This is a genomic window from Streptomyces sp. R818, assembly GCF_056172735.1.
The window spans coordinates 151,106-207,060 of the sequence record NZ_JAOCNE010000002.1 but is presented as its reverse complement, the minus strand read 5'-3'; the positions used below and the strand labels follow the sequence as shown (position 1 = coordinate 207,060).

Genomic DNA, 55,955 nt, shown 5'->3' with positions numbered 1-55,955 from the left:
AGAAGGGCGTCGTCGGCCGCGACCGCCAGGGCCGCGGCTACGCGTACTTCCCCGTGCAGGACGCGCCCGGCCTGACCGCGCGCCGTATGCACTCCGAGCTCGACCGGGACGAGGACCGCCGGTCGGTCCTGGCCCGCTTCGTCGACCAGCTCTCCCCCGACGACGAGCAGGTGCTGCGCCGGCTCCTGGAGGGCGACGGCTCGTGACGCCCCTGGCGCTCCTCGCGGCGCCGCTGCTGCTGCCGTTCGCGGCGGGACCGCTGGCCCGCCGCGCCGTACGGCGCCTCGCCCCGGTCCCGGCCGTGTACGTCCTCACCGTCAGCTCACTGGCGCTCGCCGGGGCGTCGGTGACCGCCCTCGGCACTCTCGTGCTCGCCGGTCTGCTCACCCTGCCCGGCCTCGCCTCGCTCGCCGAACTCGTGCACCCCCTGAGCACACCGTCCGGCCTGCTCACCCTCCCCCTCGCGGCGGCGGCCACCGGAGCGCTCACCGTCAGCGCCTGGACCCTGACCCGCTGGGCGGTGCGCCAACTGCGCGCCTTCCGTACGGCGACCCGCCAGGCCGACCACCGGCCCGCCGCAGGCGACCTCTGCGTCATCGAGTCGCCGCACGCGGACGCCTACGCGCTGCCCGGCAGGCCGCACCGGGTCGTCGTGACCACCGCGATGCTGCGCAGCCTCGACGCCGCCGAGCGCGACGCCCTCCTCGCCCATGAACGCGCCCACAACCAGGGCGGCCACCACTACGTCCTGGCCGCCGCCGAGTTCGCCGCGCACTGCCATCCCGCCCTGCGCACGACCCGTACCGCCCTGCGGCTCGCCGTCGAACGCGCCGCCGACGAGGCCGCCGCCCGCGCCACCGGTGACCGGCGCCTGACCGCGCGGGCCATCGCCCGCGCCGCGCTCGCGGGCCGGGCCGGGCGGTCCACGCGGCCGGACTTCGCCCCGGCGGCCGCCACGGGACCCGTCCCGCACCGGGTCGCCGCGCTTCTCTCCCCCGCCGCCCCCGCCGCCCGCCCCCGCGCGGCGGCCTGGCTCGCCGCGTCCCTCGCCGCCTGCGCGCTCCTGTCCGTCACGACCGGCGCCGACGGCGCCCTCGCCTTCCACCACGCGGTGGAGGTCGCCCAGGGCGAGACGGGCCGCTGAGCCGCCCACCGGAGTGGCCCCGCCGCGCCGGGGCACTCGTACGCGGACGGCTTCACAGGGAAGCCGAAGGGAGGCGGGCGCTGTGGAGATCTCCGGAATCCTCACCGCGATCGTGATCGGCATCGTGATCGGGCTGCTGGGCCGCCTCGTGCTGCCGGGCCGTCAGCGCATCGGAATCCTCTGGACGATCGCGGTCGGCATCATCGCCGCGCTCGTCGGCACGGCTCTCGCCGGGGCCTTCGGGGTCGCGGACACGGCCGGCATCGACTGGATCGAACTGGCCATCCAGATCGGTCTCGCCGCCGTCGGCGTGGCGGGCGTCGAACAGCTCAAGGGCCGCCGCTGAGCACGGCCCTCACCCCTCTTCCAGAGTCACCAGCGGGAAACCCCGGAACACCTCACCCCGGTCCACCACCCTTGTGGTGAGCCGGGGTTCGGTCATGGCGGAGCGGAAATGCGCGAGGACCTCGTCCCAGCGCGGGTCGTCGCGGCCGACCGGGCGGGGCGTCCCGGCGCGGTCGATCAGGCAGGGCACCAGAGCGCAGCGGCCGACGCCGCCCCCGTCGTCGATCTCGACAAGTGCTACGGCGGTGATGCGCGAGGACGGATGGAAGGGGTAGGCCGGGCTGCTGTCCGGCCGTGGATAGAAGCCGTACGGGCCGAACGCCGCCTCCAGGTCGGCCGGGGTCGCACGGTCCAGGTCCACGCCGCGCGCCCGGAGTTCGGCCGGGAAGCGCGGCATGTCGAACACGAGGTGGCCCAGGCCGTAGAGGACGGGCGTCCCGCCGATGAACTCGGCGCCGCGCCACAGGTGGTGATGGTGGCCGAGGACGAGATCGGCGCCCGCGCCCGCGAGGAGTTCGGCGCAGAACCGCTCGTGTTCGGTGATCACCCAGGGCCGTGTGTGGTCGCCCCAGTGCACGCTGACCACGACGATCCCGGCCCTGGCCCGCGCCTCCGTGACGGCCTTCTCGACCGCCGCCCAGTCCCGCTCGTCCAGGATCGACACGACCTTGGCGGGCACACCGGGGCAGACGTGGCCGGGCAGCGGCGCGGTGTAGCAGTCCTCGGCGCGCAGCGGCGCGACGCCCGGCGTGGCGGGCCCGGCGTGCGCCCCGACGGGCAGGACGGACGCGCAGGCCACCACCGCCACCTCGGCACCGCCCACCGGAACCACGGCGGGGCGCAGCGCCTCCGCGAGGTTCCCGCCCGCGCCGGCCGTGGCGACCCCCAGGTCCGCGAGGGCCGCCATCGTGTCCGTGAGTCCCCCGTGGCCGGCGTCCATGGCGTGGTTGTTGGCCAGCGACAGCACGTCGAAGGCGGCCAGCGGCGCGGAGTGGGCCGTCGCCACCACGGTCGACGCGGTCATGCCGGGCGCCACCGGGTGCGTGTCGGTCAGGACGCCCTCGAAGTTGCCGAGGACCAGGTCGGCTCCGTCCAGGACCGGCCGCACCGCGTCGAGCGCCCGCTCCGGGTGGTCCCGCTCGACCAGGACGTCCCCGACCGCCGCGACGATCCTCGTGCTCATACCCGTACGAGTGCGTCGGCGATGGCGCTCCACAGGGTGTGCCGGGCCGCGAGGGCGCGGCGTACGGTGACCGCGCACTCGGCCCACTTGTCATGGTCGTCGGCGCAGAGGTCGATGAGCATCTGCATCGCCATCGGGGTGTGCTGCTCGCCGTCGAGGTCGATGTGGCGGACCAGGTAGTCCTTGAAGGTGGCGAGTCGCGGCTGCGCGTCCTCGATGCGCAGGACGCGTTCGAACATCTCCGGGATCAGGTCCTCGCGGCCGAAGGCGAAGGCGGCGGCCTGGGCGTGGACCGGCGCGGACTCGATGATGTCCCAGGTTCCGGCGACGAAGTCGGCGGCGGCCTGCGGCGCCTCGGCGAGCTTGAGGGCTTCGGCGACCGGGGTCCCGGTCCTGAGCTGTTCGATGAAGGAGTGGATGGGCGCGCTGTCCGCGCCCGCCTCGGCCATGGCGCGGAGGTAGAGCTCGAAGTGGCTGAGGTGGCCGTCGCCCAGTTCGTCGCTCTCCTCGGTCAGGACGATGTCGTTGATGAGGCGGCGGCTGGTCGTCGGGCCCTGCGGCACCCACGGCACCTCCACGCAGGTCAGCTCGTGCTGCAGGCTCTTCAGGAGGGACATGAAGTCCCAGACCGCGAAGACGTGGTGCTGGAGGAAGACGCGGATGCGGTCGAGGCGGTCGAGCCGGCCGTACATCCGGTGGTTCACGATCAGCAGGCGGTCGGGCTCGATGGCTTGTTGCAGGCCGGTGAGGCCGGGGTGGGTGCGGTTCCAGTGGTAGCGGTCGGACATCATGCCGTGCTCCGGTCGGGTAGGTGGGGAAGCGTCGGAAGGGCCGTGCCGCCGTCCGGGCGGCCGGGGTCGGTGAGCGCGTCGAGACGCGAGCGGATCTCGGCGAAGGCGGAGCGCCAGCTCGTCGGGGCGTCGATGCGCTGCCCCAGGCGGGCGAGCTGGACGCGGGGCGGCTCGGTGCCGCCCGCCCGCAGGAACGCCGCGAAGTCGGCGCCGAACGACGCCGGGGCGATCCGCCGCCGGGCGTGCAGGCCGACCGCCGCCAGCCACGCGAACGTGTACGCGTAGTTGTAGAACCGGCCCTGGAACAGGTGCGGGATCCGCATCCAGCCCAGGCGGTGCAGGGCGCCGGGGGCGAGGGCGGTGCCGTAGGTGGCCTGGTGAGCGGTCTCCCAGAGGTCGCCGAGCGCGGCGGCGTCCAGGACCCTGCCCTGACCGCGCAGGTCGTACGTCGCCTGCTCGAAGGAGGTGACGAGCGCCTGCCGGAAGACCGTGGTCACGCAGCGGTCGAGCCACAGTTCGGCCGCCGCCGCCGCGCGGCGCGGGTCCGCGTCGGCCCTCAGCCGGTCGAGGACGGCCAGCTCCGCGAAGCAGGCCGGGACTTCGCTGAGCGCGGTCGGCGCGTCGTAGACGAGCGCGGGCTGTTCCCGCGCCGCGAGGACGAAGGCGACGGCGTGGCCGAGCTCATGAGCCAGGTCGAGCACGTCGGCGGGCCGCCCCTCGTAGCTGACGAGGACGAAGCAGGTCCGTTCGGACGGGACCGGCAGGGAGAACGCGCGGGACAGCCGGCCGGGGCGGGCGACGGTGTCGATCCGCCCCTCCGCCACGATGCGCCGGGCGACGCGGGCCAGCTCCGGGGAGACCTGCGCGAAGGCCGCGCAGATGATCTCGACGGCCTCCGTCAGCTCGATGCGGTCCCCGGCCCCCGTGGTGAGCGGCGCCCGCTCGTCCCAGGGCGCGAGGACCCGTACGCCGAGACGGTGCGCCTTGTGCCTGAACCAGCGTTCGGCGAGGGGGCGCCCGCGTTCGGTCTCGGCCAGCATGTCGTCGACGGTGGCCGGGTCGAGCTGGTTGTCGAGGTCGCTCAGCGCGCGGGGGCGGCTCAGTCCGCGCAGCCGGTCCGTGGTGAGCCGGTCGGCGACCAGGGTGTCGTAGGCGAGGGCGAGCGTGGCGGCGTGCGGCGCGAGCCCCTCGGCCAGCGTGTCGTACGCGGTGCGGCGCACCGCCGGGTCGGGGTGCGCGATCCCGTACAGGGCCTCGTCGTACGGGGCGAGCAGCCGGTCGTGCAGGAGCCCCCACGCCTGCGCGACCGGTTCGCGGGCCGCGAGGAGTCCCTCGTCCCGCTCGGGCAGGCGCACGGCCGACGCCTCCCGCGCGGTGCGCAGCAGGTGGCGGTAGGTGGCGAGGCCCGGCTCGCCGAGCAGACGCTCGGCGCGGGCCTCGGGGAGCGCCTGCCACTCGGTGTCGAAGAAGCGCAGGGCCTCGTCGACGGTGTCCGTCACCAGGTCCGCCTCCAGGGCGAGCTGGGCGCCCTTCTCGCCGTACACGTCCAGGGCCTGGTGGAGCGTCGCGTACGACACCAGGTGGAGCAGGCCCGCCCGTGTCTCGCCGAGGTCGCGCAGGAGGCGGGCCAGTTCGCGCGGGGTGAGGGAGGCGACGCGGCCGCGCCAGCGTTCGGCGCAGCCACGCGCGCGTGCCGCGACGGCCGCACCTTCCGGGGGCGGCGCCAGGGACGACAGATCCCATCGCACGGCCCGCTCACCTCTCCGGCCGGGTGGCGCGCAGCGTGAACAGCAGGGGCAGTTCGCCCTCGACGTGCGCGGGGAGCCAGTACCTGCCGTCCTCGCGCCGCTCCAGGTAGGGCAGGACGGCGAACTGCGCGGAGGGGAACTCGTGCAGGAACTCCAGGCGCAGGCCGGCGTCGAGCACGCTCGTCACGATCGCTCCGAGCGAGTGGGCCCAGGTGTAGCCGGACTCGGTGACGTCGTCGGCGGAGTCGGTGTAGGTGCCGTGCAGTTCGTGCGCGATGGGCTCGGCGCGGTGGAAGTACGGGTAGCGCAGGACGGGTTCGCGGGCGTCGTCGTCGAAGTCCAGGGTGTGCAGCACCGGGTGGTACTCGGTGACGTACAGGACACCGCCCGGCGCGAGGAGGCGGGCGGCCGAGCGGGCCCACCGGGCGATGTCCGGCAGCCAGACGACGGAGCCGCACGACACGTAGACGATGTCGAAGGAACCGTCGAGCGAGTCGGGGAGTTCGTCGATCCGCGCGCAGGTGAAGTGCGCCCGCAGGTCCGCCTCCTGGGCGAGTTTCCTGGCCTGTCCGACGGCGGCCGGTGAGAAGTCGACGCCGGTCACGCGGGCGCCGCGCCGCGCCCAGCTGAGGGTGTCGAGGCCGAAGTGGCACTGGAGGTGGATCAGGGAGCGTCCCGTGACGTCCCCCAGTTCGTCGGGTTCGAAGGGCTGCAGGGTGGAGCGGCCGCGCAGGAAGCCCTGGACGTCGTAGTGGCCGCTGGTCACGTGGAAGCCGGTCCAGGTGTCCCACAGGTCGCGGTTGCGGTCGACGCAGCGGCCCGGGTCCTCGGGCGCGCGCGTCCGTACGCGGGGTGTACGCATCGTTTTCGTCCCCCGTCGATGGGTCAGGCCGCGGCGGACGCGGGCAGGTGGGAGCAGACCGGGCAGTCGGGGCGGCGGCTCCAGCGCTCGGACTCGCGCGGTACCGCGTCGTCGAAGAACGCTTCCATCAGGCGCCCTTGCGAGGTGGAGGGGGCGATGCCGGTGGAGAGCCGGACGACCTCGGCCAGGACGTGTGCGGTGTAGAGGGTGACGAGCGCGCCGAACGCCGACATGTCCTCGGGGAACCGCGGCTCGGAGCTGTGGCTCTCGGCCCACTCGGCCTTCGTGGCGTACAGGTCGGCGAGGACGGGGTCGCGCTCGGCGACGTCCGCCTTCCAGCACTCCACGCAGCCGGTGACGCCCGGGATCATCGTGTAGTAGGCGATGCGGCGGCTGTCCACTCCCCCGGTGATCAGCGTCGCGCCCGCCGTGACACACGCGTGGTTGATCCAGTTGACGACCTGCATCTTCGGCATGTCGACGGCCGACAGGACGAGGTCGCGGCCCTCGACCACGGCCAGCGCCTCCTCGGCGCAGCCGATGTAGGTGGAGCGGGTGTCGAGCTTGAGCAGCGGGTCGTAGGCGAGGATGCGCTCGGCGGCGACCTCGATCTTCGCGCGGCCGATGTCCTCCTCGCGGTAGAGGATCTGCCGGTTGAGGTTGGACAGTTCGACGGTGTCGAAGTCGACGACCCGGATGTCGCGGACGCCGAGGCCGACCAGGTCGTACAGCAGGTGACTGCCGACGCCGCCGAGCCCGAGGAGGACGACGCGGTAGTCGCGCATCCGGCGCTGCAGCTCGTACTTGCTGGTCTCCAGGGTGGCGTAGTTCTCCAGGAAGCCGAGGTTGCGCTTCCAGCGCTCCAGGTGGTGGGCGTCGAGGCCGGGTTCGGCGGCGCCGTCCTCCAGGAGCCCGGCGGCGGCGAGGTCCCGTACGGCCTGCTCCACCTCGTGCCCGGTGCCGCCCGCTCCCTCGGCGCGCAGGGCTTCGGCCACCTCGGGGACGGTCCTGGTGCCGTCGAGCAGGTGGACGAACGTGGCCACGGCCCCGTTCGGATCGGCTATCTCGATGTTCTTGCCGGGCAGCTGGATGTGGATCTGGCCGGCCACGCGGTAGACCGGCAGGGTCGGCTTGATGCGTGGCTTGGTGCGGTGCTGGTGCTGGGTCATCGGTGCGTCCCCCGTAAGCGGATGGTGTGGGGTGGCTGAGAGGGGCGGGCGTGCGGCCGCGGCCGCACGCCCGCGACGTTCATCAGGTGGCGACGGCGCGGCCGGCGATGCTCGTCTTGCGGGTCTTGAGGACGATCGACATGCTGTTCACCTCCCCGGCGAAGTAGTTCCGACAGGTTCCACAGTGCGGAACACCGGCGGCGCCGGGTATTGGCACATACCCCAGGTTTTTGCCGCCGTCAGATCCCGGCGGCGGCGCGCACGACGGCGCTCGCGAGCGCGGCGCGCGAGGGGACGCGGAGCTTGGCGAAGGCGTGCGAGAGGTGCATCTGCACGGTCTTCTCGGTGACCTTCAGCCGGTGCGCGATCTGCCGGTTCGTCAGCCCCTCGCTCACGAGGACGGCCACCTCGCCCTCGCGCCGGGTGAGCTGCTCCACGGCACGCCCGCTCGCGGCAGGCCGTGCTGCCCGCCCGAGCACGCGGCGCCGTTCGGTGGCGGCCGTACGGGCGAGAGCGCGGGCCCCACAGCGCGCGAACACCCGCTGCACGGCGACGAGTTCGGCGGCGGCGCGCCGGGCGTCCCCGCCTGCCGCGAGCGCGGTGGCGGCGAGCAGCCGGGCCCGGTGGGCGTCGACGGTCTGCCCGGCCGCGCCGAGCCCTTCGTACGCGGCCACGGCGGTGCCGTAGGCGGTTTCGGGGTGCTCGGCGGCGAGCAGGTGGGCGCGGGCGAGCAGGGCGAGTCCGGTGCGGCCCGGCAGGTCGAGGGGGCGGGCCGCCTCCATGGCCCGGTCCGCCCAGTACGCGGCCACGTCGGCGCGTCCGGCGTCGAGCGCGGCCCGGGTGAGCAGCTCGCACCAGTCGACCCGCGACCACGGGTCGGCGTCGGTGAGACCGGGGCCGCCCGCGTCGCGCACCGCGGCGAGACAGGCGGCCGCGTCCCGTGTGGCGAGCCGCGCCTCCGCGACGGCGTGCACGACCGACGCGCCGAACCAGCCGTCCGCGCCCGGCGCCCGCCGGTCCAGCGCCTCGTCCCCGGCGCGCAGCGCGGCGTCGTGGTCGCCGGTGGCGACGGCGATGCGGCAGAGCAGGGCGAGCGCGCCGGACCGCGCCTCCTGCGCACCGCACCGCACGGCGAGGTCGAGCGCCTCGGTGGCGGCGGCCTCCGCCTCGTCGAGCCGCCCCGAGAGCTGGGCGGCGAAGGCGCGGGCCGTCAGCAGATGCGTCAGGGCGAAGTCCCGCACCGAGCCGCGGGCCAGGGCCACCGCGCGGTCGAGGTGGCCGAGCGCCTCACGCTGCCGCCCGAGCAGCGCCTCGCTCCAGCCGAGCCAGACGGGGGCGTCGAGCTGGCGCACCAGTTGGCCGTCGAGGAGTCCGTCGACGTGGGCGGCGGCGGACGCGCCGTGCTCGCGCGCCGTGGCGGTGTCCCCGGTCAGGACGCCGGTCAGGGAGAGCAGCGCGTGCGAGGCCGCCGCGCGCGGGCGGTCGCCGGACCGCTCGGCGTCCGCCAGGGAGCGGGCGGCGCGGGTGGCGCAGTCGGCGGCCCGGCCGTCCGCCAACTCGGTGCGCGCGAGGGCGAATTCGAGGATTCCGGCCGCTTCGCCGTCCCGTGCGGCGGCTCCCCGCAGGGCGCCCGCGAGCAGCGAGCGCGATTCGGCGCGCCGTCCGAGGGACCGCTCGGCGAACGCGCACGCGGCGACCGCCTCGGCATGGCGGCCCGCCGGTTCGCGCGGCAGCTCCTCAAGGACGCTGTGCAGCAGGTCCCGGCTCTCCCCGAGCCGCCCGACGGCCCCGAGCAGGTGCGCGAGGCGCAGCCGCAGACGTGTCCGCAGCTCCGCGGCGTCCGCGGGGAGCAGCCGCAGCGCGGTCCGCAGCCAGCGGACCGCGCAGTCGGGTTCCGCCAGGCGGACTTGGCGCGCGGCGTCCGCCAGCACGCGTACGGCCTCCAGGTCGCCCGCCCGGCCCGCGTACTCCATGTGGCGGGCACGGTCCGGCAGCTCCGCGCGGTCGCGGGTGAGCGCCGCGGCGACGGTGGTGTGCACGGCGACGCGCCAGCCGGGCCGGGTGGAGCGGAGGATGACGTCGCGCAGCAGCGGGTGGCGGAAGGCGAAGGTGCGGGGCGCCCCGGCCGGGCGGACCAGGTCCTCCGCGACGAGTTCGTCGAGGGCTGCGAGTACGGGCAGCGCGTCGGCGCCGATCGCCTCCGCGACCAGTTCGCAGGTGAAGCGGGTGCCGATGACGGAGGCGGCGCGCGCGACCTGCCGGGCCGTCGCGGAGACCCGTGCGAGGTCCCGGGCGACCTCGGCCTCGAAGGAGGCGCTCAGGTCACCGCCGCGCGCCCCGGCACCGGCCAGGAGCTGGAGGTAGAGCGGGTTGCCGTCGGCCGCGCGGCACAGGGCCCGCCAGTCGCCGGCGGCGGGGCCGGTCAGGTGCTCGGCCTCCGCGCGGTCGAGGTCCGTGAGAGGTCCGAGGGGGATGCGTTCGACGTCGAGTCCGCCGCTCAGCGCGGTGCCGAGGAGGGCGCAGAGCGGGGGCGGCGCCTGTCGCCCGCGGTAGGCGAGGGCGAACAGGACGGGGGCCCTGGGCGGGCGCCGGAACAGGGCGTCGAGCGTCGCGACGCAGTCCGCGCCGGCCCGTTCGAGCCCGTCGAGCAGGACCACGAGGCCGCCGGCCGGGGTGATCGATTCGAGCCGCTCCCTGACCTGCGCCGCCTCCGCGTCCGCGGCCACGTGGAACGCCCGTGCCGGGGTGGCCGCCGCGTGGTCCGGGGACCGGCCCGTCCGCACCGGGCAGCCCCCGGCCGCCGCCATCCGCCCGAGCTCGGCGAGCAGCCGCGTCTTGCCGATGCCCGGCTCGCCCGTGATCTCCACCGCCTGGCCCGCCCCGGCCCCGAGCCGGGCCACCGCGCGCGCGAGCACCCGCCGCTCCGCCGCGCGGCCGACCAGGGGCTCCGTTGTCTGCGCCACTTCCGTCCTCCCCGTCTGGACGTACCGCGGGCGCCTCGCCGACTGCGGGGGCGCCCGCGCCGATATCGGGGGTACGGGTGCGGGGCGGCCCGCGTTCAGCGCGGGGCGCGCGCCTCAGCGGGCCAAAGCGGGGGTTCCGGTTCCGTGGGGTTGCGTAGGAGGCGGAAGTGCCTCTCAGCGCTGCAGCGTCACGTCCTGCTGCGCCACGGCGTGGAAGTGCGGCAGCGGGATCAGTCCGTGCATGCGCATCTCCATCACGGTGGCCTCGATGTGCGCGACGCCCGGCTGGATCTTGTCCGTGTCGGCGAGCGTACGGGCCTTGCCGCTGTTCTTCCACGTGTGCTCGGCGCCGTCGCACATGGCCGTGGATCCGCCGATGCCGTAGCGCGTGTTGCCGCTGCCCTGCTTGACGGAGGAGGACACGAAGGTCACGGAGCGGCTGTTGACGCAGCGGTAGGTGCCGGAGAGGGTCACGGTGCCGTCCTCGGCGATCTTTCCGACCGGGTCGACCTTGACGTACTCGGACGGTTCGGCGGCCGTCGCCGCCGGGGCGGCCAGCAGGAGCGAGACGCCGATGGTCGTGCCCAGGACAGGGCGGAGCCGAGACGACATGGAACATCCTCCTAGATTTCGGGAACCTCCATTCATATCGGTCACCCGGCCCTCGGCACGTGTTCGTCATCCCTTCGGCGGCGAGTCCTCGGCGCGGCTGACGCGTCGGTGGCGCGAGCGCCGGAGTGACGCGCCGGGCACGGACCGGCCGAGCGCCGAGGTGGATGGTCCCTCGCCGCCCGGCCGGTGGCATGCCGCCGCTGAGCGGCTAGCTCGCTGAGCGGTGGGCCGCGATCAGCTGCTGGTACCAGCGGTAGCTGTCCTTCGGGGTGCGCTCCTGCGTGGTGTAGTCGACGCGGACGATGCCGAACCGCTTGGCGTAGCCGAGCGCCCACTCGAAGTTGTCCAGGAGCGACCAGACGTAGTAGCCGCGGACGTCCACGCCCTTGTCCATGGCCGTGCGCAGCGCCGCGAGGTGGTCGTGGAGGTAGGTGACGCGGTCGGAGTCGTGGACCGCGCCGTCCTCGGCGACCACGTCGTGCTCCGCCGAGCCGTTCTCCGTGATGTGGACGGGCGGCAGGGCGTCCCCGTACGCGGCCTTGAGGTCGGTCAGCAGGTCCGTGAAGGACGAGGGGACGACCGGCCAGTTCATCGCCGTGCGCCGGACGTCCGGGTAGCCCACCTCCGCGTACCGGTTGTCGGTGGCGACGCGGGCGGCCGGGTCCGGCTCGCGGTGCGGGGCGTCGGTGACCACGATGGGGCGGTAGTAGTTGATGCCGAGGAAGTCGAGCGGCTGGCCGATGAGTTCGAGGTCGCCGTCGCGGCGGAACTCCTGCCCGGTGATCAGCTCGCCCCAGGTGTCCTCCTCGGAGGCCGGGTAGCGGCCCGCGAGGAGCGGCTCGGTCCAGACGAGGTTGTGCTGGGTGTCGGCGCGGAGCACGGCGGCGCGGTCGGCGGCCGAGTCGGTCGCGGGGACGTTGCGGTCGAGGTTGAGCGTGATGCCCGCCTCGCGCACCCCGGCCGCGCGCAGCGCCCGCATCGCCAGGCCGTGGCCGACGAGCAGGTGGTGCGCGGCGGCGAGCGCGCCCGTGCCCTCCTGCGCGCCGGGCGCGTGGCGGCCCACCGAGTAGCCGAGGAACGCGCTGCACCACGGCTCGTTCAGGGTGATCCAGCGCGGCACGCGGTCGCCGAGGTGCTCGGCGACGATGCCCGCGTACTCGCCGAACCGCTCGGCGGTCTCGCGCACCCGCCAGCCGCCCTTGTCTTCGAGCGCCTGCGGCAAATCCCAGTGGTAGAGGGTGGCGGCCGGTTCGATGCCCGCCTCAAGCAGCTCGTCCACGAGGCGGGAGTAGAAGTCGAGGCCCTTCCGGTTCGCGGGTCCCTCTCCCGTGGGCTGGATGCGCGGCCAGGCTATGGAGAAGCGGTACGAGTCCACGCCGAGGTCGCGCAGGAGCGCCACGTCCTCGGGGTAGCGGTGGTAGTGGTCGCAGGCCACGTCACCGGTGTCGCCGCCGTCCGTGCGGCCGGGCGTGTGGCTGTAGGTGTCCCAGATGGAGGGGCCGCGGCCGTCCTCGGTGACGGCGCCCTCGATCTGGTACGAGGCGGTGGCCGCCCCGAACACGAAGCCTTCGGGAAACACGGGCAGGTCGTTCATGGAGGAGCCTTACTTGACGGATCCGCCGGTGATGCCGGCGGCGATGTACTTCTGGGCGAGGACGAGCAGCACGGCCGCGGGGATCGCGGACAGGACGGACGCGGCCATGACCGAGCCCCAGTCGCCGACGTGGGCGCCGATGTACTGGTAGATGCCGAGCGTGACGGGCTTGACGTCGTCGGTGGTGTTGAGCGTGAGCGCGAACATGAAGTCGCTCCACGCGTACAGGAAGGAGAACAGGCCCGCGGTGATCAGCGAGTTGCGGCTCATCGGCAGCACGACCCGGACGAACGTGCGCAGCTTGCCCGCGCCGTCGACCTCGGCCGCCTCGATGACCTCCTTGGGGATGGCCACCATGAACGAGCGCATCAGGACGATGGCGAAGGGGATGCCGAGCGAGGCGTCGGCGAGCATCAGGCCGAAGTAGGAGTTGACCAAACCCAGATCGACGTACGCGCTGTAGAGGGCGTTGGCGATGACGATGCCCGGCACCATCTGCGTGATGAGCGTGCCGAAGACGATGGCGCGCCCCGCGCGCAGCCGGAACTGGGCGAGCCCGTACGCGGCGGGCGCGGCGATCGCCAGGCAGATGACGACGGCGCCGAGCGCGACGGCGAGCGAGGTGAGCAGATGGCCGCCCTGCTCGCTGATGGCGGAGGTGAAGCCGGAGAGGTCGAGGGAGTGCGGGACGGGGTCCACTTCGAGCAGCCCGGACTCGGGCTGGAGCGCGGTGTTGATCATCCAGTACAGCGGGAAGAGCATCACGCCGAGGATGACGACACCGGCGACGGTGGCGCCCCAGCGGCGCTTCGGCTTGGTCGTGACAGATGTGTCCGTCGTGACAGATGCGGTCGCCATGCCGGTCACTTCCCCTCGGTGCGGTTGGCCCGCAGGTAGAACACCGCGAAGACGGCGGAGATCAGGATGAGCACGTTGCCGACGACGGCGCCCGCGCCGAAGTCGAGCTGGACGAAGGAGTTCTGGTAGGTGAGCGTGCCGAGGGTCTGCGTGGAGTCGGCGGGCCCGCCGTCGGTCAGGGCCAGGATCAGGTCGAGGATCTTCACCGTCGACATGAAGCCGAGCACGAGGACGACCGTGATCACCGGCTTGAGGAGCGGCAGCGTGATGGAGCGGAAGGTGCGCCAGGCGGAGGCGCCGTCCAGGGACGCGGCCTCGTACAGCTCCTTGGGGATCTCCTGGAGTCCGCCGTAGAGGATGACCATGTTGAACGGGATGCCGATCCAGATGTTCACCATGATCACGGAGAACAGGGCCATGCTGGGGCTGGTCAGCCACGGGGTGGAGCCGCCGAGGCCGAGGGTGTCGAGGAAGGAGTTGAGGACGCCGGTGTCCTGGTCGAGGATGCGGCGCCAGACGATGCCCGAGACGACCATGGGGACGAGCCAGGGCAGCAGGATCAGCGAGCGGAGCAGGCCGTTGAGCGGGAACCGCTTGGTGAAGAAGACGGCGAGCGCGAGGCCGATGCCGAACTGGCCGATCAGCGAGCCGATCGTGAAGACGATGGTGTGCCACAGCGCCTTGCCGAAGAGGTCGTCGTGGAAGACCTTGCTCCAGTTGTCGGTGCCGTTGAAGGGGGACTTGCCGTCGAAGAACGTGGACGGCGAGAAGTCCTGGAAGCTCATCACGACGTTGCGGACGAGCGGGTAGCCGAAGAACAGCAGCATGAAGACGACGGCGGGGACGATGAAGCCCCACTGCGACAGCTTGCGGCGGCGCCGCGTGTCGCGCGGCTTGGCGGGCGCGGCCTCGGCCGGGCGGGCGACGGGCGCCGTGGTGGTGGTCGACATGATCGGTTGCGTCCCCTCAGTTCCCGCTCATGGCGCGGCTCTGCGCCTTCTTCAGCGCGGCCTCGCTGGACTGCCCGGTGAGCGCCGACTGGAAGGCGCTCTGCAGCGCCAGCGACACGGACGACCAGCGCGCGCCGACCTTCGTGGTGCGGGAGCGGGCGGTGGCCACCTGGTCGGCGAGGGCGTCCAGCTCGGGCACCTCCTTGCGCCAGAGCGCGGCGGCCTTCTCGTTGGCCGGCACCATCCAGCTGTTGCGGGCGTAGGAGATCTGCTCCTTCTCGCTCGCCATACAGCCGATGATCTTCGCGGCGGTCTTCTGGCGCGCGGTGTCACCGGTCTTCGGGACGGTCAGGACGGCGCCGCCGAGCGGGCCCACCGAGTCGTCACCGGCCTTCGGCACGGGGATCTGGGCGATCTCCCAGTGCAGGCTCTTCTTGGTGTTGAGGGTCTCGACCTGCCACGGACCGTTGATCATCATGGCGGCGTTGCCCGCCATGAACTGGTCGTTGACGTCGGCCTGCGTCCAGTTCACGGTCGACTTGGACAGCGAGCCGTCCTTGAGGAGGCCCTTCCAGTAGTCGAGCGCCCCGGCGACCTGCGGCGTGGCGAGGTTCGTCTCGTCGCCGCCGTTGGACCACATGAACGGGGTGAACTGGAAGACGCCGTCCTCCGCGCCGCCCGCGCTCAGCGCGATCCCGTACTGCTTGCCCTGGGTGAGCTTCTTCGCGGTCTCCCGCATCTCGTCCCAGGTGGTGGGCACATCGAGGCCCGCCTTGTCGAGGATGTCCTTGTTGTAGAACAGGGCGAGGGTGTTCACCGTGCGCGCGGCCCCGTAGTACGTCCCCTTGTAGGAGCCGAAGTCGACGATGCCCTCCGGGATGTCCTGGGTGGACAGGCCCAGGGAGCGCAGGTCGACCAGGCCGCCCGCCTCCGCGAAGGTCGGCATCTCCGAGGCGTCGAACTGGATGACGTCGGGGAGCGACTTCGACGACGCCATGCGCAGCGACTTCGTCATGACCTGGGCCGCGGGCACGCTCTGCTGCTCGATGCGGATGCCGAGCTGCTTGCTGCAGCGGGCGAGCGTGGCGGCGTCCCAGCCGTGGTACGAGTCGTCGGTCGAGGAGTTCAGGACGGTGTACACGTCGTCGTCGCGCTGGGCACCGCAGCCTGCGAGTGCCGCGCCTGCGACGAGTACGGAGACAACGGTGAGCGGGGCCGCGGCTCGTCGGGCCCGGCGGCCGGGGCGACGGCGCCTGGCGCGCGGCACGTCCGGCGGGGGAACTGCTGTCACGGTGGTTGCCCTTGCGTGGGAGGGATGACCGGCCCCGGGCGGAACTCCGGTGTTGCGCCACAGGGTTCACACGCCCTGAGAAGGGGTCGCGTGACCCGGTCACCCGGCTTTTGTTTTCTGCATTGACTAATACGCCATGCAGCGTCGAAGCGCTAGACCCCGGAACCCGATCCGTTCCCGCTCAGCACACTTTTTCTCCCTGCTAGAGCGCTGTCGAAGCGCTTCGACAATTTTTCCTCACATGCCTTGATCTTTCGACGCCCGTACGGTCGAATGCTGGTCTGAACCGCCCTCCGCCCCCCAGGGAAGATCATGAAGTTCACCGACGGCTTCTGGCTGATGCGCGACGGGGTCAAGGCCTCGTACGCCACCGAGGTCCGCGACGTCCGCACGGACACCGGCCGCTTCACCGCCTACGCGTCCGTCAAGCGCGTCGAGCGCCGCGGCGACACCCTCAACGCCCCGCTGCTCACCACCGAGTGCTTCTCCCCCGCCGAGGGGGTGATCGGTGTCCGCACGACCCACCACGCGGGCAAGCGGCACCCGGGCCCCGACTTCTCGCTGCCCGGCGCGGACGCCCCGGCTGGGGACGTCACACGCGATGGCAACGTTGTCGCGCTGACGAGCGGCGCCCTCTCCGTGCGCCTGGACACGGCCGCGCCCTGGACGCTGTCCTTCCGCGACACCGCCGGGCGCGAGGTGACCGCCGCGGGCCGCAAGGGCACCGCCTTCTTCACCACCGCCGAGGGCCGGCACCACATGGGCGCGCAGCTCACGCTCGGCGTCGGTGAGCAGGTCTACGGCCTCGGCGAGCGCTTCACCCCGTTCGCCAAGAACGGCCAGACCGTCGACATGTGGCAGGCCGACGGCGGCACCAGCAGCGAGCAGGCGTACAAGAACGTGCCGTTCAGCCTGCACCTCTCCCCCGCCGGCGCCTACGGCGTCTTCGTGAACCACCCGGGCCGGGTCAGCTACGAGATCGGCTCCGAGGCCGTCGGCCAGATGCAGTTCAGCGTCGAGGATCAGACCCTGGAGTACTACGTCGTCGCGGGCCCGACCCCGAAGGACGTGCTGCGCCGCTACACCGCCCTGACCGGCCGCCCGGCGCTGCCGCCGGCCTGGTCGTTCGGCCTGTGGCTGACCACCTCGTTCACCACGCAGTACGACGAGGAGACGGTCACGTCGTTCGTCGACGGCATGGCCGAGCGGGACATCCCGCTCAGCGTCTTCCACTTCGACTGCTTCTGGATGCGCGAGTACCAGTGGTCGGACTTCACCTGGGACCCGGACGTCTTCCCGGACCCCGAGGGCATGCTGGCCCGGCTCAAGGAGCGCGGCCTGCGGATCTCGGCGTGGATCAACCCGTACATCGCCCAGAAGTCGGCGCTCTTCGACGAGGCCGCCGAGAACGGCTATCTGGTCGAGCGGGCCAATGGCGACATCTGGCAGTGGGACCTGTGGCAGGCGGGCATGGGGCTCGTCGACTTCACGAACCCCGAGGCGTGCGCCTGGTTCCAGGCCAAACTCAAGGTCCTGCTCGACCAGGGCGTGGACTGCTTCAAGACCGACTTCGGCGAGCGCATCCCCACCGACGTGGTCTGGCACGACGGCTCCGACCCGGAGCGCATGCACAACTACTACACGCACCTGTACAACCAGGTCGTCTTCGAGCTCCTGGAGAAGGAGCGCGCCATCGGCGAGGCGGTCCTCTTCGCCCGCTCGGCGACGGCCGGCGGCCAGCAGTTCCCCGTGCACTGGGGCGGCGACTGCTTCTCCTCCTTCGGCGCCATGGCGGAGTCCCTGCGCGGCGGCCTCTCGCTGTCCCTGTCCGGCTTCGGGTTCTGGTCGCACGACATCGGCGGCTTCGAGGGCACCCCCGACCCGGCGGTCTTCAAGCGCTGGCTCGCCTTCGGCCTGCTCTCCTCGCACAGCCGCCTGCACGGCTCGAGCTCGTACCGGGTGCCGTGGGAGTTCGGTGACGAGGCGGTCGACGTGGCCCGCACGTTCACCAAGCTCAAGCACCGCCTCATGCCGTACCTGTACGGGGTCGCGGCCGACGCCCACGCGACGGGCGTGCCGCTGATGCGCCCGATGCTCCTGGAGTTCCCGGCGGACCCGACGAGCCGCGCCCTTGACCGGCAGTACATGCTCGGCCCCGACCTGCTCGTCGCGCCGGTGTTCTCGACGGACGGCACGGTCGAGTTCTACCTGCCGGAAGGCACCTGGACCCACCTCCTCACCGGTGAGCAGGTGCAGGGCCCGGCCTGGCGCCGCGAGACGCACGGCTACGACAGCCTGCCGCTGTACGTACGCCCCGGCGCGGTGCTCCCGCTCGGCGCGGACGAGCAGCGCCCCGACGGCGAGTGGACCGAAGGCCTGACGCTGCTCGTCACCCCGGACGCGCAGGACGTGACGGTCACGGTCCCCGACCACCATGGCCGCCAGGCAGCCGCGTACCGCGTACGACGGGACGCGAACGGCGACGGCGGAGTGACGGTGGAACCGTCCGAGGGAGCCCCGGCGCCCACGCTCAAGGAGCTGTGACACCGGGGCCGTGCTGACGGGGAAGGGCTACCGCTTGACGTACAGGCGGTTGCCCTTCGGGCCGGTCCACTCCACCCGTACGACGCCGGGCACCGCGGCGTCGTCGACCCGGGACGGATCGGCCCAGTACCCGGCGGCCGGGTTGCGGAAGAAGGTCGCCCAGAGTTCTCCGTCCCGGTCCTCGAAGAAGTTGTTGTGCCCGGCTCCGACGCCCGCCGTCCAGCGCTCGGAGTACGGGCCCTCGAAGCGGTCCGCGACGGCGACGATCACGTCGTACTGGTACTGGGTCCGCCCGGCCGCCCCGACCTCATAGGCATGACGGGGGCTGCCGTAGGCGTCGATCGACGTGCGGTCCCATGCGGCGTGCAGCAGGTAGTACTTGCCACCGTGTCTGAACACGTAGGCGCCTTCGAGGTACGGCTCGGGTGTGTACGGCTTCTGCTGGAACAGCGGGAGGTCCGTCGTCGTCTCGATGTCCTCCATGTCCGGGCGGAACTTGGCGTACAGGTGGTTGTGCAGCACCAGCCAGGCGTCCTTGCCCTCGGTGTAGATGCTGCCGTCGATGTGGAAGTAGGCGCCGGGCTTGATCCACGTCGGCCCGCCGATGAAGGACTCGCCGAAGGGTTTGTCGAGGTTGCCCTCGATCAGGCGGTACGGGCCTTCGACGCCGCCCTCGCTGACCAGCACGAACGAGCCGACCTTGAGCGAGTGGTCGCCCATGCACGCGACCATGTACCACTTTCCTCGGAAGTAGTGCAGCTCGGGCGCCCACGCGTTGCCGCGCTTGCCGAACTGGCCGTCGTCGTACCAGTACTCCTGCCAGGGCGCGACGACCGTGCGGCCGGGCCGGTTCTCCCCGGCGAACTCCGGTGACCACACCTTCCCGCGCTCGGCGTCGGGCCGGATCCTCGTGGTGTCGGCCAGCTTCCACGGACCGTGCAGTGACCGGGCCGTCCACACGAAGATGCCGTCGTTCCAGGGGCCGGCCGCCGGGAGTCCGGGCACACGTGTGGTACCGGTGGCGACGTAGAGCGGGCGGCCGTCGACCTCGAAGCAGTTGACATAGGTGTCCCGCATCCAGACCCGGCCCAGCTCCTCGTCGCGGGGCCGGAGTTCGAGCGGGAGGACGAAGGAGTTGTCGTCGCGCGGCCACAGCTCCTCGCGGGCGTCCGCGCGGCCGTACGGTTCCTGGGCGGGCCAGTTCCACGGGTAGTGGCCCCGCTTGGCCACTTCGGCGGTGCCGGGTCGGGCCTGGGCCGTGCCCGTGGACAGCGCCACCGCGCCCACGGAGCCCGCCACGCCTGCCATGAGCGCGCGGCGGCCGAGGGGAAGTGCGTCACCGGGTGCGGTCATCTCCGTCAGTTCTCCTTCGTCGTGTGGCTCGACTTGCTCGACTCGCTCGACTTGCTCGTCTCGAACGCGGAGAGCGTCGTGTCGTAGGTCGTCTCCACGTCGTACATGGGTGTCATCCAGTGGTAGAAGTTGTCGCCGCGCGCACGGAGCAGGTCGTACAGGCGGCGCGTCAGCTCGCGCCGTACGTGGAGCATCTCGGGGTCGTCGTAGCGGTTGTGCAGTTCGTCGGGGTCGGCGTCGAGGTCGTACAGCTCGCTCACGGACTCCGGGTTGATCACCAGCTTGTGGTGTCTGGTGCGCAGCATCCGCTGCGGGTAGGGGAAGTGGTGGCCGTGGAACTCGGCGAGGTGGTGGTCGTCCCACGCCGGGTGTTCGCCACGCGCGAGGGGCAGCAGGCTGCGGCTGTCCACGGCGGGTTCGGTGCTGCTGCCCGCCAGGTCGAGGATGGTGGCGGTGCAGTCGGTGAGCGAGACGAACTCCTCGCGCACCTGGCCCTGCGGGGCGCCGGGGACCTTGAGGAGGCCGGGGATGCGGTAGATGTCCTCGTACATCGCCGGGCCCTTGTCGTGCAGGCGGTGGGCGCCGGTGAACTCGCCGTGGTCGGCGGTGAAGAAGACCGCCGTCCGCTCGTCAAGGCCCAACTCCCGTACGGCGTCCAGGATACGGCCGATCTGCTCGTCGATGAGGGTGACGTACCCCCAGTAGACGGCGATGAGCTTCCGGGACTCCTCGATCGGCATGGTGTCGAAGGCCCACAGCTTGCTGTAGTTCTCCTGGACGGGCGGTTTCGCCGCGAACGTCTCGCTCATGGAGGCGGGCAGCTCGACCAGTGCCGGGTCGTACATGTCGTAGTACGCCTCGGGGAGGATGTACGGCAGGTGGGGGCCGAAGAAGTGGGTGGCCAGGAAGAACGGTGCGCCCTCTCCCCCGTCCTCCTGGGCGGCGAAGCGGTGCAGCATCTCGATCGTGCGGGTCGCCAGGTAGTGCTCGAAGGTCGCCTCGACCGGCTGGTGGAGGCGAGCGGCGAGCAGATTGCCCGGGCTGCCGTTGGGGGTCGTACCGCGCACCGGGTCGGTGATGCGGTACGGGGGCAGGCCGTTCTCGTCCAGGTAGGCGAGGTAGTCGGGGTGGTCGACGGGGTTGTGCCAGCCGGCCAGGTCGGGGCCCTCGAAGCCGTAGTCGGCGGCGGTGCGCCGGACGCCGCCGTGCCATTTGCCGAGCAGGCCCAGGTGGTAGCCCTCGGAGCGCAGTTGCTTGGAGAAGGTGAACTGGCCGTCGGAGAGGTCCTCCAGATAACCCACGTTGCGTTCGTAGTTGGCGAGCAGTTTGTGGCGGAACGGGGCCGCGCCGGTGAGCAGGCTGGCGCGGGCCGGGGTGCAGATGGCGGTGGGTGTGTAGAAGCTGTCGAAACGTGTGCCCTGTGCCGCGAGCCGGTCGAGATGCGGGGTCCGTGTGTGGGGGTTGCCGTACGCGCCCAGGGTGTCGACGCGGTGCTGATCGGTCATCAGGAAGAGCATGTTGTGGCGCACGGGGGCCTTTCGGATCATGACGCAGGCTCTCAGTCGGTCCGGGCATGCTCCGGCGCCGCGATGATTTAAGTCAAGAGTGCGTACATAAATCGAGCGGGACCGGCTGCGGGGGCGGCCATCGGGCGCTTCCTCACCGTACGGGGCCGCAGGTCAACTCGGTCAGGGACAGGGGGCACTTGTGACGTCGCGTTCATGTGAACAATTTGTTTCGAGTCATTGACGAAAATACGCGGCGCTCACATGCTGTCCTCCATGCACGAACACGACGGTCCGCTGACGCGGCTCCGACGCAGCCACGAGCAAGCCGTTCTCGAGCTGCTGCGCAGGCACGGCCCGCTGAGCCGCGCCGAGTTGGGCACGCGCAGCGGCCTGTCCCGGACCACGCTGCACGACATCGTCGCCGGTCTCACCGGCAGCGGCTCGGTGGTCGCCGGCACACCGCAGGCCGAGGTGCGCAAGCGCGGACGGCCGGTGGAGAAGCTCAGCCTCAACCCGGCCGCCGGTGAGGCGGTGGGCATCGACTTCGCACGCCGTGCCGTCCATGTCGCGGCGGTCAACTTCGCCCACGAGGTGATCGGTTCGGCGAGCGAGGCCCACGCGGCGGACCTGTCGTGGCCCGAGCGGATCGACATCGCGGCCCGGCTGCTCGCCACGTCCGGCGCCGTCCACCTCGACGCGCTCTCCGCGATCGGCGTCGGTGTCGTCGGTCCGCTCACCGACCCGGGCAGCGAGAACGCCCGCGCGCAGGGCATCGACGGCCTGCCCGACCTGCTGCGCAAGCGGTTCGGCGTCCCCGTCGTCCTCGACAACAACACCCGGCTCGCGGCGCTCGCCGAAGCGGTGTGGGGCGCGGCGAAGGACAGCAGCGACGTGCTCTATCTGCGGCTGTCGCACGGCGTCGGCGGCGGCCTCGTCGTGGGCGGCGCGCTGCACCGCGGGCGCTACGGTCTGTCCGGCGAGTTCGGGCACATCACCGTGGACCCGGCGGGGCGGCCGTGCGGCTGCGGCGGCACCGGCTGTCTGGAGACGCGGGCTTCACTGGACGCCGTACTGTTCCGCTACCGCGAGGCAGGGGGCCGGGCCGACGATCTCGCCGGATTCCTGGCCGCGGCGGCGTCCGGTGATCCGTGCGCGCTCGACGTGCTCACACGTGTGGGACACGACATCGGTGGTGTGCTCGCCGCGGTGTGTCACGCCGTGGGCCCGGGTGTCATCGTCGTCGGCGGGGAGCTGGCGGAGGCCGGGCCCGCGCTCCTCGAACCCGTCGAACGCGCCCTGCGCGAGCAGTTGATGCCACTGGCCCGCCGCCATGTGGACGTACGGCGGGCGACGCTCGGCGACACCGGCAGCGCGCTGGGCGGCATCGCCCTCGTTCTCCATGAATCCCCCCTGCTCTCCCACTACCCGCGGCCCGCATCCGAGGAGAACGCGTGACGTCACCGGCGAGGTACCCATGGCTGTGACCGCTCCGGTCGACAAGACCGCCACCGACGCACAAGGGCGGCAGCCGCGCCGCTCCCGGCGCGGGCCCCTGCTCCTGAACGTCGTCGCGGTGGTGGCGGGCGTCGCCGTGTGGGGCGTCGTGGCCGCCCTGGGCTGGGTCGAGAACCTGCCCGCACCGGTGGCGGTCGCGGAGAAGGCCGGCGACATGATCGCCGACGGCACCCTCGTCTCCGACACCCTCGCCAGCCTGCGCCGGGTCCTGTCCGGCTACGCCCTCGGCGTGCTCGTGGCCGTCCCGGTCGGCTTCCTCATGGGCTGGTACCCGGCCGTGCGGGCCCTGGTCGAGCCGTACATCCAGTTCTTCCGGACGATCCCGCCGCTCGCGCTCATCCCGCTCGCGGTCGTGCTCCTCGGCATCGGCGAGGTGCCGAAGATCGCGGTGATCTTCCTGGCGTCGTTCATGGCGTGCGTCCTCTCCTCCTTCCAGGGCGTCGTCGACGTCGACAAGACGCTGATCAACGCGGCCCGGGTGCTCGGCGCCCCGGACCGCACGATCTTCGCCAAGGTCGTCGTCCCGGCCTCCACGCCGTTCATCCTCGTCGGCATGAGGATCGGCCTCGGCGCGTCCTGGGCCACGGTCGTGGCCGCCGAACTCATCGGCGCGCAGGAGGGTCTGGGCTACCGGATGCAGAAGGCGTCCACCTGGTTCGAAATGGACACGATCTTCGTGTCCCTCATCACGATCGGCATCCTCGGGCTCGTCATGGACCGGCTGTTGCTGCTGGCCGAGCGACGCCTCACCGGCTGGCAGGAGCGACGATGAACAGCAAGATCAGCTTCCGGGACGTGGTGAAGACCTTCCCGCTCAAGGGCGCGACGTTCACCGCGCTCGACGGGGTGCGCCTGGACATCGCGGACCAGGAGTTCGTCACCGTCGTCGGCCCCTCGGGGTGCGGCAAGTCGACGCTGCTGAGCATGGCCGCGGGGCTCCAGGAACCCGACGCGGGCAGCGTCCTGGTCGACGGCACGCCCGTCACCGGTCCTGGCCCCGACCGCGGCGTGATCTTCCAGCAGTACGCGCTCTTCCCCTGGCTCACCGTCCGGCAGAACGTGGAGTTCGGGCTCAAGCTCGCCTCGCTCCCCGCTGCTGAACGGCGCCGCAGGGCCGAGCGGGCCATCGCGCTCGTCGGGCTCGGCGACTTCGCCGACGCGCTGCCGAAGACGCTGTCCGGCGGGATGAAGCAGCGCTGCGCCATCGCCCGCGCGTACGCCGTCGACCCTCAAGTCCTGCTGATGGACGAGCCGTTCGGGGCGCTCGACGCGCTGACCCGCGTCCAGCTCCAGGACCAGCTCCTCGCCACCTGGAGCCAGGAGAAGCGCACCGTCCTCTTCATCACCCACGACGTGGACGAGGCGGTCTACCTCGCCGGCCGTGTCGTCGTCATGGCCGCCAGGCCCGGCCGCGTCCACCGGATCATCGACGTGGACCTGCCCTACCCCCGTACCGAGGAGATCCGGCTCTCGCCCGAGTTCCGGCGCATCCGCAACGAGGTGTGGACGTCCGTGTACCACCAGGAAACGCCGCACCAGGCCGCCTGACGCACCCCCTGTTTCTCCCGCCTTGGCTCCACCCCGAGAGGACACTCCCTCATGCCCAGAAGCACGGCCCGCCGCGCCCTCGTCGCGCTGCCCGTCGCGTTCGCGCTCTCGCTCTCCCTCGGCGCCTGCTCCGGTGACGCCGCCGGGGACGACGGCACGGTCCGGTTCGGCTATATCGGCGACTACAACGGAGCGAGCCTCCTGGCCATCGCCGAGAAGCAGGGCCTGTGGAAGAAGGCGGGCCTGACCGCCGAGGTGAAGACCTTCAACAACGGCCCCGTCCAGATCCAGGCGCTCAGCGCGGGGGACCTCGACTACGGCTACATCGGCCCCGGCGCCATGTGGCTGCCCGCGTCCGGCAAGTCGAAGGTCATCGCCATCGACACCCTGACCTACGCGGACCGGGTGATCGGCCAGCCAGGCATCGAGTCGATGAAGGACCTGAGGGGCAAGCGCGTCGGCGTACCCGAGGGCACCTCGGGCGACATGGTCCTCAACATCGCCCTGGCGGAGGCCGGGATGACGGCGAAGGACATCGACAAGGTCAACATGGACCCGTCCACCATCGTCTCCGCCTTCTCCTCCGGGAAGATCGACGGCGCGGGCTTCTTCTACCCCGCCATCGACACCATCAAGAAGAAGGTGCCTGGCCTGACGGAGATAGCCGACACGAAGGAGACCGGGGACTCCTTCCCCACCGCGTTCGTCGCCGGCAACAAGGTGCCCGAGTCGAAGAACAGCACTGTCGTCGAGGTGTTGCAGCAGGCCAACGACTGGCGCGCGCAGCACCCCGACGAGACGATCGCGCTGACCGCCAGGATGCTGGAGGTCACCGAGGCGCAGACCAGGGCCGACGCCTCGCACGTCGAGACCCTCTCCACCAAGGAGCTGGCCGAGAAGACCAAGAACGGCGAGGTCGACGAGTGGCTGAAGAAGCTGGGCGACTTCTTCGTCCGCAACAAGCAGCTCGACAAGAACCCCGACCCCGCCGACTACTACTCGGGCGACCTCTACACGAAGACCTACGAGAAGTAGAACGGACCCACTACGGCTGCGGGTGCAGGGTCGGCCGGTAGACCAGCTCCTGGATGTCGCGGTCCAGGGTCCGGCGCTCGATCAGTTCGAGATCGAAGTCGGCCGCTCCCTGGAAGACGGGTTCGAGGCCGGTCCGCCCGGTGATCACCGGGAAGAGGGTCACCTGGACCCGGTCGACGAGCCCGGCGGCCATCAGCGCCCGGTTGAGCGAGAGGCTGCCGTGGGAGCGGAGCGGGACCTCGGACTCCTTCTTGAGCCGGCCGACGACGTCCACGGCGTCCCCGCGCACGACGGTGGCGTCGGGCCAGTCGGGCGCCGCGTCGAGGGTGCTCGACACGATGGTCGCGGGGAGGTTCCGCATCCGTGTGACCCAGGGGTCGCGGACGTCGGAGTCCGCGGTGCTCTCGGCGAGCATCTGCGTGAACTGCCGGTACGTACGGGCCCCGAAGACCATGCGCTGGTCCTCCTCGTACAGGCCGAGGCGGTGTGCGAGCAGTTCGGGGCCCTGTTTGCCCCAGTAGCCCGTCCAGTCGCCACCGGCCGCGGCGAAGCCGTCGAGGCTGGTGAAGACGTCGAACGTGTAGGTGGCGGTCATGGCGCTCTCCTCGGGTGCGACGGCGCACTGTCGGAGATGCAGACCGGCCCGCACGGCGGGACTCATCGCCGTACGGGCCGCGCGTGCACGATCCGGTCGTTCCAAGGCAGGTCATTCAGCGGTGCGGGTCATTCAGCGGTTCAGGTCGCGGTCACTCAGCGGTGAGCAGGCCCTCGCGCAGCTTCTTCACGACGCGGGAGATCAGCCGGGACACGTGCATCTGCGAGCAGCCGAGCTCCTCGCCGATCTCCTGCTGGGTGCGCTCGTCGACGAAGCGGAGGTGGATGAGGCGGCGGTCGCGCTCGTCGAGGTCGGCGATGAGCGGGGCCAGGGAGTGGAAGTTCTCCACGAGCTCGAAGCGGTCCTCGTCCATGCCGATGAAGTCCGCGAGCAGAGTGTCGGACTCGTCGTCCGTCCCGGAGACGGCGGCGTCGAGGGAGACGCTGTTGTAGCCGTTGGACGCCTTCTGCGCCTCGGCGACCTCGGCCGGGTCCAGCTGCATCAGCTCGGCCAGCTCGGCCGTGGAGGGCGAGCGGCCCAGGCGGGTGCGCAGCTCCTCGGTGGCCCGGGACAGCTCGATGCGGGCTTCCTGGAGGCGGCGCGGCACGTGCACGGCCCAGGAGGTGTCACGGAAGAAGCGCTTGATCTCACCGGTGATGTAAGGAATGGCGAAGGAGGTGAACTCGACCTCACGGGTCAGCTCGAACCGGTCGATCGCCTTGATCAGGCCGATGGTGCCGACCTGGACGATGTCCTCCATCTCCTGCGGGCCCCGGTGCTTGAAGCGGGAGGCCGCGTACTGCACCAGGGAGAGGTTCATCTCGATCAGCACATTGCGCACGTAACTGTATTCGTGCGTGCCCTCTTCGAGCTGGGTGAGCCGGTCGAAGAAGTGGCGGCCGACCTCACGGGCGTCCTTGGGCGCGACCGAGGCGGGGTCCGCGTAAGCACGCTCGATCAGCCGCTCCTCGACCGCAACGGCCGTGTCCTGGGTCCGGTCTCGCTCTGCCACGCTGCTCATGTGTCCCGCCCTACGTATGTCGATGTCGACCTTGCCTCCCCGTAGGCGTCCGGCTACCCCGCCTTCCGCTCCACACACATGCTGTAGGGAAACTATTTTCTATGGAAGCGCCACCATGGCGGTGATCGTCTTTCCGCCGGGCTCGATCTCGATGCCGAGGCGGGAGCTGAGGCGCTGGACCACCATCCAGCCGTAGCCGCCGGGCCGCCCGCGCTCGGGCCGTGTGGTGCACGGCACGTCGCGGCTGCGGTCACTGACCCGCAGCTCCAGGGCGTCGCCGCGCAGGCGCGCGCTGAAGCTGGTGACTCCGCCGCCGTGCTGGAGCGCGTTGGACGTCAGCTCGCTGGCCACGAGCAACGCGTCGTCGCGCAGGCGGCGCGCCGTGTTCAGCGGCAGGCCGCAGCACACCTCCATCAGCACCGAGCGGACGACGGACCGTGCCCCCGCACAGCTGGCGCGCTCTCCCTCAAGGGTCTCGGGAACGCTCATCACAGCGTGATCCTTTCTCTGCACGCGTGCAAACACTGCTCATATGTCGTCGTAAGCCCTCGCGTGCCCGCCGGTTCGAGCCCCACACTCGTCCGTCCGGGCAAAACCCGCATTTCCGCGGAGCGTGTTCACACCCGCGAAAACACCGGTGGACCAGGTGTTCCCACCGAACCGGGCGGCATCGTGCATACAGGTGCCGGCGAGGGGCCCGGCTCGGGGATCCGCCTGTCACAAGGCGGTGCTGATGTGGGAGGGTCGCAGGATGGTTCCCGACAGCCCGAGCATCGAACTCACCCAGCAGGAGCGGGTGGTCATCGTCTCGTTCCGCAACACCATCGAACTGGAGGAGCAGGACGAGGCCGGCCTCGCGCTCTCCGACGCGCGGACCGACACCAGCACCACGGCCACCCTGCTCGACCTCGCCGATCTCACCTTCGCCGACAGCACCCTGCTCAATCTGATCCTGCGCGCGCACGCCGATCACCAGGAGCAGGCGCGGCCGTTCGTCCTGTCCGGCCCGTACCACAGCGGTGTCCAGCGGCTCTTCGAGATCACCGGGGTCACCGAGGTACTGGAGCTGGCCGGTACGCGCGACGAGGGTGTGCGGCGCGTCCAGGAACTTCTCGACATCGGCACGATGCCTCCCGACGGCCCCACGCCGTAGCCGGTCGCGCTCGCGGGGGCCAGGACCGGCCCCCGCGAGCGCGGAGGCGCAGGGTTCCCACTGCACAACCCGCGGGGGCCGATGCCACGCCAGTACCCGACATTCCGCCCCTTATGCCCTTGAGTGGGCCCGGCCCACACGGTCCCGGGCCCACCCCGAGTCGACACATGTCACACCCGGGCGCCGTTGATCCGCCAAAAGCCCGTTTGATCTGCTGAGCGCCCTGTTGGTCTTCTGAGCTCCCGGCCGTCCGGCTGAACCCGATGCGTTGGAGCGCGCGCCTCCTCCGACGCGCTTCCAGCCCCGTCCCGTACGTCCTTGGCCCCCGTCCGTCCGCATGTCGGAATGATCTTTCCCAGTATCCAGTGGTGAAGGACGGACCGCTCATGAACGCACTGCCCGGCATCGAGGATCCCGCAGCGGGACAGGACGAACCGATCGCGGTCGTCGGGGCCGCCTGCCGGTTCCCGGGCGAGGTGTCGTCCCTCTCCTCTTTGTGGCGGCTGCTCCTGGCCCGCCGGGAGACGGTGCGCGAGGTGCCCGCCGAGCGGTGGAACCAGGCGGAGCTGGCCGGTCTCCCCGCCACGGTCGCGGACCGGCTGCGCCACGGCTGTTTCCTGGACGAGGACGTCTACGCGTACGAGCCCGAGTTCTTCGGCATCAACGCGCAGGAGGCGCCCTGGGTCGACCCGGAGCACCGGCTCCTTTCCGAGGTGGTCTGGGAGGCCGTCGAGCACGCGGGCATTCCGGCCCAGCGGCTGTCCGGCACCCCCACGGGCATGTTCTTCGGGATCTACCAGAAGGACTACATGCTGCGGGTGCAGCGGCCGCTGGAAGAGGTCGACGCCTACGCGATGTACACCGGCTTCGACAGCATCGGCCCGGGGCGCGTCGGCTTCATGCTGAATCTGCGGGGGCCGCAGGTCGTCGTGGAGAGCGCCTGCGCGTCCGGGCTCGTCGCGGTGCACACCGCCTGCCAGAGCCTGCGCACCGGCGAGTCCGACATCGCCCTCGCCGGTGCCGCCATGCTGACCCTGGGCCCCGAGGGCGTGATCGCGCCCGCGCTGTGGGGCGTGTTCTCCCCCACCGGCCGCTCCCACGCCTTCGACGCCGCCGCCGACGGGTACGTGCGGGGCGAGGGCTGCGGCGTCGTCGTATTGAAGCGCCTCTCCGACGCCGTGCGGGCCGGGGACCGGATCCTCTCGGTGGTGCGCGGCACCGCCGTCAACCAGAACGGCCGGGGCACGCGGCTGAGCGCGCCCTCGGAGCCCGCGCAGATCGACCTCTACCGGATGGCTCTGGAGCGGGCCGGTGTCGATGCCGGTGACGTCGGCATGGTCGAGGCGCACGGTCCTGGCACGGCCGTCGGGGACCCCATCGAGTTCGCCGCCGTGGCCGCCGTCTACGGCAAGGGGCGTGACCGGTGCGCCCTCGGCTCGGTGAAGACGAACATCGGCCACACCGAGCCCGTGTCGGGCGTGGCGGGCCTGCTGAAGGCGATCGCCGCGCTGCGCCACGGCATGGTCCCGGCCAGCCTGCACTTCACCGAGTGGAACCCGCAGATCGATCCCAGCGGCACCCGCCTGTTCGTGCCGACCGACACCACCGACTGGCCGGTGCGGAACGGCCCGCGCCTCGCCGCCGTCTCCTCCTTCGGCATCAGCGGCACCAACGTCCACGTCGTCCTGGAACAGCCGCCCACCCTGCCCGCCCGGCGGGTGCCGCGCCCGGCACCGCCCGGCGGCATGGAGGCCCTGCGCGAGGGCGGCGACGTAGCGCGCGTCTTCCCGCTCTCCGCCGGTACGCCGGTCGCCCTGCGTGCCGCGGCCGGGCGCCTGGCCGACTGGCTGCGCGGCGAAGGGGCGCGGTCCCCGCTCGGCGACGTGGCGCACACCCTCGCCGTACGCCGCTCCCTGTCCCGGGAGCGCGCCGCCGTCGTCGCCACCGACCGTAGGGAACTGCTCACCAGGCTCGACGAGTTGGCCACCGGGACCGCACCGGGCACCGGAGTCGCGACCGGCAGGGCGGTGCCCGGCACCGGACAGGGTGTCGTGTGGGTCTTCTCGGGCCACGGCTCGCAGTGGGGCGGCATGTGCCGCGAACTCCTCGACAAAAACCCGGAGTTCACTCGCGTCATCGACCAGCTCGAACCGCTCGTGGCCGAGGAGTCCGGATTCTCCCTGCGCGAGACGCTGGGCAGGCCCGAGGTCGTGACCGGCTTCGACCGCGTGCAGCCGGTCATCTTCGCCGTCCAGCTCGGACTCGCCGCGATGTGGCGCTCCCACGGCGTCGAACCGGCCGCCGTCATCGGGCACTCCATGGGCGAGGTCGCCGCGGCCGTCGCCGCCGGGACGCTGAGCGTGCGGGACGGCGTCAAGGTCATCTGCCGCCGCTCCCGGCTGATCCTGCGCGCGTCCGGCAAGGGCCTGATGGCCTCGGTCGCGCTCGGCCGCGCCGAGGTCGAGCGGCTGCTCGCGGAGCAGGAGGTGCGCGGCGTGACCGTCGCCGTCGTCGCCTCGCCGCAGACCACGGTGGTCGGCGGCGACGCGGACCGCATCCGCCGCCTCGCCGAGGAGTGGGACGCGCAAGGCGTCGGCATCCGCGTCGTCGAGGTCGACGTCGCCTCGCACACCGCGCACATGGACCCGATCCTCGGCGACCTCGCCGACGCGCTCGCGGACGTCACCGGCACCACCGCGCACACGGCCTTCTACAGCACCGTCACCGACGACCCGCGCGCACACTCCGCCTTCGAGGCCGCCTACTGGTGCGACAACCTGCGCCGGGAGGTGCGCTTCGCCGACGCGGTACGGGCCGCCGCCGACGACGGGCACCGGCTGTTCGTCGAGATCGGCCCGCACCCCGTCCTCGTCCACCCGGCGCAGGCGACCCTCGCCGACCGGTCCGACATCGCCGTCGTCCCCTCGCTCCTTCGCGACACCGACGACGCGCTCGCCTTCCACACCCATGTCGCGGCGCTGCACTGCGCGGGCCACCCCCTCGACTGGGCCGACCGCTACGGCGACGGCGCCCTGGCCGACGTACCGCCGACCACCTGGGAACGCACCCGCTACGTCGTCGACCCCTCACCGCTGCGGCAGTCGTCCGGGGCCCACGCCTCCCCCGCCGCGCACCCGCTGACCGGCCCGCACACCGCCGACCCCGACGGTGCGGGCCGCCACCTGTGGCAGACCCGGATCACCCCGACGACCGTGGCGTGGCTGGACGCGCACCGCGTCGACGACGTCGCCGTGGTGCCGGGGGCCGCGCTGTGCGAGATGGCCGTGTCGGCCGCCGCGGATCTGTACGCCGTCGGCCCGGACCGCGTGCGCCTGACCGGCGTCGAGCTTGAGCGGCTGCTGCTGCCGACCGCCGACGGCACGCCCGTCACCGCGACCGCCGAGGAGGCCGGGCCCGACACCGCCCGCTGGCGGGTGGTCAGCTCCACGCCCGACGGCACGTCCGTCCGGCACGCGACGGCCCGGCTGCACGTCGCCCCCGCCGACGAGGCCGCGCCGGACCGCGCCGACCTCGACGCCCTGCTCGCGGAGTTCCCGCACGCCGTGGACGCCGGGGACATCTACCGGCAGATGCGCGAGGAGCGCGGCGTCCACCACGGCACACCGTTCCTCGGCCTCCAGGCCCTGTACACGGACGGCTCACCGGCCGACCGGCCCGGCACCCGCCTTCTCGCCCGCATCCAGGTGCCCGACACGGGGCGGGCGTCCGCGCAGGCGCTGCACTGTCACCCCGTCGCGCTCGACACCTGCCTTCAGGCGATCGCGGGTGTCGTCCTGCGCAGCGGCTGCGTGCCCGAGGGCGGCATCCTGCCGCGCGGCATCGCGTCGCTGCGGCTCTACGGCACGGTCCCGCTGAGCGGGTACTGCCAGGTCACCCTCGTACGGATCGAGGGCGACCGGTACCTGGCCGACTTCCGCCTGTGGGACGACGACGGGGTCGTGGCCGCCGACGCCACCGGGGTGGAGTTCCGCCACGTGCCCGCCGAGAGCGAGCAGGAGCGGTTCGACCGGCGGCTGCTGCGGGCGGCCTGGGAGCCGTGCGAGCGGCCCGCGCCGCAGGCGGCCACCGGGTCCTTCACCCTGCTCGCGGAGCCGGGCCGCGAGGCGTTCGCGGCCGCGCTCGGCGGTGTCCTGAAGGACCGGGGCGCCACGGTGGAGGTCCGCCCGTCCGGACCGGAGCCGCTGTCCGGCGGTGACGCGCAGGCCGTCGTCTACCTGCCCGCGCCGGGCGGCACCTCCGCGTCGGCCGAACAGCTTGCGCGTGAGCAGGTCGGCCGCCTGGCGGAGACCGCCCGCGCCCTCGCCGCCGGAGCGGACGCCGACGCGGCGCCGCGCCTGTGGACCGTCACCTCCACCGCCCAGCACGTCGCCCCCGGGGACCGCCCCGACCTGGGCCAGGCCGGTCTGCGCGGTCTGGTCCGGGTCCTCAGCTACGAGCACCCCGAACTGCGCCCGTCGATCCTGGACGTCGAGCCGCGGACGCCGGTCGCGGACATTGCCGCCGAGCTGCTCTCCTGCCCCGCCGAGCAGGACGAGATCGCGCACCGCAACGGCGTCCGGCACCTGTCCCGGCTGCGCAACACGCCGCTCGACGGCCACGAGCGCCGCAGGACCACCGTCGACCGCGCCCACGACCGGGTGGCGCTGCACCTCGCGCGCCCCGGGGATCTGGACTCCTTCGAGTTCGTGGCGCAGACCCGGCGGCGCCCCGCGCCCGGCGAGGTCGAGGTGCGGCTCGACGCCACCAGCGTGAACTTCATCAACGTGCTCCAGGCCATGGGCGTCTACCAGCGCTTCGACGTCGGCGAGGAGCACACGGACGTCAGCGCGTTCGACGGCGCGGGCGTCGTCACCGCCGTCGGCGACGGGGTCGAGGGCGTGCGCGAGGGCCGGCGCGTCGCCGCGATGTTCGTCGACGGGTCCCGGGCCACGCTCATGTCCTCCTTCGCGACCGTCCGCGCCGACTGCCTCCTGCCGGTGCCGGACGGGGTGAGCATCGAGGACGCCGCCGCGCTGCCGTGCGCGTACCTGACCGCCTGGTACGGCCTGCGCCACCTGGCCCGGCTGCGCCCGGACGAGAAGGTGCTGATCCACTCGGCGAGCGGCGGCACCGGGCTCGCCGCCCTGCACCTCGCCCACGCCCGCGGCGCCGAGGTCCTGGCCACGGCGGGCAACGAGGAGAAGCGGGCGTACCTGCGCGGCCTCGGCGTCACCCACGTCATGGACTCGCGCACCCTGGACTTCGCCGAGCGGGTCCGCGAAATCACCGCGGGCCGCGGCGTCGACGTCGTCCTCAACTCGCTCACCGGGCCCGCCCAGAGCGCCGGGCTCGACCTGCTCGCGCACCGGGGCCGCTTCCTCGAACTCGGCAAGCGCGACATCTACGCCAACACCCGGCTCGGCCTGCTGCCCTTCCGGCAGAACGTCACCTTCGCCGGGATCGACATCCTGATGATGATGCGGCGCGACCCTGAGCTGCTCGCCGAGGGCTACCGCGAGCTGTCCGGCATGCTCGCGGACGGCACCCTGCCCCTGCTGCCCGTCACCGCGCACCCGGTCACCGAGGCGTCGTCGGCGTTCCACACCATGGCGTCGGCGCGGCACATCGGCAAACTCGTCCTGACCTGGCCGGCCAAGGGCACCGACCTGCTTGTCGTGCGGCCCGAGGACGTGCCCGTCGTCCGGGCCGACGGCAGCTACCTGGTCACCGGCGGGCTCGGCGGGCTCGGAATCCTCGTCGCCCGCTGGCTGGCCGAGCGCGGCGCGGGGGCCGTCGTCCTCACCTCCCGCAGCGAGCCCACGTCCGCCACCCGAAGCGAACTCGCCGCGCTCACCGCCGAGTTCGGCACCCGCGTCGAGGTCGTCCGCGGGGACCTCGCCGCGCCGGGCACGGCCGGGACGCTCGTACGGTCCGCCACGGAGACCGGGCATCCGCTGCGGGGCGTCGTGCACGCGGCGGCCGTCGTCGAGGACGCCACCGTCGCCAACCTCTCCGCCGGTCTCCTGGAGAAGGTGTGGCGGCCGAAGGCGACCGGGGCGCGGCTGCTCCACGAGGCCACCGGCGGCGAGGAGCTCGACTGGTGGGTCACCTTCTCCTCCGCCGCGTCGCTGCTCGGCAACCCCGGGCAGGGCGCCTACGCGGCCGCCACCGCCTGGCTCGACGAGTTCACCTCCTGGCGCCGCGCCCAGGGCCTGCCCGCCACGTGCGTCAACTGGGGCCCGTGGGCCGAGGTCGGGCGCGGCACCGGGATGGCCGACCGGGGCTACGCCATGATCGAGCCCGCCGAGGGCATCGCCGCCCTGGAGCGCGTCCTGAGCCACGACCGGGACCGCACCGCCTACACCCCGGTCGACCTGCACCGGTGGCTGGACTCCTACCCCGCGACCGCCCGCACCGCCTTCTTCGCCGAACTGGCCGCCTCGGCCTCGCTCAAGGAGCGGACCGGCGGCTGCAGCGCCTTCCTGGAGGCGCTGCGGGAGACGGACTGCCCGGAGCGGCGTCAGCAGCTCCTGCTGCCCGAGGTCGTCGAGCACATCGCCGCGGTCCTGCGCCTGGCGACCGACCGGTTCGACGCCGACACGTCGCTCGTCACGCTCGGCCTGGACTCCCTGATGGCCATCGCCCTGCGCAACCGTCTCCAGCGCGAACTGTCCCTGTCCATCCCGACGACGGTGATGTGGACGCACCCGACGGCCTCCGCCCTCACCCGCTACCTCCTGGCCCGGCTCGCCCCCGGGGACGGTGTGCCCGCCCAGGCGGAGCCCGCCGACGCCGCGCCCGCCGTCACCGGCTGACGGCTTTCCGCCCGCACTTCCCGTCCGACCCCTAGGTGGTCCCCCGTATGCCCCCTTCCTCCTCGTCCGTCTGGGACGTGATCGTCGTCGGCGCCGGTCCGGCCGGCTCCACGGCCGCCCGCGTCGCCGCCGAGCAGGGTTGCAGGACCCTGCTGCTCGAACGCGCCGCCATCCCCCGCTAGAAGACCTGCGGGGGCGGCCTCATCGGCGCGTCCCTCGCCGCCCTGCCGCCCGGCCTGCCGCTGAAAATCCACGACACGGCCGGACGGTTCACCTTCACCCACAACGGCGACAGGGAACGCACCCTCGACTCCGCACGCCCCACCATCACCATGGTCTACCGCAGCGAACTCGACGCGTCGCTGGCCGAGGCCGCCTGCGCGGCGGGCGCCACGCTGCACGACAGCACCGCGCTGACCGCCGTCGAGCAGGACGGCTCCACCGTGACCGTGCGCACCAACCGCGGTGAGACGCTGAGCGCCCGTGCCGTCGTCGGCGCCGACGGGAGCGCCGGCCGGGTCGCCCGCCACGTCGGCGTGCGGTGCGCGCAGGTCGACCTCGCCCTGGAGGCCGAGGTGCCCGTGGACGACCGGACGGCCGAGCGGTGGCGCGGCCGTCTGCTCATGGAGTGGGGCCCGCTGCCGGGCTCCTTCGGCTGGGTCTTCCCCAAGGGCGACATCTGCACCGCCGGGGTCGTGGCCGCGCGCGGCAACCCGGTGGCCCTGCGCGCCTACAAGCAGGAGTTCCTCGCCCGCCACGGGTTCGACAAGGCCACCCCCGTCCACGACACCGGCCATCTGACCCGGTGCCGCGAGCCCGGCTCCCCGCTGGCGCGCGGGCGCGTCCTGGTCGCCGGTGACGCCGCCGCGCTCCTGGACCACTGGTCGCGTGAGGGCATCTCCTACGCGCTGCGCTCGGGCGACCTCGCGGGGCGGGCAGCCGCGCGGCTCGTCTCCTGCGCGCGGGAGACGGAGGCCGACGCCGTCACCGGGCAGTACCGCGAGCGAATCGACAGCGGGCTCGGCGTCGAGATGCGCGCCAGCGGCACGCTGATGAACCTGTTCGCCCGCAACCCCGGGCTCGTCCACACCGCGCTGACCCGGGTGCCCGCGGCGTGGCGCCGTCTGGACGCCTACATCGCGGGCCGCACCAGCGTCGCCGGGATCATGTCGACGCCCCTGGCGCGCGGCGCCGCCGCGCTCGCCGTGCGGCTCCCCCGCGCACGGGACAACTCGCCTGCCGTGGAGGCGATCCGGGCCTGAGAGGACCTGAGCCGACCGGGACGGCAGCGGCGATCAAGGCGTGACTTTGCGCCTCCTGAACCGTTGATGGGGTGATGGGCTGTTTTGCGACGTAAGTCCCCTTGCCCCGCCGTCCCGGGAGGGGACCTCCCCTGATGAAACACAGTGGTGCTGTGCACGAGACCGAACCCGCCCCGGCCCCGCCGGGCCACCTTCCCGCCGTCTCCGCGTACGGACTTCAGGTGGTGCGCGGCAGCCGGCCCGTCCTGTCGAACGTGACGTTCAGCGTCCCCCGGGGCTGCATCGTGGGCCTGCTCGGCCCGAGCGGCTGCGGCAAGACCACGCTGCTGCGCTCCGTGGTCGGCGTGCAGCAGCCGACCGGCGGCCATGTGCAGGTGCTCGGATTCCCGGCCGGAGCACGGCAGTTGAGCACCCGGGTGGGGTACGTGACCCAGGCCCCCTCGGTCTACGCGGACCTGACGGTCCTGGAGAACCTGCGCTACTTCGCCGCCGCCCTCGGCATGCGCGGCTGGCGCCGCGAGGACGCCGTGGTCCGCGTGGTCAAGGAGGTCGACCTCGCGGGCTACGCGGACAAGCTCGTCTCGCGCCTGTCCGGCGGGCAGTACTCGCGGGTCTCCCTGGCGGTGGCGCTGCTCAACAAGCCGGACCTGCTCGTGATGGACGAACCGACCGTCGGGCTCGACCCGATGGTGCGCCGCGAACTGTGGCTCGTCTTCGCGCAGTTGGCCTCCGAGGGGACCACCCTGCTCATCTCCAGCCACGTCATGGACGAGGCCGACCGCTGCGACCGGCTGCTCCTGATGCGCGCGGGACGCCTCCTCGCCGGTGCTCCGCGCACCACGCTCCTGGAGCGCACGGGCTGCGCGAACGCGGAAGAGGCTTTCGTGCACCTGGTGCAAGCGGCCACGAAGGCCGAGGCGGAGGCGCGGCAGAAGGCCGCCGCGCAAGCCCTGTTGCCGGACCTGCCCGGCCTGTACGGGCTGCACGACCAGGCCGGCGCCTCGGACCTGGAGCGCTCCTACTTCGCCATGGAGCCGCGGCCGTGAACCGTGCGCGCCTGAGCGAGAAGCTGCCGTTCTCCCCCACCGTCACCGGCGCGACCGCCGTGCGGGTCCTGCACCAGATCTCCCGCGACCGGGGCAGCACCGCGCTGCTGCTCGGCATCCCCTGCATGCTCATGGTGCTGCTGAAGCTGATGTTCCACGGCTCGGAGGCGTCCTTCGAGCGCGTCGGCCCGCAGGTGTTCGGCATCTTCCCGGTCATCGTGATGTATCTGGTGGCGTCGATGTCGACGCTGCGCGAACGCACCACGGGCACCGCCGAGCGGCTGCTCACCATGCCGGTCAGGCGTCTGGACATCGTGCTCGGCTACAGCTTCGCGTTCGCGTTCCTGGCCCTGCTGCAGGCGGTGCTCTCCACGCTGCTGTGCGTCGGCCCGCTGGGGCTCGACATCAAGGGCCCCGCCTATCTGCTGATGGTCATCGCCATGCTCGGCGCCCTGCTCGGCCTGGCGCTCGGCCTGCTGGTCAGCGCCTTCGCCCGCAACGAGTTCCAGGCGGTGCAGTTCCTGCCGGCCGGTGTGCTGCCGCAGTTCCTGGTGTGCGGCCTGTTCGTGCCGCGCGAGGAGATGCAGGGCGCCCTGTCGGCCGTCGCCAGGCTCATGCCGATGACCTACGCCGTCGAGGCCGCGAGCGAGGCCGCCGCGCACCCCGGCGTCACCGGCGTCTTCGTCCGCGACGCCCTGCTGATCCTGGTGTGCGTGATCCTCGTCCTCGTCGCGAGCGCGGCCACGCTCAAGCGCTGAGCGCGGCCGCGCCGCGGTGGCGTGTCAGTCCCGCGTGTCCCACGAGAAGTTGCCCGAGACCGTGCCGCTGTGCGGGACGTCGAACGGGCCGACGTGCAGCGGCTCGTCATCATCGTCGTCGTAGTCGTCGCCCGGGTAGGCGGAGCCGGCCGACGGGCCCGGGTAGGGCACGGCCTGCACCGGGTGCGTCGCGGCGGACGCCGAGCCGGCCGCGGCCACGGCGCCGACGGCGAGGGCGAGCACCGCGAGCGGCGCGAGGGCGAGACGGCGAAGCTGCTTCTGCATGAAATACCTCCTGGTCGCAAGGGAGAAAGAAAGGGGAACCGCAGTTTGTCCTCACCCTATTCGCCGACCTGCTCGCGCGACGCCGGGAAATGCCGCGTACACCTGAAGGAAGGGAATAAAGAGAAAGTGAGAAAACCGTGACCGCACCGCTCCGGCCCTTGTACTACGGCGCGTTCGCCCTCCTCGCCGCGCTGCTGCCGAGCGCGCAGACGGCCCACGCGGCTCCGTCCCCCGCGCCCGCGCCGCCCTCGTACCACCGTGCCGCAGGCGTCGCCGCCGATGTGCTCGACGGCCTCAACAGACACCGTGCGGCGGCCGGTTGCCGCCCGCTCCGCGCGCAGTCCGCGCTCAACCGCTCCGCGCACGCCCACAGCCGCGACATGGCCTCCCACCAGCGCCTCCAGCATCCCGGGTCGAACGGGAGCAGCCCGCGGCAGCGGATGCGGGCGCACGGTTTCGGGGCCGCCTACGCCGGGGAGGCGATCGCCCGCGGCGTGGACGGCGCGGGCGCCGTCGTCGAGCTGTGGATGGAGAGTCCGTCGCACCACGACCTCATCCTCACGTGCCGCTTCACGCACGCGGGCGTCGGCCGGGCCGACGGTCCGGGCGGACCCTGGTGGACGCTGGACCTTGCGTCGAAACGATAGGACCCGTAAAGGCTTTTCCTTCGGCAATTCGACGTGCTGATCACACTTTGGAGAGGGCTGTGACCGGGCGCGCGAAATCTCGTTGGAGGGGGTATGCGAATTCGTACCTTTCAGCGCGCCGCCGTCCTGCTCGTAGCCCTCGTCGCCGTCCAGGGCGGCGCCTCCGCCCTCGCCGACGGGAAGTCCCCGAAGCCGCCGGCCCAGCAGCCCCACGTCCAGTCGGGCCGCATCGACCCCCTGGCCCCCTTCTCCCAGGGCGCCTCGGCGCTCGCGAAGATGGCCGCGCCGTTCGTCAACGCGGCCAGCGACGCGATGTTCCCCCGGGGCTGACACGCGTCCGGGGCCCGTGCGACACGGGCCCCGGAGGTGTGTTGCGGGAGGGTCGTCGCCTCCTGCCGCTACTTCTTCTTGCGGCGCACCAGCGCGATGACGGTCACCAGCGCCACGCCCGCCGCGATCAGCGCCGCGCGCTTGTCCCGCACCGGCTCGGGCGCCTTGTCCTGCCACACCTGCTGGGCCTGCTCCGCCTTCGCCTTGGCCTGCGCCGTCAGCTCCGAGGCCTTCGCCGCCGTCTGCTCCTTGAGCGCGGCGGCCTTCTCCTGCGTACGAGCCTTGACGTCCGCCTTGTCCGCCAGCGCCTGGACCGTGTCGCCCAGTTCGTGCCGGGTCTGCTCGACCTGGTCGCGCAGCTCCTCGGTGCTGGTGGCGGTGGGCTCGTCGTGGGGCGGCTGCGTCATCGCTTGGCACTCTCCTTGATCTCGGCCACATCGGCCTTCACGCTGTCGATGGTCTGCTCCGGGGTGGGGGGAGCGGCCTGGCTGAACTCCTTCTTGCCGGTCAGCGCGAGCACGGCGGTGACCACGCCGAGCACCGCCGTCACGATCAGCGCCGCCGCCCAGACCGGCAACGGCACCGCCAAGGCCGCGATCGCGGTGGCGACCAGCGCCTGCAGGGTCAGGAAACCGGCGAGGCCGGCGCCGCCGAAGAGGCCCCCGCCCTTGCCGTAACGCTTGCCCTTCTCCTTCATCTCCGCCTGCGCGAGCCGCATCTCGCCGCGCACCAGCTGCGTCAACTGCTCCGAGGCGCGCTGGACCAGCTCGCCGACGGGCTCCCCGGACGTGCCGGTGGACACGGAGGTGTGGCCGGGTGTGTGCCTGGCTGCTGTCTCGTCCATCCTGGGTCCTCCTTTCTGTAGCGCTGCAGTACCCCGGGCCGTCCAAGTACCCCCGAAAACGCAGGACTGACACCTCTTCGCCACGATTCCGACACCTCGTCCGGCCCTCCGGGGCCGAGCCACGCCCGACGGGCGTCCAGGGTTGACCTAGGGTTGGCGGGGTATCCACTGTTGTCTTTACCGCCCCGCAGCAGTCATCACCGAGGACACGCATGGACGTCGCCGACAACGGCATGGGGAACCCCCGCCCGGCCGGGGCCCACGGGCTTCCCGGAGCCCCGCACGGCACCGTGCTCGACGGTTTCCGCGCGGCGGCGCTCCTCATCGACGACGACGGCCTCATCGCCGCCGCCAACGACGCGGCCTGCGCGATGTTCCGCACGGGCGTCGAGGGGCTGGTCGGCCAGGACGCGCACGACCATCTGCACCGGGACGACCACGGACAGGCGATGCCCCGGACCCGCTGCCGCCTGCGCGCGGCGCTCCTCGCCGGCTCCACCGAGCACGGCGACGCGGAGTGGTTCGCCCGCGAGGACGGTTCACTCGTCCGGTCCTCATGGCTCGTCACTCCCCGCGCGGCGGGAGTGGAGCCCGCGGGCACCCTCGTCCTGCTCTACGCGGCACACAGCGACGAGGTCGCGGACGTCCCCGAGCCGCTGACCGAGCTGGACCGGCTGGCGCTGCTCGCCGAGACGACGACCCAGCTCACCTCCACCCTGGACGTCGACGAGGCGCTGCACCGCCTCGCCGCCCTGACCGTGCCGCGCCTCGCGGACTGGGCGGTCATCGACCTGGTCACCGACCGGGGCGAGGTGCGGCGCGCCCTCGTCGTCGAGCGCAAGGACGACCTCCTGGCCGAGCGGGACGACCTCCAGGGCCCCATGCCGCCCGTGCCCGAGGAGTCCCCCATGCCCCTTTCGCGGGCGCTGCGCGGCGCCGCCTCCTCGCTGGCCACACCGGCCACGTACCAGGGGCCGCCCGACTCCGGCATCGCCGTCGAGCAGAGCCGCCTGTTCACGGCGACCGGCATGCACAGCGCCGCCATCGCGCCCATCCGCGGCCTGCGCGACGTGCTCGGCGCCCTGACCCTGGGCCGCTCCCGGCGCCCCGACGCCTTCACCGCGGCCGACCTGCCGCTCCTGGAGGACGTCACGCGCCGCGCGGGCCTGGCGCTGGACAACGCGCGCCTGTACGAGCGTCAACGCAAGGTCGCCGAGACCATGCAGCGCCACCTGCTGCCCCAGTTGCCGACCGTGCCCGGCGTGGAGATGTGGGCGCGCTACGTGCCCGCGCCGGACGCGTCCGCCGTCGGCGGCGACTGGTACGACGCGTTCGCCCTGGCCGACGGGGACCACGCCCTGGCCATCGGGGACGTGGTCGGGCACGACCTCGACGCCGCGGCGGGGATGGCGCAGGTCCGCAACATGCTGCGGGCGTTCGCCTGGTCCCGCGCCGGGGCTGCGCCCAGCGCGATCGTCTCCCAGCTCGACGAGGCCGTGCGGCACATCGCCGAGGCGTCCATGGCGACGATGACCCTGGCCAGGCTCTCGGTCGGCGAGGAGGACGGGCTGTGGCAGCTGCAGTGGACGAACGCCGGGCACCCGCCGCCGCTGCTCGTCCACCACGACGGCCAGGCCCGGTACCTCACCGACGCGCACGGCCTGCTGCTCGGCACGGGGATCACCAGGACCCGGCCCGACGCCGTCACCGTCCTGCCGCCGCGCTCGACCCTCGTCCTGTACACCGACGGCCTGGTCGAGAGCCCGCACCGCTCCATCGACCACGGCCTGGACCGCTTGCGCCGGTACGCCGCCTCGCTGGCCCGGCGCCCGCTGGAGTCCTTCTGCGACGCCCTGCTCGCCCAGGTCCGCCCCGACGACAACGAGGACGACGTGGCCATGCTCGTCGTGCGCACCCCCGCGGCGCGGGGCTGACGCCGGCCGGTCAGGGGCGCCGCAGCCCGTCGAGGAGCAGGCCGATCAGGCGGCGCGGGTCGTAGCGGGGGTCGGTGTCGCGTCCGACGCAGAGGTTGCCGATGCCGCGCAGCAGCTCGTAGGGCTGGACGCCCGGCCTGATCTGGCCGGCCTCCTCGGCGGCTTCGAGCAGCCGGGCGCAGACGGGCAGCAGGCGGTCGAGGAACGCCGTGTGCAGCGCGGCGAAGCGCTCGCTGTCCGATCGCAGGGCGTCGGCGAGCCCGTGCTTGGTGACCAGGAAGTCGACGAACAGGTCGACCCACCGGCGCAGTGCCTCGGCCGGGCTCCCGGCGCTCCCGAGCAGCGCCGGGCCCGCCTCGGCACATGCCTCGATCTGATGCTCGTAGACCGCGGTGACGAGGTCGGCCCGGGTCGGGAAGTGCCGGTAGATCGTGGCCATCCCGACGCCCGCCCGCGCCGAGATCCGCCGGATCGGCGCGTCGACACCGGCCGTCACGAAGACCTCGGCGGCGGCGCTGAGCACGGTCTCCCGGTTGCGCTGGGCGTCGGCCCGCTTGCTCCGTACGGGCGGGTCGGTGGGCATGTCGCTCTCCTTCGGCAGCCGCCGCGCCCGGGTGCAACAGGAGCGGCGTTCCGCTTCACGGTAGCGGATGCGGCTCCCCCGCCGGTCCGCCGCTGTCACGCAGTCGCGCGTTGAGCCGGGCGGCCTGGCGGGTGAGATGGTCGCGCTCGGGGAGGGTGGGCGCCGAGCGGGCGGCTTCGGCGTACAGGCGTGCCGCTGTCGCCGGGTCGCCGTCGCGTTCGTGCAGGTGGGCGGCGACCGCGACGTACCGGGGCAGGGCCGGGTCGAGTTCGGCCAGGGCGGCGAGGCCCGCGCGGGCGCCGTCCGCCTCGCCGACCGCGACGGCCCGGTTGAGACGGGCAACCGGGCTGTCGGTGAGCCGCACGAGCTCGTCGTACCACTCGACGATCTGCACCCAGTCGGTCTCCTCGGCGCTCTGTGCGTCGGCGTGCAGCGCGGCGACGGCGGCCTGCGCCTGGAACTCGCCGAGCCGGTCGCGGGCCAGGGCCGCCTGAAGAATGCCGACACCCTCGGCGATGAGCCGGGTGTCCCACCGGCCGCGGTCCTGTTCGGCGAGGGGGACGAGGCTGCCGTCGGGGCCGGTCCGTGCCGGGCGCCGCGCGTGGTGGAGCAGCATGAGCGCGAGGAGGCCCGCGACCTCCTTGTGGCGGGTCCTGGCCGCGAGCTGCCGGGTCAGCCGGATCGCCTCGGCGGCGAGGTCGACGTCGCCGGAGTAGCCCTCGTTGAAGACGAGGTACAGCACGCGCAGCACGGTGGCGACGTCGCCGTGCCGGTCGAACCGGACGCCGGAGACGGTCCGCTTGGCGCGGCTGATGCGCTGGGCCATGGTCGCCTCGGGCACCAGATAGGCCTGGGCGATCTGACGTGTGGTCAGGCCGCCGACGGCGCGCAGGGTGAGCGCGACGGCCGACGCCGGGGTCAGGGAGGGGTGGGCGCACAGGAAGTAGAGCTGAAGGGTGTCGTCGGCCGCCCCGCCGGGCCCCGGCGGGGGCTCGGCGTCGACCAGCTCCTCCCGGCGCCGCCGCGAGCCCTCGGCGCGGGCGGCGTCGAGGAACTTCCGCCAGGAGACGGTGGTCAGCCACCCTCTGAGGTCGCGCGGCGGGCCGTCCGGACCCTTCCGCACCGCCTCGACGAGGGCGTCCTGCACCGCGTCCTCGGCCGCCGCGAAGTCCGCTCCGCGCCGGACGAGGACACCGATGACGGCGGGCACCAGCTCCCGCAGCAGGGACTCGTTCACTCGGTCGGGCAGTGCTCGGCGTAGACGGGGCGCACCTCGAGCCACTCGTGGATCGGCTTGCCGCCCGCGCCCGGCGCCGCGGAGAGTTCACCGGCCAGCTCGACGGCGCGCTCGTACGTCTCGACGTCGATGATCATCCATCCGGCGATCAGGTCCTTGGTCTCCGCGAAGGGTCCGTCGGTGACCGGCGGGCGGCCCTCGCCGTCGTGGCGGACGAAGGTGCCCTCGGGCAGGAGCGCCCGGCTCTCGACGAACTCGCCGGTCTGCTCCAGGCGGGCGGCGAACTCGTTCATGTACCGCACGTGCGCCGTGACCTCCTCCGGGGCCCACTGGTCCATCGGCACGTCGTTGACCGGCGCCGGCGCGCCCCGGTAGTGCTTGAGCAGCAGGTACTTGGCCATGGTGTTCTCCTCGTCGCGATCCGGCCGTGGTGGCCGCGTTCGTTCCTGGGACGGAGCCGCATCCGCATTCTCGACATCAGCCGGGGACTTTTCTCGGGGTTGTGCGCGCGCCCGCCCGGTAGGCCCCCGGTGTGACCCCCGTGCTCCGGGCGAAGGTGTCGACGAAGGCGCTGGTCGTCGACCAGCCGCAGGCGTGGGCGGTGTCCGTGACGGTGGCGCCCTCGGCGAGCATGACGAGGGCGGTGAGGATGCGGACGCGGGTGCGCCACTGGGGGTAGGTCAGGCCGAACTCGTCGCGGTAGAGGCGGGAGAGGGTGCGTTCGCCGGTGTGGGTGCGGGCGGCCAGCCGGGCGAGGGTGAGCGGGGTGCGCAGGTCCTGCTCGACGAGGCGGCAGGCGTCGGCGAGGCGCCGGTCGCGGGCGGCGGGGAGGGCGACGGGCTCGGCGGTGACGCGGCGCAGGCGGTCGCGCAGCACGGCCTCGATGTGCCGCCTCTCCGCAGGGGTGAGCGGGGTGCCGGTGAGGGCGATGAGGAGTTCGCGCACGAGGGGGTCGACGGTGATGACGGCGGGGCGGTCGGCGGGGAGCAGCGGCGGCCCCGCGTCGGCTGCCGCGGGGAAACCGACGGTGTGGAAGCGGCTCTGGCCGTAGAAGCGGTGTTCGTGCCAGGTGTGCGCCGGGATCCACACGGCGCGGTCGTCGGCGGCGACCCAGGAGCCGTGTTCCGTGGTGATCGCGAGGACGCCGGAGCTGACGTAGATGAGCTGGTGGTCGTCGTGGCGGTGCCGGTCGATGGTGTCGCCGCCGTCGCGGAACTGGGTGCTGGTCGCCGCGACGGGCGTGTGGCGGATCTGCGACATGACTGGGCAGAATACGGGAAGCGCGCCCGGCGCCGTCCCGGCCATCGTGGTCCGATGACAGCCGTTCAGGAGATGAACCCGTCCCGTGAGGCGGGGCACTGGCGCCGGATGCGGGTCTGGGCCGGGGCCCATGCCGTCGACGACTTCTATCAGGGGCTCGTGCCCGCCGCCGTCCCGTACTTCGTGCTCCAGCGCGACTTCAGCTACGTACAGGCGTCGGGGCTCGCGCTCGCCGCGACCCTGGGCAGTGCCCTGCCGCAGGTGCCGGTCGGGCTGCTCGCCGACCGGTACCGGATGCGGTGGACGGCGCCCCTCGGCATCGCTCTGGCGGGGACGGGAGCGGGCCTGTCCGGGCTCGCGCCGTCGTATCCGCTGGTGTTCGCGCTGCTGCTCGCGGCGGGGATCGGGATCGCGATGTTCCATCCGCCCGCCGGGCGGGACGCGCGCCGCGCGGCCGGGGGCAGCGCCACGGCGATGAGCTACTTCGCGGCGGGCGGCAGCGTCGGCTTCTTCGTCGGCCCGGCGCTCGCCACCCCCGCCCTGGACGCCTTCGGGGTGGGGGCCACCGCGCTGTTCATCCCGCCCGCCGTCCTCATGGGCTTCGTCCTGCTGCGCCATCACCGGCGCGCGTCCGGCGCGGACGGCCCGAAGGTGCGGCGCGCGGGTGTGGACCGGCCCGGTCTGTTCGCCGCGCTGACCGCCGTGGAGGTCGTACGGTCCACCATCTCGACAGGGCTGAACACGTTCGTCTCGCTGTACTGGATCCGGCACCTGGACGCGAGCGGCGGGCTCGGCGGGCTCGCGCTGACCCTGCTGCTCGGCGGCGGCGTCCTCGGCACGCTCCTCGGCGGCCGTCTCGCCGACCGGATCGGGATGGTCCGTACGGTGCGGATCGGCAACGCGGCGATGCTGCCCGCCCTGGCGCTGCTGCTGCTCTGCGACGACAAGTACGCCGCGCTGCCGTCGGCGCTCCTCGTCGGGCTGGTCTCGAACATCCCGTTCGCCGTGCTGGTCAAGCTCGGCCAGGACTATCTGCCGAGCAGGCCCGGCACGGCTGCCGGGGTCACCCTGGGCCTCGCGCTGAGCGCGGGCGGTCTGTTCATGCCCGTACTCGGCGTGGTCGCCACCCACTACGGACCGCGCGGCGTGCTCGCGGTCCTTGCCGTGGTGCCGGTGGTGGCGGTCCTGCTGTCCCTGGCGCTGCGCGAACCGGACCGGTCGGACCGGTCGGACCGGTCGGCGGCCGGTACCGACCGGGTCCGGCCGCCGAATGTGCGGACCTGACGTTCCTCACGTGGCATGTTCGAATACTTGTTCGGTATCGTTCTGGGTGGGAGGTGGCTGTGATGCCCAGGACTGCCAGGACCGACACCGAGGCGACGGTGATGCACGTACGGGTGCCCGCGGGCCTGCCGGAGCCCGCCTACCGCGAGGTGCTGGAGGCGCTCGCGGAGATGTCGCCCGTGGTGCAGGCGCTGCCGCCGGGCGCCGCCGTCGTGGAGCTGCGCGGCGCGCTGCGCTACCACGGGGTGCCCGCGCTGCGCATCGCCGAGCGGGTCCGGGTGCGTGCGCTGGCCCGGCTCTCGGTCGACCTGCGGATCGGGCTCGCCCCGACCTGGGCGGTGGCGGCCACCGCGTCGGCGCGGGCGCCGGAGCACGGCGGCATCGTCGCCGTCGCGCCGGACGAGGTCGAGGACTTCCTCGCACCGCTGCCCGTCGCGGAGCTGCACGGCGTCGGGCCCGTGCACGCGGCCGCGCTCACCGACTACGGCATCCACACCGTCGGCATGCTCGCCACGCTGCCCCTGGCCACGATCCAGCGGGTGCTCGGCGGGCGGCCGGGACGCCTCGCCCACGACCGGGCCCGCGGCATCGATCCGCGTCCGGTCACCCCGAGGACGCTGCCGATGTCGGCGGCCGTACGGCACCGGTTCGAGCGGCAGGTGATGGACGGCGCCACCGTCCGCGCCCGCCTCCTGGACCTGGTCGTCGAGATCGCCGCCACTCTGCGCACGCGCGACCAGGTCGCCCGCGGCCTCACCCTGCAACTCGACTTCGCCGCGGGCGCCCGTTGGACCAAGACGCTGCGCCTGCCCGAGGCCTCCGCCCACGACGAGGACCTGCGCACCGCCGCCTACCGGCTCATGGACCGCGCGGGCCTCCAGCGCGGCCGCCTCGTCGGCCTGCTCGTCCGCGCCGAGGACCTGGTCGCCGCGGGCGCCGCCGCCGAGCAGATCAGCCTCGACCGGGGGCGCGAGATGCGCCTGCGCGCCGAACAGGCCGTCGACCGGGCCAACCGGCGCTTCGGCCACGGCAGCGTCGGCCCCGCCGCCCTGCTGCACAAGGCGGCGTGAGCGGCGTGGAACCCGACACCGCCGACGCTGCCGACACCACCCCCGGAGTCTCCGGCGCCTCTGCCGCCTCCGCCGCCTCTGTCGCCTCTGCCGCCGCCGAGCGATCAGCGGCGAACGACCGGCTGACGCAGCTGGAGTTCCTCAAGCGCGTACAGGAACGCGACCTCGCCCGCACCCAGCGCTGGATCGAGGACGAGAAGCGGCGCCGCGCGGAGCACGCGCGCGGCGCGGCCGCCCGCCCCGAACCGCCCGAGTGGCTCCTTGAGGTCGGCCTGACCGGACGCGCCGCCGTCTACGTCCACGCCGGCGGCTGTCACATGGCGGGCAAGCGCTCCCGCCCGATCACGGCGGACCAGGCCCGCGACGCGCTGCACAACGGACCGGTCCCGGCGTGCGTCCACTGCCGCCCCGACACGGCGCTCGGTCTGGGCATCAACAGTTGAGGGCCTGAATCCTCCGCCGTCGGCGGCCGGTCGCTCATCGCTGCCATTCGGCCGAATGGCCGCCCGTTCGTGAGGTGTGGCCCAGGATGGGCACACGTGTACTGGTTCAGACACACACGTACCAGCGGACGGGACGGTTGATGGCGACCACAGGTCAGGTACGGGCGGACACGGAGCCCCGCAGCATCCAGCTCCCCGGCATCGTTCTCGGGGTGGGGCTCGGCGGGTTCGTGGACGGCATCCTGCTGCACCAGCTCCTCCAGTGGCACCACATGCTGACCAGTACGAACACCGACCGGATCGGGGTGAAGTACTACCCGGCGAACACGGTCTCCGGCCTGGAGATGAACACCGTGTGGGACGGTATCTTCCACGTCGTGTGCTGGGTCGCGGTCATCCTCGGCCTCGGAATCCTGTACTCCCGGGTCACCCACCACCGCCGCCGGGTGTGGACCTCGCGGGTGCTGTGGGGCTGGATCCTGGTCGGCTGGGGTGTGTTCAACGTCGTCGAGGGCCTCCTCGACCACCAGATCCTCGGCATCCACCACGTGCACGGCGGCCCGCACCAGATCTGGTGGGACATGGCGTTCCTGCTCCTGGGCGTCCTCCTGATCGCCGGCGGCTACCTCCTCCAGCGCTCGGGGAGCCCCTTCGATCCCGACGCCGAGAGCGCGGACGCCGACCTCACCGCCCGGCGGGTGTGATGCACCACGACATGCACGGGCACACGCCCCGGTCCGGCGCGGGCGGCGACGTGTGGGGCGTCCTGCTGCCCGCGCTCGCCATAGCCCTGCTCGCCGGCGCCTACCTCCTCCTGGTCGCACGGGCCCGTCGCCGCAACCCCGTCCAGGGCTGGAGCCGCCTGCGGACAGCGGCCTTCCTGACCGGGTGCCTGCTGCTCGCCCTGGCCCTGCTGCCGCCCCTGGCCCCCTTCGCGCACGGGGACTTCCGCGGACACATGGCGCAGCACATGCTCGTCGGCATGTTCGCGCCGCTCGCCCTCGTCCTCGGCGCACCGGTCAGCCTGGTGCTGCGCACCCTCCCCGCCGCCCGGGCCCGGGCGCTGACGGGCGTGCTGCACAGCCGCCCGGCACGCGTCGTCGCCCACCCGGTCACCGCGCTCGTCCTGAGCACGGGCACGCTCGCTCTCCTCTACTTCACGCCGCTCTACAACGCGACCATGGACCGGCCCGTACTGCACTGGCTGATGCATGTGCACTTCCTGCTGTCGGGCTGCCTGTTCGCCTGGGTCGTCGCCGGTCCCGACCCCGCGCCGGCCCGGCCCGGGGTGCCCGCACGGCTCGTCGTCCTCGGCGTCGCCGTCGCCGCGCACGCCACGATCTCCCAGCTGATGTACGGGGGCTTCCTCATCGACGTCCGCGCACCGGTCGAGGAGGTGCGGGCGGGCGCCCAACTCATGTACTACGGCGGCGACATCGCCGAACTGCTGCTCGCCGCCGCGCTCGTCGCGACCTGGCGGCCCGAGCGTCGGCGGAGGGTGCGGACGAACCCCGTGGCGACCGCCACGTAGGACGTAGGATCCGGCCGTGGAGACGACATGAGCGGCGCCTTACTCGTGATGGACGTCCAGCGGGCCGTCGTGGACATCGCGGTCGACGACCCGGCCTACCTGCCCCGCCTTCGCAGGGCGATCGACGCGGCGCGGCGGGCGGGCATCCCCGTGATCTACGTGGTCATCGCGCTGCGCCCGGGTCACCCCGAGGTCGGCACGCGCAACAGGGCGCTGCTCGGCATCAAGAAGGCGGGCCTCTACGTCGAGGGCGAGCCCGGCACGGAGATCCACCCCGAGATCGCGCCCTTGCCCGGCGAGGTGGTCGTCACCAAGCGGCGGGCGAGCGCGTTCTCGGGCAGCGATCTCGACACGGTGCTGCGCTCGCGCGGGATCACCCGTCTCGTCCTGAGCGGCATCGCCACGAGCGCCGTGGTCCTGTCGACCCTGTGCCAGGCGAACGACCTGGACTTCGGTCTTACCGTCCTCTCCGACGCGTGCGTGGACCCCGACCCCGAGGTGCACCGGGTCCTCACCGAGCGGCTGTTCCCCCAGTGGGCGGACGTCGTCACCGTCGACGCATGGGTCGCGGCCGTCGCCCCCGGTGCCTGAGGGCGCTGTCCGGCGGCCGCCCGCCTCACTGCCGAAGCGGGCCCGGCCGGTCAGCCGGCGCCTCCACCCGTGCGGTCGCACGCGCGGACGCCCGTACGCGCGGACACGCAGGCCGACACTCCCAGTCTCATCGGGAAAGCCGTGCGGGCAAGGGGCCAAGTGGCCCGCTTTTCCGACAAACGGCAGGGTAAGGACGTACCCATGAGGACTGGACGATGAGCGACAAGACCGAGGAACACCTCCTGGACGGGCTGAGCGTCGACGACTCCCAGCCGGAGCGGCCCATACTCCTGGACGAGGACGGGCGTCCGCTGCGCACCTGGCGCGAGAACTATCCGTACACGCGGAAGATGAAGCGCGCCGAGTACGAGCGGCAGAAGCGCCTGCTGCAGATCGAGCTGCTCAAGCTGCAGAAGTCCATTCGCGAGCAGGGGCAGCGCGTCATGGTGCTCTGCGAGGGACGCGACGCGGCCGGCAAGGGCGGCACCATCAAACGCTTCACCGAGCGGCTCAACCCGCGCGGCGCGCGCGTGGTCGCCCTGGACAAGCCGACCGAGCGGGAGGCGGGCCAGTGGTACTTCCAGCGCTACGTCACGCATCTGCCGAGCGCCGGGGAGATCGTCTTCTTCGACCGCTCCTGGTACAACCGCGCGGGCGTCGAGCCCGTCATGGGGTTCTGCACCCCGCAGGAGCACCACCAGTTCCTCCAGCAGGCGCCGCAGTTCGAGAAGATGCTCACCGACGACGGCATCATCCTGATCAAGTTCTGGTTCTCCGTCTCCCGCGCCGAGCAGCGCACACGGTTCGCGATCCGGCAGGTCGACCCCGTACGCCAGTGGAAGCTGTCCCCCACGGACGTCGCCTCGCTCGACCTGTGGGACGCCTACACCAAGGCGAAGGTGCAGATGTTCCGGGCCACGGACACCGATCACGCGCCGTGGACCGTGGTGAAGACCAACGACAAGCGCCGCGGACGGCTCGAGGCCATGCGCCACCTCCTGCTGCGGTGCGACTACGCCTCCCGGGACGAGGACGCCGTCGGCAAGCTCGACCCGCTCGTCATCGGCCCCGCCGACACCCTCCTGGAGGCGGGCGAGGACCCGGCGGACCTGTCGCCCAGCAGGCTCGCCGGTTATGTCGAGGGGCGGGGCCAGCACCCCTGACCGGCCCCTACCTGAAGCGGGAGGGCGGGGCGCGGAACGCGCGGGAGTAGGCCGCGGAGCGGCGGTCGAAGGTGCGCGTGCTCATCGCGGCGGCTCGCTGCCGGTGGTCGCGGTCACGGGCTGAGCCCGTGCCGGTCTCAGCGGGGCCTGCGGATGCGGATCGGGCCCCGGATCTCCTCCGTCGCCGATACGGGCTCGCCGCCCTGGGTGATCTCGGCCTCGCCCGCCTCGACGAGGCGCCGGGCGGCGCGGCGCGCGGGTTCCATCAGGTCGCGCCAGCCCTCGCCCTCGCCCGTGTAGACCTCGCGCGCGGCGTCGGACGGGCAGATGGAGGAGGTCGGGGCGCGACGGTCGAGGAGGTCGATGATGGCGCGCTCCAGGCGCCGCTGGGTCCTGGCGCCGCCCTCTCCACCGCTGTCGTCGCTCATGGTCCCAGTGTCGCACCGGTGTCCGCTCGGGGCCTCGTTGTCAGTGCCTCCTCCTAGAGTGAGAACAACATTCGGGGAGCACCTGAGGGGGAGGCGGAATCATGTCCGCACGCAGGATTCAGCACAAGGTGAATCACGTCGCGCTCGTCGTGGACTGTTCGGGTTCCATGCGGCCGCACCAGAATCAACTGGTGCGGGTGGTGGACGAGTTCGTGGCCGGACTCAAGGCCGAATCGGACAGCCTCGGGCACGAGACCCGGATCAGCCTCTATTCCTTCGACCACCGTGTCGAGAATCTGGTCTGGGACATGGATGTGAAGCATCTTCCGTCCATGCGCGGGCTTTATCAGGTGGTCGGTGGTGCCACCGCGCTCATCGAGGCCTCGGTGAAATCGCTGGACGACCTGGAACACATCTGGGAGGAGTACGGCGAGCACAGTTTCCTCCAGATCGTGGTGACGGACGGCGAGGAGAACGCGTCGGGCGGCGACCGGCGCCACGACGGCGACATGAGCGTCCTCGGCCCGTGGCTGGACCGCATCACGGCGAAGATGGGCGCGCTGCCCGGCCACTGGACCTCCGCGATCCTCGTACCGAACTCCCTGGCCAAGCGCACCGCGCAGAACTACGGCTTCCCCGCGGGCAACATCGCGATCTGGGACGCGGACTCCAAGGAGGGCGTCGAGGAGGCCATCGGCACGGTGCGCGCGGCGGCCACCAGCTTCCTGCGGGGGCGGGAGCAGGGCGTGCGCGGAACGAAGAACCTCTTCGCGGTCGGCCAGGACATATCCGTCGACGAGGTACGCGCGAACCTCGACCCGATTGCGGCCGACAAGTACCGGCTCCTCAAGGTCGACAAGGAAATGGACATCCGCTCCTTCGTCAACTCCCATCCGGGCGTGACCTATGAGCGCGGCGCCTGCTATTACCAACTCGGCGCCCGCGTCCAGGTCCAGCCGGACAAGGAAGTCGTCGTCGTCGAGAAGGACACGGACCGCGCTTACACGGGAGACGCGGCACGCAGCCTTCTGTTCGGCACGGGAATACAGGGAACCGTCTCGGTGAAGGCCGGAAACAATCCGAAGCTGGAGGTCTATGTGCAGAGCCGCTCGGTGAACCGGAAACTCAAGGCGAATACGCGCTTGCTCATCATGCTCTGACCGCTGGGCTCGGCTGAGCTCGGGACTCGGACAGGAACTCGGAAAGGAACACCGGCCGTGAGAGTCGAGATCCCCCAACTCCTGCGGGACACCTGCGCCCAGTACGGCGAGGGCGTCCCCTACGCCCTCAAGGTGACGGCCGAGCGGCTGGCCGCATCCCCGGACATGGGGCACCCGTCCTCGATACCCGGCATCCTGACCATGATCGTCGACGGCGACCAGTTCGAGGACTGCCCCACCCTGGCCGTCGGTTACCTCCGCGAGCCGGACCGCATGCAGATCCGCTACGTGAGTCCGGTGACCGACGAGGAATCCGAGAAGACCACGTCAGGGGCCGAGGACACCGCAGAGCAGGGCGCCGGGCGGGAGCGCCCGGACCCTGCCGCCGAGGCGGTCACCGTCCGGCAGGTCGCCGACGCCTGGGGGCGCGTCACCGGCTGGCTGAAGCGCCGTGCCCCGGACTCCTACGCGGCGCTCCGCGCCGGTGCCGCACCGGCCGAGATCGCCGCGCTGGAGGCCGAGTTCGGCATACCGGTCCCCGTCGAGCTCCGCGTCCTGTGGCTGCTGACCGGTGGGGAGAACGGATGTGACGGGCGTGGGTGTCTGCTCGACAACTGGGCGCTGCTGCCCCTGGACGCGGTCGCCAGGCAGTACCGGATGAGAAGGAGGCTGAACCCGGGGTGGGAGCAGACCTGGATACCCGTCGCCGCCCTGGGTGCCACCGACACGACGAGCGGCTTGTATCTGGACGCCGCGACCGGCCTCCTGGGCCGCTGGTCCCGGTACGACGAGCCGCCCGGTGAGGATCTTGACACCCTCGTCACCTATCTGGAGGAGGTCGCCGACTCGCTCGAAGCCCCGGCTCTGGCCACGAAGGGACGGCCCGGCCTGATCGGCGGGGCGTTGGTGTGGCGCGGGCGCGTCGAGGCGGGGCAGGAGGAGCGGTGGCGGCCCGTCGTCAGCGGCTGACCGCGATGCGGCCGGTGACGGCGCTCATCGATGCTCATGGCCTACGAGGACGGGGTCAGCCCGCGCAGGCGCTGGTCCAGTTCCCGCTGGTAGAAGTCGATGAAGCCGTCGGGGTCGGGCCCGGCGTTCTGCATCACGAGCCGGTCGAACCCGGCGTCCACGAAGGGCTGCGCCACCTCGACGTAGCGGTCCGGATCGGAGCCGCACGCGAACTTGGCGAGGATGTCCTCCTTGCGGACGGTGGAGGTCGCCGCCTCGAAGTTGGCCGGGTTGGGCAGCTCGCTCATCACCTTCCAGCCGGTGACCGCCCAGCGGGAGGTGTCGAGGGCGGCCTGCGCGCCCGCGTCCTCGTCGGGGGCCCACGCCATGGGGACCTCGACGTAGCGCGGCCCGTCGCCGCCCGCCGCGCGGTAGGCGTCGACGATCTCGCTCTTGTCCTCGGTCGCGAACAGCCCGTCACCGAGGTCGGCGGCGATCCGGGCCGCGAGCGGCCCGGCGGCCGCCACCGCGATGACCGGCGCCTCCGGCGGCAGGTCGAAGACGCGGGCGTCGTCGAGGTGCAGGTGCTTGCCGTGGTACGAGCGGTAGCCGCCGCTCCAGAGCAGCCGGATGATCTCCAGGGCCTCGCGCAGCAGGGCGTGCCGCTCCGGGACGGAGTTCGGGAAGCCGTGCCCGGTGACGTGCTCGTTGAGCCGTTCGCCGGAGCCGACGCCGAGGGTGAAACGGCCGTCCGAGAGCAGCGCGAGCGTCGCGGCCGCCTGGGCGATGATCGCCGGATGGTAGCGGACGGTCGGGCAGGTCACGCCGGTGGCGAGGCCGATCCGCTCGGTCTTCGCCGCGATCGACCCGAAGACCGTCCAGGCGAAGGGCGAGTGCCCCTGCACGTCCAGCCAGGGATGGTAGTGGTCGCTCATCTCCACGAAGTCGAAGCCCGCCTGCTCGGCGAGGACGGCCTGGCGAACCAGTTCGTCGGGGCCGAACGCCTCCGCGGCCAGCTTGTAGCCGATCTGCACCTTGTCCTCTTTCCCGCCGAAGCCCGCGCTCCGCGCCGGACCCCGACCGGCCGGAAGCGCCGCATACGCTGACAAATAGATCCGCACCTCACGCTGCCACGTCGACGCCGGGCGCGCATGTCACCGGGGCGTCCGGCCGAACGTCCGGTCATGCCTCCGGGACGTTTCACCGCACCCCCTGCGGCAAGGCGCCGTGAGGACATGATCTTCACGAGCGCCCCGGCGGCACACGCACGCCGTCCGGTGGTGGACAGGAGGCCCAGGTGCGGGAGAACCGCCACATCGCCGGTACGAGCGCGGAGGCGGGCCGTGTGCGGCGGCGCGCGCTGATCACCGCGGGGGCCGCGAGTGCCGTCGCGGTGGCCGCCGGGTGCGGCACGTCCGACGCCCGGGACACCGGTGCGGGCTCCGCGCCGGGGACCTCGTCGAAGCCCGCCTCGCCCAGCTCGCGCTCCGCCTCGCCGCAGGCCACCCGCCACCGGCCCGAACTGCCGCGCGGCGGGCGCCGGATCTTCCCTGAGCACCGGCTCGTCGGCTACTGCGGGCTGCCCGGCGCCGCCGCCCTCGGCCGCCTCGGCACCGGCGACCTCGACGACCGTGTCGCGGAGATCGAACGGCGGGGCCGCGCCTACGCCGACGGCCGCACGGTCCTCCCGGTCCTGGAACTCCTGGCGGTCGTCGCCAACTCGAGCGCCGGGCCCGACGGCCTGTACCGCGGCCGCACCCCCGACGCCACGATCCGCACCTTCCACAAGGCCGCCCGCGACCACAAGGCGCTGCTCCTGCTGAACATCCAGCCGGGCCGCGCCTCCGTCCTCGACGAGGTGAAGGCCCTGCGGAAGTGGCTGGCCGAACCGGACGTCGGGATCGCCGTCGACCCGGAGTGGGAGATGGGCCCCGGTCAGGTGCCGGGCGACACCTACGGCCGCACGAGCGGCGCCGAACTCACCCGCATAGCCGCCTACCTGGCCTCCCTCGTGGAGGAACACGACCTGCCGGAGAAGGTGTTCGTCTACCACCAGGTCGCCGAGTCGGTCGTCCAGGACGAGCAGCGCCTGAAGATCCCCGACGGGGTGGCCGTCGTCAAGAGCGCCGACGGCATCGGCTCGCCGCACCTCAAGCGCGAGACCTGGCACCGGCTGGTCGACACGCTCCCGCCGCGCCTGCACACCGGGTTCAAGCTGTTCTTCGAGGAGGACGCGGAGGGCGGCAGCCGCCTCATGACACCGGACGAGGTCCTGGCCCTGACCCCGCGTCCGGGTTACGTCATGTACGAATGAGCCGCCGGTGCAGCCGGGTGAACGCCGCGCACACCCCCGGCAGGAGCACCGGCGGCACCAGAAGCAGCGCCAGGCCCAGGGGCAGGACCTCCATCAGCACACCGGTCACCCACACGTTGCCGTCGCTGAGCCGCAGCATCCCGAGCCCGGCGGGGTGGGCGAGCGGCCCGACCGCGTACATCGCCAGCCGTACGAGGACCACGGCGGCCACGGCCACCAGCGCGACCATGCCGAACGCAC

The 55,955-nt window shown here is 72.4% G+C and carries 52 protein-coding genes and 1 pseudogene (2 of these 53 running past the window's edge); 26 read left to right on the top strand and 27 right to left on the bottom strand.

Annotated features, from left to right (window positions below):
* The 3 genes from N5I75_RS03690 to N5I75_RS03680 all read left to right on the top strand — a co-directional run.
* A protein-coding gene (locus tag N5I75_RS03690) for a BlaI/MecI/CopY family transcriptional regulator (RefSeq protein WP_476674220.1) crosses the window boundary here: on the top strand, positions 1 to 206 show its 3' portion. Its footprint begins 166 nt before the window's first position; the window shows 206 of its 372 coding nt (coding positions 167-372); its start codon lies beyond the left edge, outside the window; it ends in the stop codon at positions 204 to 206.
* Positions 203 to 1,144 carry a M48 family metalloprotease gene (locus tag N5I75_RS03685; protein ID WP_476674218.1) on the top strand — a complete coding sequence of 314 codons (942 nt, stop codon included), beginning with the start codon at positions 203 to 205 and terminating at the stop codon, positions 1,142 to 1,144. The genes N5I75_RS03690 and N5I75_RS03685 overlap by 4 nt, the downstream gene beginning before the upstream one ends.
* Positions 1,145 to 1,226: 82 nt before the next feature.
* Positions 1,227 to 1,490 carry a GlsB/YeaQ/YmgE family stress response membrane protein gene (locus N5I75_RS03680; protein ID WP_476674216.1) on the top strand — a complete coding sequence of 88 codons (264 nt, stop codon included), beginning with the start codon at positions 1,227 to 1,229 and terminating at the stop codon, positions 1,488 to 1,490.
* Between the two features lie 9 nt (positions 1,491 to 1,499).
* Here the strand turns inward: N5I75_RS03680 and N5I75_RS03675 are convergent, their stop codons facing one another.
* The 12 genes from N5I75_RS03675 to N5I75_RS03620 form a co-directional block, all read right to left on the bottom strand.
* Positions 1,500 to 2,672: a CapA family protein gene (locus tag N5I75_RS03675; RefSeq protein WP_476674214.1), complete on the bottom strand. Its 1,173-nt coding sequence runs from the start codon at positions 2,670 to 2,672 to the stop codon at positions 1,500 to 1,502.
* On the bottom strand, positions 2,669 to 3,463 hold the full coding sequence (locus N5I75_RS03670; RefSeq protein ID WP_476674212.1) for a DUF3050 domain-containing protein: 795 nt from the start codon (positions 3,461 to 3,463) through the stop codon (positions 2,669 to 2,671). Before N5I75_RS03670 ends, N5I75_RS03675 begins: the two co-directional genes overlap by 4 nt.
* Positions 3,460 to 5,211, bottom strand: a complete 1,752-nt coding sequence (locus N5I75_RS03665) for a M3 family oligoendopeptidase (protein WP_476674210.1) — start codon at positions 5,209 to 5,211, stop codon at positions 3,460 to 3,462. The genes N5I75_RS03670 and N5I75_RS03665 overlap by 4 nt, the downstream gene beginning before the upstream one ends.
* A 7-nt stretch (positions 5,212 to 5,218) precedes the next feature.
* A complete protein-coding gene (locus tag N5I75_RS03660; protein WP_476674208.1) occupies positions 5,219 to 6,073 on the bottom strand; it encodes a class I SAM-dependent methyltransferase in 855 nt (284 codons plus the stop codon).
* A 23-nt stretch (positions 6,074 to 6,096) separates the two neighbouring features.
* The gene (locus tag N5I75_RS03655; protein ID WP_476674206.1) at positions 6,097 to 7,242 is read right to left on the bottom strand and encodes a HesA/MoeB/ThiF family protein; all 1,146 of its coding nucleotides are present in this window, start codon (positions 7,240 to 7,242) and stop codon (positions 6,097 to 6,099) included.
* An 82-nt stretch (positions 7,243 to 7,324) separates the two neighbouring features.
* On the bottom strand, positions 7,325 to 7,459 hold the full coding sequence (locus N5I75_RS03650; protein WP_476674204.1) for a hypothetical protein: 135 nt from the start codon (positions 7,457 to 7,459) through the stop codon (positions 7,325 to 7,327).
* 22 nt (positions 7,460 to 7,481) lie between these two features.
* Positions 7,482 to 10,205, bottom strand: coding sequence for an ATP-binding protein (locus tag N5I75_RS03645; protein ID WP_476674202.1), 2,724 nt, complete (start codon positions 10,203 to 10,205; stop codon positions 7,482 to 7,484).
* 174 nt (positions 10,206 to 10,379) lie between these two features.
* Positions 10,380 to 10,817 (bottom strand): DUF6299 family protein, encoded by a 438-nt coding sequence (locus tag N5I75_RS03640; protein ID WP_476674200.1) that lies wholly within the window; start codon positions 10,815 to 10,817, stop codon positions 10,380 to 10,382.
* Positions 10,818 to 11,025: 208 nt separating this feature from the next.
* Complete coding sequence (locus N5I75_RS03635; protein WP_476674198.1) at positions 11,026 to 12,411, bottom strand: GH1 family beta-glucosidase; 1,386 nt, start codon at positions 12,409 to 12,411, stop codon at positions 11,026 to 11,028.
* Between the two features lie 9 nt (positions 12,412 to 12,420).
* A complete protein-coding gene (locus N5I75_RS03630; protein ID WP_476674196.1) occupies positions 12,421 to 13,269 on the bottom strand; it encodes a carbohydrate ABC transporter permease in 849 nt (282 codons plus the stop codon).
* Positions 13,270 to 13,274: 5 nt separating this feature from the next.
* The gene (locus N5I75_RS03625) at positions 13,275 to 14,219 is read right to left on the bottom strand and encodes a carbohydrate ABC transporter permease (protein ID WP_476674194.1); all 945 of its coding nucleotides are present in this window, start codon (positions 14,217 to 14,219) and stop codon (positions 13,275 to 13,277) included.
* 16 nt (positions 14,220 to 14,235) lie between these two features.
* Entirely contained in the window at positions 14,236 to 15,510 is a 1,275-nt protein-coding gene (locus tag N5I75_RS03620) for an ABC transporter substrate-binding protein (RefSeq protein ID WP_476674192.1), read from the bottom strand.
* Positions 15,511 to 15,822: 312 nt separating this feature from the next.
* Here N5I75_RS03620 and yicI point away from each other — a divergent pair, with 312 nt between their 5' ends.
* Positions 15,823 to 18,054 carry an alpha-xylosidase gene (gene yicI, locus N5I75_RS03615; RefSeq protein ID WP_476674190.1) on the top strand — a complete coding sequence of 744 codons (2,232 nt, stop codon included), beginning with the start codon at positions 15,823 to 15,825 and terminating at the stop codon, positions 18,052 to 18,054.
* A 27-nt stretch (positions 18,055 to 18,081) separates the two neighbouring features.
* Here the strand turns inward: yicI and N5I75_RS03610 are convergent, their stop codons facing one another.
* Together N5I75_RS03610 and N5I75_RS03605 are read right to left on the bottom strand one after the other, a co-directional pair.
* Positions 18,082 to 19,407: a family 43 glycosylhydrolase gene (locus N5I75_RS03610; RefSeq protein ID WP_476674188.1), complete on the bottom strand. Its 1,326-nt coding sequence runs from the start codon at positions 19,405 to 19,407 to the stop codon at positions 18,082 to 18,084.
* A 5-nt stretch (positions 19,408 to 19,412) separates the two neighbouring features.
* Positions 19,413 to 20,924 carry a sulfatase family protein gene (locus tag N5I75_RS03605; RefSeq protein WP_476674732.1) on the bottom strand — a complete coding sequence of 504 codons (1,512 nt, stop codon included), beginning with the start codon at positions 20,922 to 20,924 and terminating at the stop codon, positions 19,413 to 19,415.
* Between the two features lie 252 nt (positions 20,925 to 21,176).
* On the opposite strand from N5I75_RS03605, the gene N5I75_RS03600 reads away from it, so the two are divergent.
* From N5I75_RS03600 to N5I75_RS03585, 4 genes are read left to right on the top strand one after another with little or no spacing between them, the layout of a single operon-like run.
* Positions 21,177 to 22,370 carry an ROK family transcriptional regulator gene (locus N5I75_RS03600; RefSeq protein ID WP_476674186.1) on the top strand — a complete coding sequence of 398 codons (1,194 nt, stop codon included), beginning with the start codon at positions 21,177 to 21,179 and terminating at the stop codon, positions 22,368 to 22,370.
* 19 nt (positions 22,371 to 22,389) lie between these two features.
* Positions 22,390 to 23,202, top strand: coding sequence for an ABC transporter permease (locus tag N5I75_RS03595; protein WP_476674184.1), 813 nt, complete (start codon positions 22,390 to 22,392; stop codon positions 23,200 to 23,202).
* Entirely contained in the window at positions 23,199 to 23,978 is a 780-nt protein-coding gene (locus tag N5I75_RS03590; RefSeq protein WP_476674182.1) for an ABC transporter ATP-binding protein, read from the top strand. Before N5I75_RS03595 ends, N5I75_RS03590 begins: the two co-directional genes overlap by 4 nt.
* A 51-nt stretch (positions 23,979 to 24,029) precedes the next feature.
* A complete protein-coding gene (locus N5I75_RS03585; protein WP_476674180.1) occupies positions 24,030 to 25,013 on the top strand; it encodes an aliphatic sulfonate ABC transporter substrate-binding protein in 984 nt (327 codons plus the stop codon).
* Between the two features lie 10 nt (positions 25,014 to 25,023).
* On the opposite strand, the gene N5I75_RS03580 is transcribed toward N5I75_RS03585, so the two are convergent.
* From N5I75_RS03580 to N5I75_RS03570, 3 genes are all read right to left on the bottom strand, one after another.
* Positions 25,024 to 25,608, bottom strand: a complete 585-nt coding sequence (locus N5I75_RS03580) for a dihydrofolate reductase family protein (RefSeq protein WP_476674178.1) — start codon at positions 25,606 to 25,608, stop codon at positions 25,024 to 25,026.
* Positions 25,609 to 25,759: 151 nt separating this feature from the next.
* Entirely contained in the window at positions 25,760 to 26,629 is an 870-nt protein-coding gene (locus N5I75_RS03575) for a SigB/SigF/SigG family RNA polymerase sigma factor (RefSeq protein ID WP_476674176.1), read from the bottom strand.
* A 99-nt stretch (positions 26,630 to 26,728) separates the two neighbouring features.
* Entirely contained in the window at positions 26,729 to 27,118 is a 390-nt protein-coding gene (locus tag N5I75_RS03570; protein ID WP_476674174.1) for an ATP-binding protein, read from the bottom strand.
* Positions 27,119 to 27,380: 262 nt separating this feature from the next.
* On the opposite strand from N5I75_RS03570, the gene N5I75_RS03565 reads away from it, so the two are divergent.
* The 5 genes and pseudogenes from N5I75_RS03565 (at position 27,381) to N5I75_RS03545 (ending at position 37,663) form a co-directional block, all read left to right on the top strand.
* Positions 27,381 to 27,782, top strand: coding sequence for an STAS domain-containing protein (locus tag N5I75_RS03565; protein ID WP_476674172.1), 402 nt, complete (start codon positions 27,381 to 27,383; stop codon positions 27,780 to 27,782).
* 386 nt (positions 27,783 to 28,168) lie between these two features.
* On the top strand, positions 28,169 to 34,597 hold the full coding sequence (locus N5I75_RS03560) for a type I polyketide synthase (RefSeq protein ID WP_476674170.1): 6,429 nt from the start codon (positions 28,169 to 28,171) through the stop codon (positions 34,595 to 34,597).
* Between the two features lie 47 nt (positions 34,598 to 34,644).
* Positions 34,645 to 35,859: pseudogene (locus tag N5I75_RS03555) on the top strand (geranylgeranyl reductase family protein).
* Positions 35,860 to 35,993: 134 nt separating this feature from the next.
* Positions 35,994 to 36,905: an ABC transporter ATP-binding protein gene (locus N5I75_RS03550; RefSeq protein WP_476674168.1), complete on the top strand. Its 912-nt coding sequence runs from the start codon at positions 35,994 to 35,996 to the stop codon at positions 36,903 to 36,905.
* Entirely contained in the window at positions 36,902 to 37,663 is a 762-nt protein-coding gene (locus tag N5I75_RS03545) for an ABC transporter permease (RefSeq protein WP_476674166.1), read from the top strand. Before N5I75_RS03550 ends, N5I75_RS03545 begins: the two co-directional genes overlap by 4 nt.
* 24 nt (positions 37,664 to 37,687) lie before the next feature.
* Here N5I75_RS03545 and N5I75_RS03540 read toward each other — a convergent pair whose 3' ends face one another.
* A complete protein-coding gene (locus tag N5I75_RS03540) occupies positions 37,688 to 37,948 on the bottom strand; it encodes a hypothetical protein (protein WP_476674164.1) in 261 nt (86 codons plus the stop codon).
* 137 nt (positions 37,949 to 38,085) lie between these two features.
* On the opposite strand from N5I75_RS03540, the gene N5I75_RS03535 reads away from it, so the two are divergent.
* Positions 38,086 to 38,595, top strand: a complete 510-nt coding sequence (locus tag N5I75_RS03535) for a CAP domain-containing protein (protein WP_476674162.1) — start codon at positions 38,086 to 38,088, stop codon at positions 38,593 to 38,595.
* A gap of 93 nt (positions 38,596 to 38,688) precedes the next feature.
* Positions 38,689 to 38,925, top strand: coding sequence for a hypothetical protein (locus N5I75_RS03530; protein ID WP_476674160.1), 237 nt, complete (start codon positions 38,689 to 38,691; stop codon positions 38,923 to 38,925).
* 68 nt (positions 38,926 to 38,993) lie between these two features.
* On the opposite strand, the gene N5I75_RS03525 is transcribed toward N5I75_RS03530, so the two are convergent.
* Both N5I75_RS03525 and N5I75_RS03520 read right to left on the bottom strand, forming a co-directional pair.
* Entirely contained in the window at positions 38,994 to 39,332 is a 339-nt protein-coding gene (locus N5I75_RS03525) for a DUF3618 domain-containing protein (protein WP_476674158.1), read from the bottom strand.
* Entirely contained in the window at positions 39,329 to 39,769 is a 441-nt protein-coding gene (locus N5I75_RS03520; RefSeq protein WP_476674156.1) for a phage holin family protein, read from the bottom strand. The genes N5I75_RS03525 and N5I75_RS03520 overlap by 4 nt, the downstream gene beginning before the upstream one ends.
* Positions 39,770 to 40,002: 233 nt before the next feature.
* Here N5I75_RS03520 and N5I75_RS03515 point away from each other — a divergent pair, with 233 nt between their 5' ends.
* Positions 40,003 to 41,703, top strand: a complete 1,701-nt coding sequence (locus N5I75_RS03515) for a PP2C family protein-serine/threonine phosphatase (RefSeq protein ID WP_476674730.1) — start codon at positions 40,003 to 40,005, stop codon at positions 41,701 to 41,703.
* Positions 41,704 to 41,713: 10 nt separating this feature from the next.
* Here the strand turns inward: N5I75_RS03515 and N5I75_RS03510 are convergent, their stop codons facing one another.
* From N5I75_RS03510 to N5I75_RS03495, 4 genes are all read right to left on the bottom strand, one after another.
* The gene (locus N5I75_RS03510) at positions 41,714 to 42,286 is read right to left on the bottom strand and encodes a TetR/AcrR family transcriptional regulator (RefSeq protein ID WP_476674154.1); all 573 of its coding nucleotides are present in this window, start codon (positions 42,284 to 42,286) and stop codon (positions 41,714 to 41,716) included.
* Between the two features lie 55 nt (positions 42,287 to 42,341).
* The gene (locus N5I75_RS03505) at positions 42,342 to 43,523 is read right to left on the bottom strand and encodes an RNA polymerase sigma factor (RefSeq protein WP_476674152.1); all 1,182 of its coding nucleotides are present in this window, start codon (positions 43,521 to 43,523) and stop codon (positions 42,342 to 42,344) included.
* Complete coding sequence (locus tag N5I75_RS03500; protein WP_476674150.1) at positions 43,520 to 43,924, bottom strand: YciI family protein; 405 nt, start codon at positions 43,922 to 43,924, stop codon at positions 43,520 to 43,522. Before N5I75_RS03500 ends, N5I75_RS03505 begins: the two co-directional genes overlap by 4 nt.
* Before the next feature lie 76 nt (positions 43,925 to 44,000).
* On the bottom strand, positions 44,001 to 44,783 hold the full coding sequence (locus N5I75_RS03495) for an AraC family transcriptional regulator (protein WP_476674148.1): 783 nt from the start codon (positions 44,781 to 44,783) through the stop codon (positions 44,001 to 44,003).
* 108 nt (positions 44,784 to 44,891) lie between these two features.
* On the opposite strand from N5I75_RS03495, the gene N5I75_RS03490 reads away from it, so the two are divergent.
* The 7 genes from N5I75_RS03490 (at position 44,892) to ppk2 (ending at position 50,865) form a co-directional block, all read left to right on the top strand.
* The gene (locus N5I75_RS03490; protein WP_476674728.1) at positions 44,892 to 46,067 is read left to right on the top strand and encodes an MFS transporter; all 1,176 of its coding nucleotides are present in this window, start codon (positions 44,892 to 44,894) and stop codon (positions 46,065 to 46,067) included.
* Between the two features lie 62 nt (positions 46,068 to 46,129).
* Entirely contained in the window at positions 46,130 to 47,137 is a 1,008-nt protein-coding gene (locus N5I75_RS03485; protein ID WP_476674142.1) for a DNA polymerase Y family protein, read from the top strand.
* A gap of 5 nt (positions 47,138 to 47,142) precedes the next feature.
* Entirely contained in the window at positions 47,143 to 47,580 is a 438-nt protein-coding gene (locus N5I75_RS03480) for a DUF6233 domain-containing protein (protein WP_476674140.1), read from the top strand.
* Positions 47,581 to 47,720: 140 nt separating this feature from the next.
* Entirely contained in the window at positions 47,721 to 48,284 is a 564-nt protein-coding gene (locus N5I75_RS03475) for a DUF2243 domain-containing protein (RefSeq protein WP_476674138.1), read from the top strand.
* An 11-nt stretch (positions 48,285 to 48,295) separates the two neighbouring features.
* Positions 48,296 to 49,111: a cytochrome c oxidase assembly protein gene (locus N5I75_RS03470; RefSeq protein WP_476674136.1), complete on the top strand. Its 816-nt coding sequence runs from the start codon at positions 48,296 to 48,298 to the stop codon at positions 49,109 to 49,111.
* Between the two features lie 27 nt (positions 49,112 to 49,138).
* Positions 49,139 to 49,702, top strand: coding sequence for a cysteine hydrolase family protein (locus tag N5I75_RS03465; protein ID WP_476674134.1), 564 nt, complete (start codon positions 49,139 to 49,141; stop codon positions 49,700 to 49,702).
* A 215-nt stretch (positions 49,703 to 49,917) separates the two neighbouring features.
* On the top strand, positions 49,918 to 50,865 hold the full coding sequence (gene ppk2 / locus N5I75_RS03460; RefSeq protein ID WP_476674132.1) for a polyphosphate kinase 2: 948 nt from the start codon (positions 49,918 to 49,920) through the stop codon (positions 50,863 to 50,865).
* A 137-nt stretch (positions 50,866 to 51,002) separates the two neighbouring features.
* On the opposite strand, the gene N5I75_RS03455 is transcribed toward ppk2, so the two are convergent.
* Positions 51,003 to 51,293, bottom strand: a complete 291-nt coding sequence (locus N5I75_RS03455; protein WP_476674130.1) for a DUF3253 domain-containing protein — start codon at positions 51,291 to 51,293, stop codon at positions 51,003 to 51,005.
* A gap of 101 nt (positions 51,294 to 51,394) precedes the next feature.
* Here N5I75_RS03455 and N5I75_RS03450 point away from each other — a divergent pair, with 101 nt between their 5' ends.
* Positions 51,395 to 52,453 (top strand): vWA domain-containing protein, encoded by a 1,059-nt coding sequence (locus N5I75_RS03450; RefSeq protein ID WP_476674129.1) that lies wholly within the window; start codon positions 51,395 to 51,397, stop codon positions 52,451 to 52,453.
* 57 nt (positions 52,454 to 52,510) lie between these two features.
* On the top strand, positions 52,511 to 53,422 hold the full coding sequence (locus tag N5I75_RS03445) for an SMI1/KNR4 family protein (protein ID WP_476674127.1): 912 nt from the start codon (positions 52,511 to 52,513) through the stop codon (positions 53,420 to 53,422).
* 41 nt (positions 53,423 to 53,463) lie between these two features.
* Here the strand turns inward: N5I75_RS03445 and N5I75_RS03440 are convergent, their stop codons facing one another.
* Complete coding sequence (locus N5I75_RS03440; protein ID WP_476674125.1) at positions 53,464 to 54,435, bottom strand: TIGR03557 family F420-dependent LLM class oxidoreductase; 972 nt, start codon at positions 54,433 to 54,435, stop codon at positions 53,464 to 53,466.
* Between the two features lie 263 nt (positions 54,436 to 54,698).
* Here N5I75_RS03440 and N5I75_RS03435 point away from each other — a divergent pair, with 263 nt between their 5' ends.
* Positions 54,699 to 55,715, top strand: coding sequence for a hypothetical protein (locus tag N5I75_RS03435; protein ID WP_476674123.1), 1,017 nt, complete (start codon positions 54,699 to 54,701; stop codon positions 55,713 to 55,715).
* On the opposite strand, the gene N5I75_RS03430 is transcribed toward N5I75_RS03435, so the two are convergent.
* Positions 55,702 to 55,955 carry the 3' end of a hypothetical protein gene (locus N5I75_RS03430; RefSeq protein ID WP_476674121.1) on the bottom strand. Its footprint extends 628 nt past the window's final position, so 254 of the gene's 882 nt are visible here — the last part of the coding sequence; its start codon lies beyond the right edge, outside the window; it ends in the stop codon at positions 55,702 to 55,704. The two genes, N5I75_RS03435 and N5I75_RS03430, sit on opposite strands and share 14 nt — an antisense overlap.

Bases quoted from the DNA above. Each gene is read 5' to 3' on its own strand.
- yicI (WP_476674190.1), top strand. From the start codon at position 15,823: ATGAAGTTCACCGACGGCTTCTGGCTGATGCGCGACGGGGTCAAGGCC.
- ppk2 (WP_476674132.1), top strand. From the start codon at position 49,918: ATGAGCGACAAGACCGAGGAACACCTCCTGGACGGGCTGAGCGTCGAC.
- N5I75_RS03630 (WP_476674196.1), bottom strand. From the start codon at position 13,269: ATGGCGACCGCATCTGTCACGACGGACACATCTGTCACGACCAAGCCG.
- N5I75_RS03500 (WP_476674150.1), bottom strand. From the start codon at position 43,924: ATGGCCAAGTACCTGCTGCTCAAGCACTACCGGGGCGCGCCGGCGCCG.
- N5I75_RS03520 (WP_476674156.1), bottom strand. From the start codon at position 39,769: ATGGACGAGACAGCAGCCAGGCACACACCCGGCCACACCTCCGTGTCC.
- N5I75_RS03660 (WP_476674208.1), bottom strand. From the start codon at position 6,073: ATGCGTACACCCCGCGTACGGACGCGCGCGCCCGAGGACCCGGGCCGC.
- N5I75_RS03540 (WP_476674164.1), bottom strand. From the start codon at position 37,948: ATGCAGAAGCAGCTTCGCCGTCTCGCCCTCGCGCCGCTCGCGGTGCTC.
- N5I75_RS03470 (WP_476674136.1), top strand. From the start codon at position 48,296: ATGCACGGGCACACGCCCCGGTCCGGCGCGGGCGGCGACGTGTGGGGC.
- N5I75_RS03475 (WP_476674138.1), top strand. From the start codon at position 47,721: ATGGCGACCACAGGTCAGGTACGGGCGGACACGGAGCCCCGCAGCATC.
- N5I75_RS03550 (WP_476674168.1), top strand. From the start codon at position 35,994: ATGAAACACAGTGGTGCTGTGCACGAGACCGAACCCGCCCCGGCCCCG.
- N5I75_RS03580 (WP_476674178.1), bottom strand. From the start codon at position 25,608: ATGACCGCCACCTACACGTTCGACGTCTTCACCAGCCTCGACGGCTTC.
- N5I75_RS03530 (WP_476674160.1), top strand. From the start codon at position 38,689: ATGCGAATTCGTACCTTTCAGCGCGCCGCCGTCCTGCTCGTAGCCCTC.
- N5I75_RS03465 (WP_476674134.1), top strand. From the start codon at position 49,139: ATGAGCGGCGCCTTACTCGTGATGGACGTCCAGCGGGCCGTCGTGGAC.
- N5I75_RS03605 (WP_476674732.1), bottom strand. From the start codon at position 20,924: ATGCTCTTCCTGATGACCGATCAGCACCGCGTCGACACCCTGGGCGCG.
- N5I75_RS03655 (WP_476674206.1), bottom strand. From the start codon at position 7,242: ATGACCCAGCACCAGCACCGCACCAAGCCACGCATCAAGCCGACCCTG.
- N5I75_RS03455 (WP_476674130.1), bottom strand. From the start codon at position 51,293: ATGAGCGACGACAGCGGTGGAGAGGGCGGCGCCAGGACCCAGCGGCGC.
- N5I75_RS03515 (WP_476674730.1), top strand. From the start codon at position 40,003: ATGGGGAACCCCCGCCCGGCCGGGGCCCACGGGCTTCCCGGAGCCCCG.
- N5I75_RS03490 (WP_476674728.1), top strand. From the start codon at position 44,892: ATGCGGGTCTGGGCCGGGGCCCATGCCGTCGACGACTTCTATCAGGGG.
- N5I75_RS03560 (WP_476674170.1), top strand. From the start codon at position 28,169: ATGAACGCACTGCCCGGCATCGAGGATCCCGCAGCGGGACAGGACGAA.
- N5I75_RS03450 (WP_476674129.1), top strand. From the start codon at position 51,395: ATGTCCGCACGCAGGATTCAGCACAAGGTGAATCACGTCGCGCTCGTC.
- N5I75_RS03600 (WP_476674186.1), top strand. From the start codon at position 21,177: ATGCTGTCCTCCATGCACGAACACGACGGTCCGCTGACGCGGCTCCGA.
- N5I75_RS03495 (WP_476674148.1), bottom strand. From the start codon at position 44,783: ATGTCGCAGATCCGCCACACGCCCGTCGCGGCGACCAGCACCCAGTTC.
- N5I75_RS03570 (WP_476674174.1), bottom strand. From the start codon at position 27,118: ATGAGCGTTCCCGAGACCCTTGAGGGAGAGCGCGCCAGCTGTGCGGGG.
- N5I75_RS03585 (WP_476674180.1), top strand. From the start codon at position 24,030: ATGCCCAGAAGCACGGCCCGCCGCGCCCTCGTCGCGCTGCCCGTCGCG.
- N5I75_RS03675 (WP_476674214.1), bottom strand. From the start codon at position 2,672: ATGAGCACGAGGATCGTCGCGGCGGTCGGGGACGTCCTGGTCGAGCGG.
- N5I75_RS03510 (WP_476674154.1), bottom strand. From the start codon at position 42,286: ATGCCCACCGACCCGCCCGTACGGAGCAAGCGGGCCGACGCCCAGCGC.
- N5I75_RS03625 (WP_476674194.1), bottom strand. From the start codon at position 14,219: ATGTCGACCACCACCACGGCGCCCGTCGCCCGCCCGGCCGAGGCCGCG.
- N5I75_RS03525 (WP_476674158.1), bottom strand. From the start codon at position 39,332: ATGACGCAGCCGCCCCACGACGAGCCCACCGCCACCAGCACCGAGGAG.
- N5I75_RS03575 (WP_476674176.1), bottom strand. From the start codon at position 26,629: ATGAGCAGCGTGGCAGAGCGAGACCGGACCCAGGACACGGCCGTTGCG.
- N5I75_RS03565 (WP_476674172.1), top strand. From the start codon at position 27,381: ATGGTTCCCGACAGCCCGAGCATCGAACTCACCCAGCAGGAGCGGGTG.
- N5I75_RS03640 (WP_476674200.1), bottom strand. From the start codon at position 10,817: ATGTCGTCTCGGCTCCGCCCTGTCCTGGGCACGACCATCGGCGTCTCG.
- N5I75_RS03610 (WP_476674188.1), bottom strand. From the start codon at position 19,407: ATGACCGCACCCGGTGACGCACTTCCCCTCGGCCGCCGCGCGCTCATG.
- N5I75_RS03635 (WP_476674198.1), bottom strand. From the start codon at position 12,411: ATGAACGACCTGCCCGTGTTTCCCGAAGGCTTCGTGTTCGGGGCGGCC.
- N5I75_RS03590 (WP_476674182.1), top strand. From the start codon at position 23,199: ATGAACAGCAAGATCAGCTTCCGGGACGTGGTGAAGACCTTCCCGCTC.
- N5I75_RS03595 (WP_476674184.1), top strand. From the start codon at position 22,390: ATGGCTGTGACCGCTCCGGTCGACAAGACCGCCACCGACGCACAAGGG.
- N5I75_RS03485 (WP_476674142.1), top strand. From the start codon at position 46,130: ATGCCCAGGACTGCCAGGACCGACACCGAGGCGACGGTGATGCACGTA.
- N5I75_RS03670 (WP_476674212.1), bottom strand. From the start codon at position 3,463: ATGATGTCCGACCGCTACCACTGGAACCGCACCCACCCCGGCCTCACC.